The sequence below is a fragment of the Paenibacillus sp. P4_E11 genome (assembly GCF_056401635.1).
The window spans coordinates 1-56,915 of record NZ_JBFUIX010000020.1 but is presented as its reverse complement, the minus strand read 5'-3'; the positions used below and the strand labels follow the sequence as shown (position 1 = coordinate 56,915).

Genomic DNA, 56,915 nt, shown 5'->3' with positions numbered 1-56,915 from the left:
TACGAGATGGGTAATGCTCTCCCACCCGAAGAACGCCCAGAATATCAACACACAAGCGCGGCCGATCCCTCCTACACCGTGCGGCATGAAATCCTGGAATTGACTCGGCTCCACGTCCGGCAGAGACAATGCAATGGTCGCCAGTAGTAGCAGCAATACAGCCCCGCTCAAGCCAAGCGACAGCCTGGCACTCGCACGCATCCCCAGCAGATTAGCCGCTAAGGCGGCGGCTAGAAATCCGAACGCAGCTACGTAGGCCCAGCCTGCAGGAAGCCGGAACGCGGATACGATGTAAGCAGCTCCGGTAAGCCCTACTACCGCTTGTCCTGTCGAAACCCAGACGAAGAAAAACCACCCAACGATAGCCCCCCATGTCCCCCCGAACGCTTGCTCCACGATTTTGGCGATTCCCCCGAAATCCCGATACTTAAGCGCGAGTCTGGCGAACGTGTAGGCGATCGGAATGCTGATGAGCGACATCGCCAACCACGACACGATGGAGGCTGGCCCGGCAAGCTGTGCCGTATAGCCCGGCAGTATGAGAATGCCGGAACCTAGAACCGCTCCCATGTAGAGCGCGACGCCTTGCAAATATGTAATGGAGCGTTGATGTTCCATCTCCTGTTTCGTTCCCTTCGTCCTACTCCACCCGAATCCCCTTGGACTCGAACACAACACGTGCCAAGTGAATCGCATTCATCACTTTCGGAAATCCGATGTAAGGCACACAATGCAGCATAATCTCGACAATTTCCTTCGCGGTAAGGCCGACGTTCAACGCAGAGCCTACATGAACCTCCAGCTCCTTATCGCAGCCGCCCATGGTGATCAGCGTTGTCAGCGTAACGATCATACGTTGCTTCAGATCGAGCCCATCCCGTGAATAAATGTCGCCGTAAGCGAAAGAAATAATGAGTTCGCACAAATCCGGACTAAACTCCTGCAGCTTCTCAATCGTCTGCTCTCCCTTGCTGCCCGTTATTTGTTTCAATAACGTCCAGCCAAGCTCCCTGCGGGAGTCTGCTTCTGATACAACCGCCGCATCCGTATCCTGTCTTTCCGTCATGGCTCGCATCTCCCAACTACAGTCCCGACCCAGAACCTGCTATACTTCACGCACGAACGCTTTTACCAACGCGATAAACTTGGGCTTCGTGCGGTTGGCTACTTCCACTACTTGTTCATGGGTCAACGGCTCCAGTTCTTCCCCGATCGCCATATCCGTAATGCACGAAATACCCAGAACGTTGATTCCAGCATGCCGTGCGGCGATCACCTCGCCAACCGTCGACATTCCTACAGCGTCTCCGCCTATTACAACAAGCATTTTAAGCTCAGCCGGTGTCATATAAGCTGGACCGCTGATCCCGCAGTATACGCCTTCCTGAAGCTCCAATGCATCGCCGTCATCTCCACGAATTTGACTGGACAATCGATGAGCCAATGCGCGGTATTGGCGATTGTAAGCTTCCGACATGTCCGGGAACCTGACGCCGAGTTGCGGATCATTTCTGCCGATCAGAGGGTGATCCCCGGTCAAGTTAATATGGTCGCAGATCAGCATCAGATCACCAGGTCGGAACGCTCGGTTCATACCGCCCGCCGCATTCGTCATGACCAATGTTTGTACACCTAGACGTTTCATCACATAGATCGGGAATACGACCTTTTGCATCGCATAGCCTTCGTAATAATGGAAGCGGCCTTGCATGACGATAACAGACTTTCCTTCCAACGTCCCTACTACAAACTGGCCTGCGTGGCCTTCTACTGTCGATACCGGAAAGTGTGGAATATCAGAATAAGCGATCGCTACAGCATCTTCTACTTCGTGAGCCAGATCTCCGAGTCCTGACCCCAGCACCATGCCGATCACAGGTTTAAGATTGCCGATTCGATTAAGTATGTAAGCTACGGCCTCGTCAATTTGCTGCAGTTGCAACTGTTCCATCTATGTAAACCTCCTGTTATATAAGTTGTTAGTTACATCTTCCCAATGATCCGGCCAACCAAGCTCAGGAATGTACCCTTGACCCGTTCTGCCGTCTCCATCACTTCCTCATGTGACAAAGGTTGATCCAGTATGCCAGCGGCCATGTTCGTGATACAGGAAATGCCCAGCACTTCCAGTCCAGCATGACGGGCTGCGACGACTTCCGGCACGGTAGACATGCCGACTGCATCCGCTCCAAGCGTACGAAGCATGCGGATTTCCGCTGGTGTCTCGTAGCTAGGACCGAGCATGGAGGCATACACTCCCTCGCGCACGGAAACACCTTCCTCAGCTGCTGCTTCTCTAGCGATATTCAACAGCTTAGCACTGTAGGCCTGCGACATATCCGGGAAACGCACACCGAACGACGAGTCATTCGGCCCGATCAACGGGGTGCGATACATCAGATTGATATGGTCCCGAATCAGCATCAGATCCCCGGACGAATAAGTCGTATTCACCCCACCGGCAGCGTTCGTCACAAGCAGTGTCTTCACACCCATTGCCTTCATGACACGAATGGGAAAAGCGACCGTCTGGGCGTCGTACCCTTCATACAGGTGAAATCGGCCTTTCATCATAATAGCTTTGCGTCCTTGTATGGTACCGACCATCAATTCACCGGCATGTCCTTCTACTGTGACTTTCGGGAAGTGCGGAATTTCACTATAGTGGATGACGGTGACGTCTTCCATCGCATTGGCAAGCACGCCAAGACCAGACCCCAGTATGAGCCCGATCTCAGGCTGGTAAGGGATTTCTTCTTCGATAAATAGACGCGCTTGCTCGACTTGTTCCATAGCATTCATCTGCATCTCACTATCCTTTCTATTCAATCTGTGCCAAAAAACTCGTTCCGTATGAAGGTGCCGGCAATCCGAAGTTGTCGGCGATTGTTGCTCCCACATCGGCGAATGTAGCTCGGATGCCGAGCGAAGCAGGATGGTTCATCCCTGGACTCCAGACGAGCAGAGGAACATATTCGCGCGTATGATCGGTTCCAGCATGAATCGGATCATTGCCGTGGTCAGCAGTCAGCAGAAGTAAATCTTCCTTCCCGAAGCGTTCCATTAGCTCAGGCAGACGCCGGTCGAATGCTTCCAGTGCTCGTCCATAACCTTCGGGATCTCTACGGTGCCCATAGAGAGAGTCGAAGTCAACCAGGTTCGTGAACGACAAGCCTTGGAAGGACTCACCCAATACGCGAATCGTCTCCTCCATGCCGTGTTCGTTGCTATTCGTATGATAGGACGCGGTAACGCCCTCGCCAGTAAATATATCATTGATCTTGCCGATCGCGATGCAATCGAGTCCAGCGTCCTTCAGGCTATTCATAACCGTAGGTGCTGGTGGCGAGACGGCGTAGTCATGTCGATTCGGTGTTCGCTTGAATGCACCGGGTTGTCCTATATATGGCCGGGCGATAACGCGTCCCACCGCATACTCCCCAACCGTAAGCTCTCGCGCTATTCGGCATGCGGCGTACAGCTCCTCTAGCGGGATCACATCCTCATGGGCAGCAATCTGCATGACGCTATCCGCTGAAGTATAGACGATCCAGGCGCCTGTCTTCATCTGTTCTTCACCCAGCTCGTCCAGGATCTCGGTTCCAGACGCTGGCTTATTGCCGAGTATGGCACGTCCGGTTCTGCGGACGAACTCCTCGATCAGTTCAGGCGGGAACCCTTCCGGATAAGTCTGGAACGGGATCGTCACCTTCAGTCCCATCAACTCCCAGTGACCGGTCATCGTATCTTTACCTACCGACACTTCTACCATTTTCCCATAAGCCGCAATCGGTTGTTCAACAGGAGTTATTCCTTGCAACGGAGCAATGTTGCCAAGCCCAAGCTTCTGCATGTTCGGCAGCGCGAAGCCTGCCACCCTCTCGGCGATATGTCCTAACGTATGCGACCCCCGATCACCGAACTTGTCCGCATCCGGCAATTCACCAATCCCAACACTATCTAGGACGATCAGGCATATTCTTTTATAAGACATCAGGAGTATACCTCCCTACTTGTTTTTTCAATATTATCTCACGCCTCCCAGCCGTTTGCAAAATAATGCTCCACTGGATGATCTGGCCTTGTCCTCTGTCACCCTCGAATAAAAAAAGCTTCTATCGAAGCAACTCGGTGAAGCGGGTTCGTCTTTAGCGGTAACTTTTTATGCCGAATCAGGATGCAACCTCTCGAAGTTTATACTTTCTGATTCTGTAAAAAAAAGCCTGCGCATCCGCATGGCTCTTACGTTCCGTGCTTTCCCGCCCGGGGGTGGGCCGCTTCATAAATATCTTTCATCCGCAGCTTGCTAACCTGGGCATACAACAAGGTCGAGGAAATATCGGCATGACCGAGCATCTCCTGTACCGCTCTCAGATCGGCTCCATTCTCCAACAGGTGGGCGGCGAACGAATGGCGAAGTGTGTGCGGTGTTACTTCTTCCCGGATCCCAGCGTTGCGCGCGGCTTTCTTCAGTATTTTCCAGAAACCTTGGCGTGTTAATCGCGTTCCCATATGGTTCAAGAACAACGCATCCTCTGCATCAGCCCTCTTGAGCAAGTGTACGCGCATCGTGCCGATGTACATTTCCAACCACTGTATCGCGATCCGACCCAGAGGGATGATCCGCTCCTTTGCGCCTTTTCCTGGACAACGGACGAATCCCATATCCAAGTGAATATGACTAACATCAAGCTCGATCAGCTCTGACACACGAATGCCTGTCGCGTACAGCAGTTCCAACATCGCTTTATCACGGACACCGGATGGCACAGACGTATCCGGTATTTCCAACAGCCGCTCCACCTCTTCAACCGCCATGATCTGAGGCAGCTTTTTCTCAAGCTTAGGTGACTCCAACCCCATTGTCGGATCCGTGTTGACCAATCGCTCTTGAAGCAAATAATGGTACAGGGCACGCAAGGACACCATGCAGCGGGAAACGGATGCCGCCGCACGGCCCTGCTGACGAAGATGATGGATATATTGGTGAATGTGCATCGTATTTGAGCTCTCTATCGACTGAACGCCGGATTGCTGCAAATAATCTATAAATGCGGCCAAATCCCGCTCATAAGACTCCAACGTATTTCGGGCAAGTCGCTTCTCGACGTATATATACTGTATGAAGTTGTGCAGGTGCTGTTTCATCGAGGGATCATTCCTTCCTTGCAGCTATGGAATCGTTCTTTATTCCATTCCACAGTACTCATACGAAATCCTGCTTCGAACGGTCTACTCCCCGTACCAATAAAATAACATTAAACGGTCGGCGAACGAGGAGGACGGCTCCCCATATCCGGTATGCTGCTGAAACACCTTGACCGCCTTGCCAGTAGGCTCCTTGTAGCGCTGCGCAGGTTCAATCCAGCCCGATACCCATTGGAACAAATAATAGACCACCAAGGTCAAGACGAAGAACATCACCGTGAACTTCAATCGCGTCAGCCATCTTCGAACGGATACGATCATCTGAATGCCTCCTTGTCCCTATAACAGCAGTCTAGGGTAAGATTATGATTGTCCTCTGCCGAATATGACTGCCAGGATGCAACCGATTCAGCTTCACTACTCAGGTAGCGGTTGGAGTGGCAAGCCTACCGAATCCGCAACAGCCGGATGTGAGATGAATCCCCCGTACGTATTGACACCTAACCGTAAGGAGTTGTTCTCCTTGACAGCTCTGTCGAATCCTTTGTTAGCCAGCTCCAGTGCATAGCCGATTGTTACGTTCGTCAAGGCGAATGTGGATGTTCTCGGGACCGCTCCGGGCATATTGGCTACGGCATAATGAATGACCCCATGTTTCTCGTACGTAGGCTCACTGTGAGTCGTTACCCGATCGACCGTCTCAATCGTTCCGCCTTGGTCAACAGCTACGTCTACGATAACAGCGCCTTTCTTCATCTGACTGACCATCGCCTCGGTCACGAGCTTGGGCGCCCTGGCACCAGGGATGAGTACTGCCCCGATGAGCAGATCGGCTTTTTGCACGGCGTTAGCAATGTTCAGCGAGTTGGACATCAGCGTCTTGACCCGCCCACCGAATATATCGTCCAACGCTCGCATTCGGTCTGCGCTACGTTCCACGATCACGACATCGGCGCCAAGTCCTAGCGCCATCTTAGCTGCATTCGTTCCAACGATGCCACCTCCGAGGATGACGACAACACCCGGGGGTACACCTGGAACGCCACCTAACAAAATACCACGCCCACCGTTAGGCTTCTCCAGAAACTGCGCTCCTACTTGCACCGACATTCTGCCGGCCACTTCGCTCATCGGGGTGAGAAGAGGAAGGCTTCCGTTGGCAGCTTGTATCGTCTCATAGGCGATACCRGTAACCTTGCGCCGGACAAGCTCATGTGTCAATTCCAAGGCTGCTGCGAGGTGTAAGTACGTGAACAGCAGTTGCCCTTCGCGAAAATGCCCGAATTCCTCGGCAATCGGCTCTTTCACCTTCATGATCATATCTGCACGGGTCCATACATCGGCCGCTGTTTCCGAGATAACGGCTCCCGCCTGTGCGTATTCCTCATCCGTGAAGCCACTCCCTGCTCCAGCGAATCGTTCTACCACGATCTCGTGCCCGGCCAGCTTCAGCATGTGCACCCCGGCAGGTGTTAGAGCTACACGGTTCTCATTGTTCTTGATTTCTTTGGGCACCCCTATAACGTATCGGTTCGAATGGGTCGAATTAGTCAATTTTGCCCCCTCCTTTGCAATCGATGAAACAAGTTCCTAGTATCAAATGTATGCGGGGAGGCAATCAATGGCTCCACTTCCAATAGGTTCTCTTGCCTATGCTTTTTTTACTCAAACAAAAATAAAGCCCTGTCCGTGGACAAGGCCTTCGTTCTCAATCGTATTCGTGTGATATCAACAGATGTTGCTTACAGGTCACCCTGTGATTCAGCGGCTTCCTTGGCTGCCTTCTCGTTGCAGCGGTGGCAGATGCCCTGGAAATCAAGCCGGTGATCGTGCACCTTGAAGTTGTACTCGGCGGCCAGTCTCTCTTCGAGCGGCGTCAGCCAATCTTCCATAATCTCATCCACCGCTCCGCATTTGACACAAATCAAATGATGATGATGGTGATGAGAGTTATCATTGCGCAGGTCATAACGTGCTACCCCGTCGCCGAAATTCATCTTCTCCACTACGTGAAGCTCACTTAGTAATTCCAACGTCCGATATACCGTTGCGAGTCCGATTTCGGGAGCCTTGTCCTTTACGAGCATGAACACATCTTCCGCACTGAGGTGATCTTCCTCGTTCTCAAGCAAGACGCGAACGGTCGCTTCGCGCTGGGGTGTCAGCTTATAGCCCTGCGATTGCAGCTGCTGCTTGATCTTATCGATTCGTGCTTCCATACTCCTCCCCCTTAGAGCATTGTCGCCGGTTTCGCGCATGCTTACATTATAGGGGGATTTGATCTATTCCGCAAGAGCGCTCAGCATGGGCGTTACCCACTGCATCAACACGGGCGACAAATACGCCTCGAACAACGATACACCGAACAGCAGCGCGATCATACTCAGTGTGATGGAGGAGAAGCGAACGAATGGCGGATACAACGTTCCTTTTTTTTGCAGGAACCGGTTTTTGACCAAGTACATCGAGAACGAAATCGCCGACACGCTGCATATCATGAGCGCCGGGATAATGATCAAGTTCTGCGGAGCGACCGACACGAGTGCGAACAGCATCCCTTTCCAGGACATCTCGCCCACAAGGACGCCTACCGAGAAGCCCACCAGCACTCCTTTTAGAAAATCGAGCAGAAAAATAAAAGGCAATCCAACAATCGACAACCCCAGCATCCAGATAAGCAAAATCCATTTCAAATGCATAAAGAAAGCTTGCTTGAACGAAGCCTGCCCTCCCAGATCCGTACCTTGATCGATCATTTGCACGAAGCTGCTTAGATGACGGCCCAACTCCTGCTTCTGATCCGCTGACAAGGCGTTCACCATAAGCGCGCCGAACACGACGCCCATCACCAGCAAGACGGAGACGAATACGTACAGCGACAAATGTTCCTTCATATCCGAGCGCATCCGGTTGTTCCAGCTCATCCTTCAGTCCTCCAATCGGCACCCCAAATTTCACCCCAAATGTGAAGATAAGCTTCGAAAGTGTATTCCGATACCTTGTCCCACTCTTAGGATGTATATGAAACTAGCGGGGAACCTATGACTGGATATTTAGCTAGGATCGCTCTTGCCGGGAATTATTACTTTGCCGTATCGTCCTCCACCTCCTGCTTCCAAAGTAAGTTCACCAAGCCGCGCCTGCATAATAGTACGAGCAATATCAAAACCTACCGCTTCCACAAGTTCGTTCTCAGGTGCACGGTGCAATATATTCATCTCGGTCCCAAAGCGGAGCAGCATCGATTCCAGCTTCTTCGGACCTAAGCCTGGGATGAATTCAAGTGGGACTTGATAGTGATAGGGCGGACGGTGGGCGCTTACTAACGGCTGCCTCCTGTCCGCGATGTCCATAATCCGGTCCATAACCCCGCGTACGAATTTCCCGTGACCGCAATGAGGGCATCGTTCGCCTTGCGGATGATGCGCGTCCAGAACCGTCTCGCAAGAAGCGCAGTAAGTCCGGTGATACTTGCCCAGATGAGGGTTCAACCCATAGTTGGCGGCAATCCCCCGACCCTCTGCATTCGCAAGCGCCATCGTCAGTTCATGGAAAGTCGGTTGCTGCATATAAAGCCGATTGTATTCCCGACCGATCTTGCGCAAAGAGTGAGCGTCGGAATCCGTCACGAACGGCAGCGTATCCAGCTCGGTGATATGGCTGGCCATCTCCGTATCCGCACTTAGGCCCAACTCGACAGCGGAGAGCTGTTCGATGTCCAGCAGCTCAGCCATTCGGGTGGCGGCGCTGCCGTAGACGCTCTTGTAGGGGGTGAAGATGTGAGCCGGGATGAGGATGCCTCCCCTGGCTATTACTTCCGCTTGCAGCTCGCGAGCCGTGACGTAGATACGCTGTGAGCTTAATTCTACGTTCTTCATATAGCGGCTCATCCAGCCTGTAAACTGCTGCATGTCGCTTAATGTCGGCAAGTACGCGAGCAAATGCGCGGCACCACGGCCAGGGTCTCTCACCTCAATCTCACTGCCGAGCATGATAGTGGTTTTACGATAGCGAATGCCTCCACCTTCGAGCTCCTCCATCTCACCTTTATGGAGATAGTCCATAATCTCATCCTGAACAGCCGGCGAGTGGCAGTCAATGATGCCGACTACATCGATGCCCTTACGCTCCGATGCTTCCTGCGCGATGTTGAAGAACGTCAAGTCCTTGCTGCCGCTAATCTTGACCGGCTTGCCCTTCTCGGTGCGCCCGATGTGGATGTGCAGATCGACGAAATAACTGGATAATGATGGTGCCTTCTTAGGTGCAGACATGTCAGATCTGCCCGGTTAATTGATAGATCTGCCAGGCGTAGACGGCTGTGATCGTCTTGGCATCACGAATACGGCCATCCGCAATGAGCTGCTGCGCTTGTTCCAGTGTGATGAGTTCGATGTCGAGGAATTCGTCCTCGTCCAGATGAACCTCGCCTGGGACAAGATCCTCAGCCACGTATAAATGAATAATCTCATTGGCAAAGCCAGGCGACGTGTAGAAAGAACTGATGAGACGCAGCGATTCGCTGCAGAAGCCGGTCTCTTCTTCCAGCTCTCGCTTCGCTGCTTCAAGTGGCGTTTCGCCCGGATCCAGCTTCCCCGCCGGAATCTCGACTAAGCTGCGCTCAAGCGGCTTGCGGAATTGCTCCACCACAATCATCTTGCCTTCGTGAAGCGCCAGCACCGCTACGGCTCCTGGGTGTTTGACGATCTCGCGGGTCGCGATCTTCCCGTTCGGGAGGTTGACCGTATCTACTTGCAGGGAGATCACTCTTCCGTTGAATATGGATTCGGTTTGGATCGTAGTTTCTTCGTATTTGTTATTCAAATCTATCATCTCCATCGGTTTGATAATCGTTCCGCGCAGGTTCACTAGTCACGTCAGCATAACTTGTCCACCATGCGCATACCATGACATTATATCAAACTTTACAAGATGATGAGGGGGATACGAGGATGAAGTCCTACTTGGCTCAAGATCAGCTTCGGATCGTAGGTAAGGGTTGGGAAGTGCGGCAATATTTGCGCAAGCTCACGAAGGAAACGAATCGGGATAAGACACTGGCATCCCTGCTGTCCGGCCTAACCAGTCAAGCGGAGCGGGTCGGGTATGCGGGGCCTGTGGGGCGTAGTCGGGGCTGACTCTTTTACCGTATCGATAGAGAAAACCACCTGGAGATCAGGTGGTTTTCTCTTATATATTGTGTAGTTAGCTTATGATTTCAATAACACTACCATATCTACTTCGGTCGAGGAGCCCAATGGCAGTGTATGGATACCCAGAGCCGCACGTGCGTGCTTGCCTGCTTCCCCGAATACGTCGATCAGTACCTGGCTGCCTGCGTTCATAATCACTGGATGTTCGGTCACTTGCTCTGTGCAGCTTAAGTATCCTGTTACTTTCAGTATTTTCTCTACGCGTTCCAATCCTACTGCTTTATCCAGCGACTCCAGACAGTTGATGACCGACAATGCTGCAGATTGCTTACCCTCTTCGATCGATACATTATCGCCGATTCGTCCTTTGTACGTCAGTTCTCCCCCGGAGAATGGGACGTGACCGGACACATAAGCAACGTTGCCATCCAGTTGAACCGACAGTATCACGCCAGGTGCTTTCACAGCGAGATCCGGCTTCCACCCATACGCTTGTTTCACTTCTTCGTATTTGTTGCGATCCATTCGATTAACCTCCTCAGAATCTTTCATCCCAACAGTGACGTGGGGTTCGTCTTCTATTCTATTGGGTTGTTGTGTCTAGAGCAAGCTAATAGAGTGGACTGAGGATCGTTTTTCTATAATCAAGGTTGGATGATCATAGACGGTTACGTAGAGAACAAGGTCGAAGGTTACACAGATTAAGCTTGAACCGCTGCAGGTTCGGCTACCTCTTGGCGAGTGGTCAACACTTCTTTCCGCAGGAACCAGCAGATGACGAACGCCGCGATCGAGAAGAAAACGCCGATCAGGAACATGTGCTGGAACGCTTCAGAGAAGATGTTCTTGATCTGCAGCATCAGCTCCGAGGATAAGCCTTCCGGCATACCTCCATTGATAATGGTTTCGGATGTGCCTGCCGGGAATTGACCGGACAAGTCGGTGATGCCGGAATGAATGTTCCGGGAGAGCAAGCTGCCGAAGATGCTGAAGCCAAGTGTTGCGCCGAGCGATTGGAACAGCTGCACGGTCGCGATTCCGACACCGGCATGCTCCTTCGCTACCGATTCTTGCACGATCAGATTGTCACTGCCGAACAAGACGCCAATCCCAAGTCCCATGATGAAGAACGCTATGATGACATAGAGCACGGTAGTACTTACATCGATTCTGGACAATAAGTAGTAGGCCACGATCGGAAGTGCGAAAGAGATAATGAACAGAAGCTTGTAAGGCACTTTCGTGATCAAAAATCCACAAACAATACTTGCTGGAATTGCCCCTGCCATAAAACCAAGCGACAAGTAGCCCGAAGCCGTCGGCGACAAGCCCATCACATTCTGAGCGAAGAACGGGAACCCGGACATGCCTCCCATTACACCAAGCATCGTCACGAATACAATGAACGACAAGACGACAACCGAACGGTGTCTGAACAATTGCAGCGGTATGATCGGTTCCTCTGTTCGAAGTTCAATTCGAATGAATAGGGCAACCAGTACGGCAGATAAGACGAGCAGCCCGATTACGACAGGCGAAGACCATGTATAGTCGGCTACATCGATCAACACCGGTGCGAGTAACAATGAGAGGATCGCAAGGACAAGCGTCGAGGCGCCAGCCCAATCGATCGACTTCTTCTCCGTACTAACGGACTCCCGCAGCCCTTTGCCTACGATCAACGCAGCGATTATGCCTACAGGAAGATTGATCAGGAAGATCCAATGCCAGTTGACGTGGCTGACGAAGTAGCCGCCTACGGTAGGACCTAGCAACTGTGGCAGGATCAACATCGGACCGATCAAACTCTGCACCTTGGCCCTCTGCTCCAGCGGGAACGAATCCCCAATAATAATCATCGCTAGCGGCATAAGTCCACCTGCACCGATGCCTTGGATGCCTCGACCGACCAGTAGAACCGTCATCGAGTTAGCGAAGCCACATATAACGGAGCCTATCATGAATAGAGTGACACAGATCATGTAGATTCGTTTGCGGCCATACAGATCGGCCAATTTGCCGAAGATCGGCATGAAGACCGTAATCGCGAGCATGTAGATGCCGGCTACCCAGCCGAATAGCGACAAACCGTGCAGATCGCGAATAATTGTGGGTAGCGCCGTTGATACTACCGTTTGATCCAATTCCGAGAATACGAGACCGAGCAGCAGCCCGATCAGGATCAATGTCTTGTTATTTTCTGATTTCACCATTTACGTTACACCTGCTTTTACATATTAGTTGGATGAAGATTTAACAATCAAGCGCATGAAGAAATCTACGGTGGGCAACGTATACCCTTCTATTGGGCTCGCATCCGTATTCATAAGGCCTACGATCGTCGTGAGGTACCACATCGCTTGTTTCCTAGGGTCCTCTTCGATGAAGACTCCTTCCCGTTGACCAGCCAAGAGAATGTTCGCCAGTACATTAACCATTCTCATGGATTCATTGAAATCCAGCAGTTCCGCTACCTCTGTAGGCAGATCCGCCGCGCTCTGGACTTGTTGCATCAGCATGAAGTGATGGTTGTCCTCCGAGACGATCTCATGGGTTATCGTTCGAACCTTCTCCAGCGGCGTTCCAGGCATCGTCTCGATTAGAATAAAAGCTTGCCGGGCTCCCTCATTCGCATCGCGTACGAGCTCGGCTAGAATCTCGTCCTTGGACTTGAAATAGCGGTAGGACAGTCCATCGCTAATCTTGGCTTCTGCGGCAATCATACTCATCTTCGTGCCTTTCAATCCGTGTTGGGCGAACACCTTGAGCGCAGCTCGCTTGATCTGGTCCTTTCGACTATCTGGAGTTTGACTTCTCATATTGTTTACCATCTTGAATCCCTCATCTGATTTGATGTGATGTGAATAAATGAATGGTTCATTCATTATTGTCTACAAAAAATATCCTATCCTATTCCTCCCCATTTGTCAATTACTGGTACACCCAATTCGTATCCTTCAACATCACTTCCTCAGTATAGAATCAGACGCACGTCTCGTAATCAGGCGCAAGGTTCAATCGTTCTCGGTCTAGAGGAGGAGAATAGAGACTCTCCCCTCTATCCTCCTTCCAGCAGCCCGCGCGCATACTGCGCTGCCGCACAGACGCCCGCCCAGAAGGGCGGGTCATCCACGAACCGCCTCCCCATCGTCGTGATGGGGAGGGCATAAGCCGCCATCCGCTCAGCGATGGCGAAGGGGTCCATCCCCGTGACGACGGGGATGTAATGCAGGCTCGCCAAATCAGCCTCGGCGATTTGGCGCTCGATGCAAGCGCGCGCTTCCGGCGGCAACTCCGCCGGAAGCGGCATCGTAGCCGGCGCGAGGCACAGGTCGCCGAGCGCCGTCAGGGTGTGCGCGCTCAGCCCGCGATGCCGCTCGCGCGCGTCCGCGAAGCTGATGCGCGGCATGAGGATCGGCCGGCCGCCGAGCGCTAGGACGGCGTGCACTAGCTCGGCCGTCTCGGTCGCCGTATGGCCGAGACGCGTGCCTGTGCCGACGATGCCGGGGCCCATCGTCGCGATCGCGATGTCCGCCATGTGCACGTGGCGGGCGGCGAGCAGCGCCGTGAACTTGTTCACGGCTTCAAGGTTGCCGCCGTAGGCGTGGCCGTAAGTGACCGTGCCGGCGAGCCAGCCGCAGGCGGTCAGCTCGGCGGCATGCCGACTGTAGGCGAGCGGCAGCGCGCCGCCGTCGGTCATGACGTAAGCGAGCCGAAGGCCGCTGGAAGTCGACGGCGTGCCTACGTAGGCTGAGCCGCTCGGCGTTGACAGGGGTTCGACTCCCCTCGCCTCCACCATGGAAGACCCGACTGCTACGAGCGGCATGGAGACACCGCCGACTACGCCAGCGGAGCTCACCGCCTCATCCGACGGCGCGATCCGCCCTTCGGCACCTGTGGGCCCCGCGTGCCTTCCCGCCATCAGCCACGCCGCCGCAATCGGCAGCATGCTGTGCAGCTCGCCGATCAGCACCGGCATGCCGTCCAACTGCAGCCGGCTGCGAAACAGCTCATGGTGCGGGCTCGCCTCCTCCTCCACAGCCAGCACCGCTCGCTGCTGCGGCGTATAGCGTAGCTTCATAATATGACCTTGGGCAGCAGCTTCAACATCGCCAACCGCGGAATGGTCAGCATCAGCTTCTGCATCGGCGGCAGCTTCAGCATAGGCTTCAGTATCCGCACCACCAGCCATCTCTCCCGCACAACCTACAGACCGATCCAACACATGGTGGACAAAGTGCACCCCTCCGCTGTTCAGACCTAGCCGAACCGCGGTCACATTGAGGGCCACATGATCACCCACGGCAACCCGATGCAACGCGTCGGTATAATGGATCGCCCTCGCCAAGGAACCGTCCGCCATCTTCACTTTCAACTCTTGAACATTCCCATATTCGGTCTTGGCCTCAACGACTTTCCCTATCTCAATCATCAGGGTCATGCGCATCATCCCTCCCTCTCTCTATCATCTCTAACTAGCGTACAGCCGGATTCCAGCTTTATGCCAGCTGCGCTAATGTTTACGCAGGACCACACCAAAAAACGGCTTCCCGCCGATACCACTCGAATCGGAGAAAGCCGCCTTTTGCAAAGGAACGCTGGTAAGTTCTATGAGGTTGTCTCGGTCTCCGCCAGCACCGTCCTGTTCTTGCCGGCGCCCTTGGCCTTGTACAACGCCTGATCGGCCAGATAGAACATGGCCTCGGTCGTGCTGCATTGCGACGGGTAGTGGGCGATGCCCAGGGAGACGGTAACGGTCTTGCCGATCGGACTCTCGCTCGTCTCGAACGTTTGACGGATGCGCTCGGCGACAAGAAACGCAGCCTGGGCAGATATGTTCGCGAGCAGAACGACGAACTCTTCCCCGCCGTACCGACAGCAGACGTCGCCGGGCCTGACAGATTGTGAAACGATTCTCGCCAGATGCTTCAACACTTCGTCGCCCGCTTGATGACCGTATGTGTCATTAATAGACTTGAACCGGTCGATGTCCATGATGATCATGGAATATTCAAGTTGTTCCGCTGTCCATTGATTCATAATCGTTTCAAGCGTACGCCGATTGGCCAACCCTGTTAAGGGATCTACCGTAGCCGCTTGCGTTAATTGCTCAGTCCGCTTCTCAATGTCAGACAGGGCGATCAATATCGTCTTGGTCAATAAATCCGCTTCCCGGTTCCAATGGTTGTTCTTCAGAGGAAGCTGGGTCTTGTCGTGCCCGATCGTGCTGACCATCTTCGCAAGGGAGACGAATGGTTTCGCCAGCCGATGCGCCAACCAGACCGCGATAAGCAGCAACAAGAAGAAGGGTGGCAGCGTGTACAAGAGCATCGACCTGATATGGCGTTTCAGTTGTTCCTTGACGACCTCACTGGGCGTTACGACCGCAACTCCCCATCCGTTCGTCGGAACGCCGGTGTAACCTGCTAGCAGCTCCACGCCTCTGGAGTTCACCACCTGCCGCTTGCCGCCCATGCCAGTCATAAGCTCGTGCACGACGGGATTCCCGCTCACATCCTCGCCGATCCGTTCGACATCCGGATGGAAGAGGAGATGTCCGTCCGAACCGACCACGTAAAAATACGAGCCGCCCGCATCCCGGTCATTGCTTCCGAATATCATGGTCAAGATGTTATTCTCCTGCAAATACAACGTACCGCCTATATATCCGCGGTAACGGCCGCTCACGTCGAATATCGGTTCGCTCATGAAGACGATCAGGCGTTTTGTAGTGACCGTCATGTGGGGTTTGGACAAGTAAGACTTCTTTGCGGCCAGCGCTTCCTTGGCTTCTACCGCTGTAATGTACATGCCGGTCGTTCCGACAGACGCTGGCACTACGTTGTCTACAAGCCCTGTCTCATTCACGACGACTATGGAATTAAAATAATTGTTGCTCTGGTGGAGCAGCTCCAGATATTGATTCGACTCTCCCGCGTTCATCATCGGATTTTCCGAGAAATGCTTGGCGGCATAGCGAAGGCTACCCTGCATCGAAATAAACAAGGAGTCTATCGTTTTACTCATTTTGGCAGCAGTGGAATAATTCAAGGAAAGTGTGGTGTCGACTAGGGACTGTTTTTTGGATTGGTAGGACCCGACTAGTAGAATGGTTAACGTGATAAGAACAGATAGACAGACAAGTCCGGTTAGCAGCGTCGTCAGACTGACTTTATTTTTTTGACCGGCCTTGATCTCTTGAAGAATCGGCATGATGTATCACTGCCTTACTGTACAGAAATAATTGGGGATGTACATAGTATTTCGACAGACGATCTTGAATTCCTTTCATTCTCGAAAATAAAATAGTTCTAAATACCTATATATGGAATCTGATTCCTCGGAGGATTATCTGGTGTTCCGTCCGCATAAGAAAAACCGTCCGGAAGATCACTGGACGGACCTTGGTGGTTGAGTTCAGTTAGCGCGTGGGGAGGGCATGGGAGGAGATTCCGACCGTTGTTGAAATTTTGTTCCTATGATTATATGTTTAGCGGTGTGAACAAGATTTCAAAGACGGACGCTCCGCTTCTCCACCCCCTCCCATACCCTGATGAACAATCAGCGAAGTTAATCATTCTGAATCGTTAACAAAGAACCTGTTGGATGGAGTCATTGTCGAATAATGTCAGGAAATTGCAGCTCCGGCATCCACCGGTTCAAATGGCTTTGAATCTCTTTCCTATACGTGTCGGCCTGGGCAAGTTGGCTTTCAAGAGCCTCCTGCAAAGGGACGATGTGATAGCCGCGCCAGTTCGTCATTGTGATCCAGGTCGGAATAAAGGCGGGTTGCCGCACTTCAATACGCGCCTCTCTCCCTTTAACCGTCTTCACAACCTCCAATTGCAGGATTCCCCCGGTTCTCTCCCGATTCCCTTCCTGCGCCGCAATGAAATTGCCAAGCGAGTACACTGCGAACACCTTCCGACTTGAAGCCGTCTCGATCCATTCCATAGGCTGAAGAACGTGAGGATGATGCCCGATAATGATGTCTGCGCCAGCTTCAGCTGCGGCATGGGCCACTTGCTTCTGCTCCTCGTTCGGCAGCAGGACATATTCTTGCCCGAAGTGCAGATTGACGACGACCACATCAGCCTGTTTCCGAGCTTCCTCAATGTCCTGCTTGAGCTTGGGCAGCTCGATCAGATTGACGAGGTACTCCTTGCCCTTTGGCACCGGGATCCCGTTCGTTCCGTAGGTGTAAGCTAAGAAAGCAAATACAATGCCCTTCTTCTCGACTGTCCGGATTCGCACTTGATCGTCTACGGAGACATGGGCACCCGTATATACAATCCCGAGGCTGTTCATATGCTGAATGGCATTCGTAATGGCTTGCTCCCCGCGATCGAGTGTATGATTGTTAGCCAAATTGACGATATCGAATCCTGTATCCTTCAGCGCATCGGCGATCTCGTACGGGCTGTTGAATTGCGGGTAATCCGAAAGCCCAATCTCCTCTCCGCCCGGCATGCTCTCCTGGTTCGCCATCGCCAAATCGGCTGCTTCTATGTAACGTTTGATCGGTTCGAACATTGGCTTGAAATCATAACCGTCCTTCGTCTTGGCATCCTTATAAATGGAACTGTGGATCAGCACATCGCCCACCGCGGCCAGCTTCACGACCGATACCTGCTCCTTGTCCACAACTGGGCTGGGACTTGGGCTGCCTGGTCTTGCAGATGAACTTCCATTTGGAGATCCCCCCGGTTGGTTAGAACTCGGTGACGGCGATGGAGAGGGTGAAGTCCCGATTGCTTGCGGTAGCGGGTTCGTCTCACCTGGTGATTGACAACCGACGGTCACGAAGACCATAGAGAACAGAATAATAGCACACAGCATCACACTTGGTTTTATAAATGCGTTACTAGGCAACATGATCCCCTCCTCTCTCTATACGGGAATGCAATAACAGCCGACTTGGCTAAGTCGGCTGCTTCGATTCCTCATTCTGTTAGGCCCCTGCTGCCGTTTCCTTGACAATTGCCACTACGAGTTCAGCTGCTCCAGCCAGTTCCTTGATCGCGATCTGCTCCTTCGTCGTGTGGATGTACTCGTAGCCTACCGCGAGGTTCACGGTCGGGATGCCCATCCCGTTGAACATGTTGGCATCGCTGCCGCCACCCGTGTGGAATGTCGAGCCTTTGCGGCCGATATTCTCGATTGCCCGCAGCGCTAGTTGCACGACTGGAGCGGTCTCGTCGTATTTGTAGCCTGGGTAGATGATCTCCGACTTGAACTCGGAGCGCGCACCCATCTCTTCTGCTGCGGCCGCGCATGCTTGGCGCATCGCTTCCACTTGGCGTTCCAGCTTGTCAGGCACCAGACTCCGTGCTTCTGCATCGATGTTCACTTGCTCACATACGATGTTCGTCGCACCTCCGCCGGCGAAACGTCCGATGTTCGCTGTCGTCTCACTGTCGATACGGCCGAGTGACATCTTGGAGATCGCTTTGCTCGCCACTTGAATGGCGCTGATGCCATCTTCCGGATTCACACCGGCATGGGCTGCTTTGCCATAGAACGTAATATGAATCTTCGCCTGAGAAGGTGCTGCTACGGCAATTTCACCGATATATCCGCTGGAATCAATCGCATAGCCGAACTTCGCCTCCAGCTCCTTAGGCGGATTGGCCGCCATCGCTCGTGCGCCGAGCAGACCGGACTCTTCGCCCGCTGTAATGACGTATTGGATTTTGCCGTGGCGAATGTTCTGCTCCTTCAAGACCAGAATCGACTCCAGAATGGCCGCGATCCCCGCTTTATCGTCGCTGCCGAGGATCGTCGTGCCGTCGCTGCGAATATATCCATCTGAGGCAACCTGCGGCTTAATGCCGTTACCTGGTGTAACGGTGTCCATGTGGCATGTGAAAAAAATCGTCGGCACATTCTCCCCGCCAGCTGAAGCCGGAAGTGTTAGAATGAGGTTCCCCGACCCATGACCGGTGACCGCCGCCGTATCGTCCTCGAATACAGATAGTCCGAGTGAACTGAATTTATTTTTCAAGAAAGCGCTGATCTGTTGCTCATGCTTCGTCTCGCTGTCAATACGGACCAGTTCCAGAAATTGTTCGATCAAGCGATTTTGTTGGATCATGTACCTTTCCTCCTGCCCCTCTAATGGGTTACAATATATGTAGATGCTTGTTCTCTATAGTATGACCTGAATAAGGAGTTGAAAGCCGTGTTTCCCAAATGGTTAATTCGCACGATGGTCTATCTCATGCTGCTAGCTATGTTCTCTTCCGTCATTCTCTTCACCGTAGATATGTTTCTTCAATGAAGCAGGAAGGCTGCACCAGATTCATTCGATCGGTGCAGCCGGACAAGCTATGCTGGCATGCTCTGAAATTGCCATCAATACAGCTTCGTATCGAGTGTATATCCTTCCAAGTTCTCCTTCACCCGCTGCAAAAACCGCCCACAAATGACGCCATCCAATATGCGATGATCCAGTGACAAGCACATATTCGCCATGGAGCGCACCGCGATCATGTCCTGAATGACGACCGGCCGTTTCACGATTGTTTCGAAAGTCAGATTCGCCGCTTGCGGATAGTTGATGATTGGGTAAGATAGAATCGATCCGAACGAGCCCGTGTTATTCACCGTAATCGTCCCGCCTTGCACATCGTCCAGCATCAATTTACCCGTCCGCGCCTTGCGTGAGAGCTCATCGATTTCTTTGGCTAGACCAGCGATGTTTTTCTGGTCAGCTTTTTTGATGACCGGAGTGATGACCGAATCTTCCGTTCCGACAGCTAGCGCTATATTGATGTCGCGCTTGACGATAATTTTGTCAACCGCCCAGACTGAGTTCATGATCGGGTAATCCTTGATCGCACTGACGACCGCCTTCAGCACGAAAGCCAAGTAGGTTAGGTTGACCCCTTCCTGCTTCTTGAACTCGTCCTTCACTTTGTTGCGAAGCAGCACGAGATTAGTCATATCGACCTCGATCATCGTCCAGGCGTGCGGAATTTCCGCGACGCTCTGGCGCATCCGGGTGGCAATCGTATTGCGGATCGGGGTTACGTCGATAATGTACTCGTTGCTGCCACCCTTCCGCTGTCCTTCGATTTCGACATTCGGAATGGCTGGGCTTTCGCTTAGATGCAGGCCTGTCGTGCGGAGGGGCACCGGCGTTTTGCTCAGCTCGGCAGCTTGGGCTTGGGCCGAAGCTACGTTGCCGCTGTTGTCTGCGCGGGCCGCTGGCTGTGCTAACGGCGCGCTGTTGGCTGCGGCGGTTGCGCCGAAGCCATGCTCCGCTGCGTGCAGCACGTCCTTGCGCGTGATGCGACCGCCGAGCCCGCTGCCCGTGAGGCGCGCGAGCTCGATGCTGTGCTGCGCCGCAAGCAGCTGCACGGCAGGCGAGTAGCGGTGCCGCATCGGCGCATCGGCGTCGATAGCAGCGTTGGCTGCGGCGAAGCCGGCACCGGCTGACGGAGCGCTGCTCACGCCAGCCGAGCTAACGGCGTCAGCAGCACTGCTGCTTGCAGCCGCAGATGAGCCTGCCTCCGCTACGATGCAGACGACTGCGCCGACGGGCACCGTTTCGCCCTCCTGGGCGATTATTTCCACGAGCGTGCCTTCTACTGTACAAGGCAGCTCGGCGTTGACTTTATCCGTAATGAGCTCGCAGATCGGCTCATATTGTTCGATTGTATCGCCAGGCTTCTTCAGCCATTTGCCGATTGTAGCCGACACCAGGGACTCGGCCAGCTGCGGCAAGATGATTTCGGTCCCGGTTTCCGTAGACTTCCTCATAGTCATTCTCCCCGCTTCCTCCCCTAGAATAAGGCAAGCTTTTTCATAGCTTCCTTCACTTTATCCTTATTCAGCATGTAATGTTTCTCCAGCACTGGACTGATCGGCATGGCCGGAACGTCAGGGCTGCACAGACGCATAATCGGGGCATCCAGCTCGAACAGCAGTTCCTCGGCGATAATCGCCGATACTTCGGCGCCGACTCCGCCCGTTTTGTTGTCCTCGTGCAGGACGAGTACTTTGCCTGTTTGCGCTACGGCCCTCAGGATTGCGTCTTTGTCGAGAGGCTGCAGCGTGCGCAGATCAAGCACAAGCGCTTCGATGCCTTCTCGTTCCAGTTCGGCGGCCGCTTCCAATGCGAAATGCACCGTCAACCCGTACGTAATTACGGTTATATCCGAGCCGTCCCGCTTCACGTCCGCTTTGCCAATCGGTACAATGTAATCTTCGGAAGGCACTTCGCCTTCAACAGCCTGGTAACATTTCTTATGTTCAAAATACAGCACGGGGTCCGCATCGCGAATCGCCGCTTTCAATAACCCTTTTGCATCGTATGGCGTGGAGGGGGCTACGATCTTCAATCCCGGCGTTCCGAAAAAGATCGACTCCGGACATTGCGAATGATAGAGCCCACCGAAAACACCGCCGCCAAAAGGAGCCCGTACAACAAGCGGACAGGACCAATCATTATTGGAGCGGTAGCGAATCTTGGCCGCTTCGCTGATGATCTGATTCGTAGCCGGCAGCATGAAGTCCGAATACTGCATCTCGGCGATCGGACGCATGCCGTACATGGCCGCCCCGATGGCGACACCCGCTATCGCAGATTCCGCAAGTGGAGTATCCATGACCCGCTCCTCGCCAAAACGTTCCAGCATCCCCTTAGTCGTAGTGAATACGCCGCCTTTGTAACCGACGTCTTCGCCCAACACGAACACATTCTCGTCGCGTGCCATCTCTTCGCTCATTGCTTCACGGATGGCAGTTATATAATTGACGACCGGCATCGGCTATTCGCCCCCCTCTTCCGCATATACGTAACGATACAGATCGTTCGGGTCTTGGATAGGAGCTTTATCGGCGTATTCCGTCGCGGCCTTGATCTCTTGCTGAAGGGCAGCGATCATAGCCGCATCTTCATCCTCGCTCCAGATCCCGGCTTCGATCAGATACTGCTTGTAACGAGGCAATCCATCCTGCTGCCAGTGCAGATCTACCTCTTCCTTCGAGCGGTAAGCCAGATCGTTATCTGACGTGGAGTGTGGGGACAGCCGGTACATGACCGCTTCAATCAAGGTCGGGCCTTCCCCGCGTATGGCACGGCTTCGTGCTTCCTTCGTCACCTTATACACTTCCAACACGTCATTGCCATCCACCCGTACTCCCGGAAACCCATATCCAATTGCGCGATCAGCAATCGTCCCGCTTACTTGCTTGTGTAGCGGCACGGAGATCGCGTATTGATTGTTCTCACACATAAATATAACCGGCAGTTTATGTACCCCGGCGAAATTACAGCCTTCATGGAAATCGCCCTGATTGCTCGAGCCTTCTCCGAACGTTACGAAGCTGACGAAGTCTTGCTTCTTCATCTTCGCCGCTAGCGCGAAACCTACCGCATGCGGCACTTGGGTTGTAACCGGACTGGAGCCGGTAACGATATGATGCTTGCGATGTCCGAAGTGACCCGGCATTTGCCGGCCGCCGCTATTCGGATCTTCCGCCTTGGCGAATATAGAGAGCATCAAGTCCTGCACGGTCATCCCGACCGACAAGACGAATCCGTAATCCCGATAATAAGGCAGGAAGTAATCCTTCCCCCGCTCCAATGCAAAGGCGGCGCCCACTTGAGCGGCTTCCTGACCGATGCCGGATACGTGAAAATTAATTTTGCCGGAACGCTGCAACAGTAGTGCACGCTCATCGAATTTGCGAGCGAGCAGCATACTGCGGTACATCTCGATAGCTTGTTGATCGGATAATCCGAGCTGTCTATGTTTGGTTAATTGCCCAACGGACATGAGATCGGCCTCCTTCTTTTGGTACCTGGTCTTAAGAGTTGCCCCTATATGTGTATTATAAACCCTTTCGAGTATGAATACAATTTATCTCTGGCCTATTTATCCCTAATATTGACCGTCGGTCATTGCTATTTATCCGCTTAAGACCGTTGAGATGCCCAAGGACCGCTTTGGCTACATCCCCAAGGAGAGTCCATCCACGGCCAGCATCGCTTCGCCAATCGCCTCTGACAACGTCGGGTGGGCATGTATCGTCCGGCCGACCTCCCAGTGTGCTGCATCCAGCAATTGAGCGAGCGCGGCTTCTCCGATTGAATCAGTGGCATGCGGACCGATAATGTGCACACCGAGCAAATCGCTGGTAGTAGCATCTGCTACGACTTTGACAAATCCATCGGATTCACCTAGCACGATCGCTTTGCCCAGTGCCTTGAAGGAGAATTTGCCAACCTTCACTTCGAATCCCTGCTCCCGCGCTTGTTTCTCTGTCCAGCCGACAGAGGCGATCTCCGGGCGGCCGTAGATGCAGCGCGGCACCAGATGGCTGCTGTATACGTGGGCGGCACTCTTACCTGCTGTGCCGCTCAAGCCAGCAATATGCTCGACCGCAGTAACTCCCTCATGGGCGGCTACATGCGCCAGTTGCAAACCTCCGTTCACATCACCAATCGCGTATATATGTGATTCAGTCGTCTGCATATGTCCGTTTACTTTGATAAAACCATTTTCGAGGCGAATGTCAGTATTCTCAAGCCCCAAGTTACCGGAGCTCGCCTGACGGCCTATACTTACGAGCACCGCTTCCGCAGCAATTCGCTCCTCTTGCTCGCGAACATGCAGCACGATCGATACCCCTTCTTCCGAAACTTCCGTCCTCTCGGACTGCACCGCTCCATTCGTCATCACCTTAATACCGCGCTTCTTGAACAACCGCTCCAGTTCTCGCGAGATTTCCTCATCCTCACTTGGCACTAGCCGACTGTCTGCTTCTACAATTGTCACTTGAACGCCAAAATCATTCATCAGCGACGCCCATTCCACCCCAATAACGCCTCCGCCAATAATAATGATCGACTTGGGCAGCTCGTTCAGCTCTAGCGCCTCGTCGCTCGTCAAGATTCGTTTGCCATCTGGCTGGAGCCCAGGCAGGATGCGTGGACTGGAGCCTGTCGCGAGAATAAGGTTCGTCGACAACAACGTCTCCGTCTCCCCATCGGCCAATTCTACAGCCAACGCTCCACTACGCGGAGAGAATATGGACGGACCAATAACGCGACCATTGCCTGGGATAACATCGATTTTATTTTTTTTGATCAGAAATTGTAGCCCTTTGTACAACTGCTCCACCACAGCCTGCTTGCGCTCCTGCACCTTGCCAAAACGCAGGGTTACCGACTCGGCCGAAATGCCGAATTCCTCGCTCCGCTTCATGGTCGAATATACTTCTGCACTCCTCAGCAGCGCCTTACTAGGAATGCAGCCGCGATGCAGACATGTTCCGCCCAGCTTGTCCTTCTCGACAATAGCTACCGTCTTGCCCAACTGTGCGGCCCGGATAGCGGCGGAATACCCACCAATTCCTCCACCTAATATGACAATATCGTATGTACGGGTCATTTTACGTCCTCCTTAACCAATCCCGGTTGTGCTCTAAAATTCCGAACGAACCTTCTATCACCAGTATGGCATCTCAAATGATAGTTTCTATTTTAACTCTAATCGAAGGTCGAAATATAGTGCTTTTCCGCGATTAGACATAAAAATCGATTCAGGGTAAGATAGTAACGGGTTTGCATATAGAAAGAAGAACGCGAAATGAGGGAATGAGCTTGCAGGATAAAATCAAACGGTTTGTAGCCGTCCTCTTATTAATTGTACCTGGATTTATGGCGACTTATGGCTTCCTGGCGATGAAAGACGCCTTCTTCGCGCAATTCGGTTCCGATGAGCTGAATCCTCATTTTTTATGGGGTAAATTTGTGTTGGGCCTTATTTTGTTTGCACTTGGCATAGCCTTTATCGGAGGTTGGATTTTATTCCGGGATCGCAAGCGCAACTACGTCGCCCCCCGCTTCAAGCAAAAGCGCAAATAACAGGGCGAGCGCGCTTGGCCTGCACTAAGCCCGCCCCCACCGATCCAGCCAACTCATCCATCGATGTTCGTCAATCCAGGTGGAGATGGAATGTTTTTCTGCATACCAGTGTAGCGCGAACAGCAACACGACCATCACCGCCTGCACCCACTCGGGGGCAACCCCGATTAGCCCACACCCGGCTGAAAAGCCGAGTACATTCGCTCCGGCATCGCCCAGCATGTGGCGGGCTCGCAGATCCCCCGGCAGCAGTACGAACGCCCCCGCCACGGATGGCAGCAGGAGCAGTTCAACCGCTACGCTAGTCCCAGCCGCGAATATCGCAAGAATCGTACACACCACGATGAATGTCTTGATCGCGCGGCCCGGCCGCAAATCGAGCAGATTGAACGCATTCGTCATCAGCACTAGCAGCAAAACTTGCAGCACCGCGCCCCCCAACGAGAGCTTCCCAGCATCAGCCAACAGGTATACCGCCAGAAGTGCGGCACAGCCAGTCCCTCCCGCTTTCAGCAAGGCAGTCGTTACTACTTTGTCCACCCTCCACTTGCGCCAATGCCCTTTCCACCCCTTCACCGAGCGATCTCCTACTGTATCATCCAGCCAGCCAGCAAAGAAAACAACCGATACCGCAGCGAAATAAAGCTCGACCGTCGACTGAATCCCGCTGCTGTCTCCTAACACTGCGCCAAATCCAACTACCAGCAACAATTGCAATAGATGCAGCAGCCAGATCAGCAAACCAAGCCCAACCGGAATCGTGACCTGGTCGTAATTGACGGCGGTCAGTCGGTGATCTTGCATAAACCGCAGGATGAGCGGTAGGGCAGCGGCTCCTAGCCCCATAAGTATGACCAACATTCCGATATCGACAACCATTCCCACTGTATGCCCTCCTAGCTCAGTTGTACGCTGTAAGGCGGGTTTTCCGTCTTGCAGCTCCCTCGCCCGGCCTAACTTGTGCTGTAAGGCGGTTTTTCCGTCTTACAGCTCCTTCGGCCGGCCTAACTTTGTGCTGTAAGGCGGTTTTTCCGTCTTACAGCTCCTTCGGCTGGCCTAACTCGTGCTGTAGACGGTTTTTCCGTCTTACAGCTCCCTCGGCTGGCCCAACTCGTGCTGTAAGACGGTTTATCCGTCTTACAGCTCTGTTCGATGGCGGAACTCACTCTACTGCTTTTACCACTCATTCATCTTGTTACTCTCAGGTCTCTGAATACTCAAATCTTAATATGTTCTGCGAGTTGCCAACGTGTCACCTGTGATCTGTGATCTGTGATCTCCAGCCTATCGCGACTTCCTCGTGCGCCTTTGCAACCTGTGCCTGTAGCTGCCTCGCCCTATGTAGCTCGCCATTTGAGAGCAATTGTCCGCAAAACGGACAAAAACTGCCTGCCGCGATGAACGAATCCTCGCCAATCTCTTCCTGTCTCTCGATGCTTGAGCGGAAGCTCGACTTCCTGAACCTTAAAGCCTCGCCTGATCGCATCGATCGTCAAACCGACTTCGATGCCGAAGCCGGAAGTCAGTGGGCCAATTCGTTCCAATAGCTCTCGTCGTACCGCCCTCTGCCCGGATAGCGGAGCAGCCGCTTCATATCCACACAACCGGCGAATCCCGCTAGCCGCTAGCCGCTTAACCAGGCCGAAGCCCGCAGGACGATCCGCCCCCACTGGGAAGCGGGCGATCGTCATATCCGCCTGCCCCGCTACGATCGGCTCAAGCAGCCGAGCCAAATGCACGGCGGACTCGCCGAGATCGGCGTCCGCGAACAGCAGCACGTCGCCACGGGCGGCCTGCCAGCCCGTGCGTAGTGCTTCGCCCTTGCCGCGGCGGTGGTCGTGGCGAAGCACCACATCGGCCGCTTGCTGCGCAACGGCGAACGTGCCATCGCGGCTCCCGTCATCCACGACGATGAGCTCGATCCGCACCCACGTGCGCTCCGCGTCGACCTTCGCCTGACCCTCACTTCCTCCCAACGCCGCTTTCGCTCCCTCTGCTTCCTTTATCGCCAGACTGTCGACCTTCACCCGCCCTGCATCAATTCCCTCGGCCATCCTACGGATCGCCTGCAAAGTACATCCTAACCGCTCCTTTTCATTCCATGCCGGAATGACGATCGATACAATATGGTTATTCTTCATTTTATGACCTCTACACATATGCCTGATGCCCCAACTCTTCATTCGCTGCCATCCCGCACGGGAATAGCCGGCTAATCCCCTTGGCATCAACCAGCTTATCGCCGATCTTCATCCGTACGAGTAAAGTACTCGCCATCCCCGGTCGTCCTTTTTGCAGAAAGTCGGCAATATGACTGTGCGCACCGACCAACACTATAACTTCGGCTTGCTGCTCATAGGCGAGCAGCATTGCCATATCTTCACTTGTCCCCGGCGCGAACATCTGATGGGCATGCAGCCCAAGCTGACGTACTCGCTTCCAGCCCGGGGCGAAGCCGTTGGCATAAGCATGCACGATCAACTCGGCCCCACTGAGCAACCCTCTGTCGGAGATACTGTCCATATCCCCAACGATACAATGGGGTCGGTAGCCCGCCGCGAGCAGGGCGTCCGCCCCTCCATCCACACCAATTAACACCGGCTTGGTCCGTTCGATGTAGAACTGCAGGCTTCGAAGATCCTCAACAAATCCCGCTCCCCGCACCACAATGACGACCGGCCTGCCCGCTATCCGCGTCCTCAGCTTCGGCACGCTCAAAGACTGCATCACCAACTCTTTCTCCAGGTCAGCAGTAGCTAATGTATTGGCTATGAAGCGCGTGCAAGTATCCAACCAACGGCTGGATGAAGCTTCTACATGTTGAGAGAGCACACCTTCCGTAATCCGCTGGCAAACATACCGTACACCCGACACTGCAATCGCTTCTCCCTCCAATTGCACAGACATCCCATCCCGGAGCAGTCGAAATACCGACTCAGGAATGTCATAGACGGGAATGTTACGTTCCAACAAAGGCTTCACCCCATCGTGAGGGAAAGCACCAGACAACGTAGGCGCTCCATTCAACACCGCCTTCACCCGAGCATCCACCAGCCCTTGGGCAGCAAGCCTGTCCAAATCCTCATGATAAATCGCCGCGATGGAACCTTTTTGAATCGTTTTCAGCAGCTCCTTCGTCCTCGTGCCAACCCTTATCATTCCGGTCAGTGCTTCGTCGCTTTCCATTCGCATATGAATTGGTCCCCCGCCTCATTGTCGGTCAGCCTACTGCCCGCTGCACAGACGTCGCCTTGTTTGGTGTTAGTATGGGAAAACGGAAGGACAACCATTCCTGCAACGCAAAATCCCCGCCTTATTAAAAGGCAGGGACGATGGTTCGACCATCCAACTATGCTCAAGCCAGTTGGGTGACAGGCTAGACTCCGGCATAAAGGCGGCTGATAAAGCGCATTATTCGTGTACGGATAGAGGTACTATTGAGCGCCACCCAAGTCAGCCAATTGTAGTTATGAGGTCACAGGCGAGGATACGCACCCAGACCATGATAATAGTAAGGCGGTCTGCCAGGCGGACGGGTTGGATACGGGTAACGTTTCTTAGGAAATGCGCCGTTTCTTCTGCCTTCTCAAGTGATGCACCAAATACCGGTCTAACAGCTGACTAAGCTCCAATACGTGCTCATCCAGGAAGTTGCCCTTCTCAATAGCCAAACTTACAAGCTTATGACGTAGTTGCTCAATATATTCATTCTCTGACATGACTTGTTCATCTCTCCGTTCGTCATCCTACACACAAAAAGTATTATAAAACGAACGGAGTGTAATTGTATGTCATAATTTGTCTATAACTTGTATCTTTTTTGTGAACTTTTCCACAAATTTTTTTGTAACTTTTTGTATCATTCCCACGGCTATCGATTGAACTTGGACTTTCATGGCTCTACATGCGTTCAACTCCAACGATTGCGCTTCCCCTTGATTTTTTAAAATCCATATAAGCCCTCTTTTACCTTATAATAGAGTGTTTTCATCGTAATTGGATGGCTCGAGAAGCATCGTTCTTCCCTTCCCTCACCCACACTCCAAATATAACGGTTTATAAACACCATATTTCCAATAAATACCCTTGCATAACGAACGCACGTTCGTTATATAATATAAAATAAGAATATATGTTCGCATTTGGCGGTGGAATTATGAGCGCTAATCCAAGAATCGAGACGGAAGAGGATATTCAACTGATCAAGAAATACACTTTGCTGCCTATATTGCTGGATATGTTGGCAAGGGATAGGGATGAGTTAACCGTATATCGACATAAGGTCGTATACAATCATGTCATTTACTATCTTAAGGAATTGGAGGCTTCGATATTCCTTGAATTACGAGCAATTAAGAATCAACTGAAACAGAGAGATATTAAAATTTTAAATACGGATGCGAACGCCAAGGGGATTGATGTTGAATATAAAGTCCGCGGCTACATCCATAACTTCAGTATGTTGCGGAGTTTGGTAACAGCCGAGTTAATGACTCTGCTAATGACTTTACGGAGGAATTAAGATGAGGGGAACAAGCAACCGCATTGTGTTCTTAGCCGACTGCCAAAGTTTTTATGCCAGTGTAGAGAAGGCCGATCATCCGGGATGCAAGGATAAGCCTGTTGCCGTGGCTGGTGATCCCGCGCGCCGCTCGGGTATTATTCTAGCAGCTTGTCCGATCGCCAAGGGCTACGGAGTGAGTACAGCAGAGCGGCTAGGGGAGGCACTTGTAAAATGTCCAGAACTGATCGTCATGCGTCCTCGAATGCAACATTATATTGATGTTTCCCTCATGATCACAAAAATATATAAGGAGTATACAGACCTTGTAGAAATTTTTAGCATCGATGAGCAGTTTATGGATATCTCCTCCAGCACTTCCTTGTTCGGTGATCCTGTCGAAATTGCCAAGTCCATTCAGCAAAAAATATTGAATCAAACAGGAGTCTGGGTAAGAATCGGTATAAGTTCCAATAAGATACTTGCCAAGATCGCGACTGACATCTGGGCTAAGAAAAATGATAGTGGCATCTTTACGTTGCCTAAATCAGAAGTCGAAACGTTGCTGTGGCCGCAACCCATAAATAAAATGTTCGGTGTCGGCTCTCGCATGACTGCCCATTTTGCACGATTGGGATTGTTTACGATCGGGGATATTGCCACAACGTCCTTGCCACTGTTAAAGGAGAAATTCCGAGCTCGGTTCGGCAAACAAAGTGACATCCATGCTGAGGTCATGTGGAGAACAGCAAACGGCATGGACGACTCTCCCGTAACACCTGGTACGTTCAATACGCCACCCAAATCTGTTGGACATATGATGACTTTGCCCAGGGATTATAGTAAAAATACCGAGGTAGAAACCGTGCTCTTGGAACTTACAGAAGAAGTTTGCCGGGACTGCCGTCGGAGGGGGTATATGGGTTGGGTTGTTTCCGTCAGCTGCATGTGCAGCCCCTACGAAGCGCCTACGGGGTTCTCACGACAAATGAAGATGCCGGATCCAACCAATAACACTAACGCTGTGTTCAAAGCAGCCAAGGTACTTTTTTATCGTTACTGGGATAAAATGCCCGTGCGTCGTGTAGGTATTACGCTGACTAACCTTATAGATGATCAAGGGTACCAATTAACGCTCTTTGAAGATCAAGTGAAGTCAAGGGCTCTTGATAAAGCCACAGACCAAATAAAGGATCGTTACGGAAGCTCGGCTATTGTAAGGGCATCTTCACTAACAACGTCAGGGCAAGCATTAGAGCGATCACAAAAAATTGGAGGGCATTATAAATGACCAAAAAACTCGAAGGCAATGGCCTGTGGGAATCCAGTCGTATGATGCTCCCACAGCATAAAGATCAGTCGATGCAGCTCCAAAATGGAATACCTGCCGCTCCTTCAGAGCCTCCAACGAAGAAAGAAATCGAGGTGATGAGAGATTACGTCATCCTTCCTGTTGCACTCAAAATCATTGAGAAGAAGCGTATGGAAATTGAAGTTTCATCGGAGACGTTAAGAGGACTGTATACTGCAGCAGCTAATGTATTGGCCAAAAGTATACGAGAAGATATGTATCATTCTAAAAAGGTGCTCCTTGAAAGTGATATTCGCGTGTTTGAAGATTCTAAAGATGATAATGAACTTCACTACCGATATACCTGCCGCGGCCGTGTGGATCGGTTCGTTATGACTAAAGACTTTATGCGAGCTGAAGTCAGTACTCGGATCGGAAGGTACGTGCGAAGCCTTGTTATGACCCTTCAAGAGGTTGCGAAACAACAAAGCTTAGCTCCACCGAGAAATCAACTGTAACCAAACTCGACCCAGCAAACGGAGACCCGTCTGATATAATGAAATGGTAATTTCCATGACTACGGGTACGAGGAGAGAAGCCATGTCTCAGGACATCGAACACAAAATTCAACGCATTGCAACCCGATTACTTCCAGACACCCCCTATCATCAAGTGTACGGTACTCCCGCTGCGCTCCCAGACCGTATGAAGCACTATCATACCCCTGGCGTGTCAGTCGCTGTTATACACCAGTATGAGTTAGAATGGGCACGCGGATTCGGCATTCAGGAGGCTGGAGCCCCCGCTCCCATAACAGAACGTACACTGTTCCAGGCCGGATCGATTAGCAAGCCCGTGTTCGCCTTGGCCGTCATGCGCCTAGTCCGTGAAGGGAGGCTGGATCTGGATGAAGACGTAAATCGCTATCTCAAGTCCTGGCAAATACCAGCGAATGGAAGCTGGCAGCCCAGGGTTACGCTCCGGCAATTGCTGAGTCATTCCGCTGGTCTGACCGTCCATGGGTTTCCGGGCTACGCTCGAACAGCCGACATCCCTTCCAACGTCCAGATCCTGAATGGCGAGCCTCCTTCCAATACAGCAGCCGTACAAGTCAACCTGTTGCCCGGCCTTCAAGCCCGTTATTCCGGCGGAGGCACTACAGTAGGCCAACGACTTGTAATGGACGTGATGGGACAGCCTTTTCCGGAGATTATGCAAGATTGGGTACTCGGTCCCCTCGGCATGCAGGCCAGTACCTATGAGCAGCCGCTGCCCGAATCACTACATGAGTATGCCGCTACCGCACATCCTTGGATGAACACTCCCGTCACCGGAAAATGGCACGTGTACCCGGAGATGGCCGCTGCCGGACTGTGGAGCACCCCTTCCGATCTCGCTCGGCTGGGCATACAACTGCAGTTGGCCTTGAAGGGAGAATCGAGCCTCTTCACAGCAGATACGATACTTGACATGTTAACGCCACAGGTTGAGGAGCATGTCGGGATTGGGTTTTTCCTGGAGGGCAAGGGGGAGACTGCCCGCTTCGGGCATGGAGGATCGGATGAAGGCTTTGAATCGCGCCTCATCTTGTATAAACATCTCGGCATGGGTGCCGTCATTATGGTTAACTCTAACGAGGGTCGACCGCTTATAGCAGAAATCGAGAGAGCGATCGCTCAGGAATACGGCTGGCCGGACTATTTTCCCGCCCGGAAGATCGATTCCAGCATGGTTCCTGAGCGATTGGAAGCTTGCGCAGGGACATTCGCAACAAGCTCAGGCCATACAGTTCGAATCACGCCTCACACGGACGACAACCTGCTTCAACTGCAACTCAACGATCAGCCTCCGATAGAACTGTTCCCTGAGTCGGCTACCCAGTTTTTTGCCACCGCTGTCAACTTGGAGCTTACATTCGAAACGTCGGATGAAGGCGCGGTAACTGCACTAGTGCTCCAGCAAGGAGGCAAACGGTTCTCGGCGGCTAGAGTGTGAGATAAAGGGGCAGATTGCTGGATGATCACTCATTTACACGTGTAATTACACGTGTTATACTTTTTCAAATGGAGGTGACCACAAATTAAATGGCCGGCTCCAAAGATCTTATGAATATTATTCAAGCAGATGGATGGTTCTTGGTACATATATCAGGGAGCCATCATCAATTTAAGCATCCTACCAAAAGAGGCAAAGTTACAATTCCGCACCCTAATAAAGATCTGCCAGTCCGAACCATCCATAGTATATTGAAGCAAGCTGGACTAAGATAACCCTCTATTACATTGCTTACACAGGAGGACGAACGTAAAAATGAATAAGGACCGATATATTTTCCCAGCTGTCTTCGATTACGCAGACGATGGCATTAGTGTTGAATTCCCTGATCTCCCTGGCGCCTTGACCTGCGGTGATACCGAAGAGGAAGCACTTCAGATGGCGAAAGAATGTATGGCACTTCACCTCTACGGAATGGAGACAGATGGTGACCCTATTCCTGAATCAATCAGGGCTGATGGTATACGAGTCGAGGCTAATCAAGTCATAGTTCTAATAGAAGTATGGATGCCTCCCTTTCGGGACAAATTGGCTGAAAAAGCCGTTAAAAAGACACTTACCATTCCGAAATGGCTGGACGAAATTGCCACAGAACAGAACGTAAACTTCTCACATATTTTGCAGGACGCGTTAAAATCATATTTAGGCGTTACCGATCGTAAGAAAAGCCCCTCCGAGTGAATGACGGGCTTTTTTCTCATGACAACAAAAAAAGCCCCGCCGTAATCGGCGAGACATTTACTAGAATAGGCCCGGTGGGGGTCGAACCCACAACCTACCGGTTAAGAGCCGGTTGCTCTGCCATTGAGCTACGGACCTGCGACACAAAAAGTATTGTAGCATGTCCCTATCAACGAGTCAACCTATTCTCAGAGATTTTTTATGATAGCAAGCTTGAAGCAACTACAGCTCCCTCACTGCTCCTCGCTCACCACAACCGAATCTCGGATCTGCTCGAAGGTTAGAGGTGTATAGTCCCAGTGCTCCACGCACACATTGAAGTAGTTCTTTCCCTCGTACTTCTGCCCGTGGATGTGTCCATGCACGTTGACATATGGCATATGCTTGTTCATGTACATTGGTTCGTGCGACAGAAAGAAAAAGTCTTTGTATATAATCGGATGCTCGCTGACTTCATCGAATCCGACATCCATCCACCAGCTTCTCGCTCTCCCGCGGTCATGGTTGCCCAGGATTAGAACCTTGTAGCCGTGCAGTTGACTGACGATAACTGCTGTCTTCTCTTGATTCAAGAATGAAAAGTCACCCAAATGGAACACCTTGTCCTGTTTCCCTACAACGGAATTCCACTTTGCAACCATGACGGCCGTCATTTCATCCACATTGGCGAACGGCCTGGATTCAAAGTCAATTATGTTTTTGTGGCCAAAGTGATGGTCCGAGATGAAATAAACGTTCGGCATAGCGATCCTCCTCGCTTCTTCTCTATTGGTCTTATTGTATCACACTAAACACGCCACCCTTCTATTGGCTTTGAAAACCAATAAAAGAATGGCGTCCGTTGTTCTTAATAATTCCAACCTAGCTAACCTTATGCTCGATCCGAAGCTTATCCGCCACCATCGCGATGAACTCGCTATTCGTCGGCTTGGACTTGCTGATGTTAATCGTATAGCCGAACAGGTGACTGATGCTGTCGATATTGCCGCGCGTCCAAGCGACTTCAATCGCGTGACGGATGGCGCGTTCGACACGGCTAGGCGTCGTCTTGAACTTGTCGGCGATTGCCGGGTACAGCGTCTTCGTGATCGCGCCGAGAATCTCGATGTTGTTGTAGACCATCGTGATCGCCTCACGTAAGTATTGGTAGCCCTTGATGTGTGCAGGCACCCCAATCTCATGAATAATGGATGTGATGTTCGCATCCAGATTTTTACCTTTCGTAATCGGGACCACATTCATTCTCGACGATGAGCTGGAGGAAGTGACAGTTTGCGTATTGGACACCAATTGACGAATGCGATTAGTTAGTATATCCATATCAAACGGTTTCAAAATGTAATAGGAGGCTCCCAGCTGTACGGCCTTCTGCGTAATGTTCTCCTGCCCGAAAGCGGTCAGCATAATAATCTTCGGCTGCGGGTGCAAATTCATCTCACGCAGCTTCTCCAGCACGCCAAGGCCGTCCAGATGCGGCATGATGATATCAAGTATCAACACATCCGGCGCCTTCTTATGCTGTTCCATATAATTCAACACTTCATTTCCGTTGTAAGCTACGCCGGCAACCACCATATCGTCTTGCTCGGAAATAAATTCCGATAGTAAGTTGGTGAATTCGCGGTTATCGTCAGCTAGTAGTACTTCGATTTTCTGCAACTTCATGTCCTCCTTAATCAATTGGCAATATGGATTTCGTGTTCTTAGGTTAAGAAGTTCGACAAGCAGAGTTGTTTTCCTTCTGTCGAAAATTATTTTTGTTTATTTTTTATACAATTTATTTTATAATTGATATTTTATTTCACAATCCCTCACCATTCGACATGCATCCACAAATTTCACTCCGGTGGTACGAAAAAAATCTTAAGGCCGCTAACTCGCCTTAAGATTGGATGAAGCCGTCGGTTTCAACACGATACCTGCATCTTGGAGCATCCATTCGATGAAGCAGCCATAGCCTGAGCTCGGATCGTTCACGAATACGTGCGTCACAGCTCCAATTACTTTGCCATTTTGAATAATCGGACTGCCGCTCATCCCCTGCACGATACCGCCTGTTTTCTCAAGCAACCGAGGATCGGTAATCTTAATCACCATTCCTTTCGTTGCGGGAAAATCCTGCTTCGTCACGTGTACAACTTCAATATCGAATTTCTCCACTTTTTGTCCACTTACAACGGTGTAGATTTGAGCAGGCCCTTCTTTGACTTCTTCCGCAAAAGCTACGGGAATCGGCTCTTTATGCAGACTGTGATCGGGCGATCCGTACATTTTGCCGAAAATGCCAAATGGTGTGTTCTTCGTAATATTACCTAAAATCTTGCTCTCATTGGTGAAATTCGCTCTCTTCTCGCCTGGTTCCCCGTTCTGGCTCTTGGAGATGGACGTCACATTCGAGTTCACGATCTGCCCGTCTCCGATCGGAATCGGAGTCTGGGTATCCATATCGGTAATGACATGGCCAAGCGCACCGTACACCCCTTGATCCGGAGCATAAAAGGTAAGCGTCCCTACGCCCGCCGCAGAATCGCGAATGTATAAGCCGAGCCGATAAGATTTATCATAAATATCATAAGTAGGTTGGATCGTGATGTTCAACGACTGTCCGTTCCGCATAATCGTCAGGTGCAGCGGTTTGTTATGCTCTCCAGCCTTCTTCACAATATCGGCTACTTCGGTTACATCCTTGATCGGGTTATCATCGATCTTCACGATGAGATCACCGACCTGAACTTTGGCTTCCTCGCCGGGTGACGTTTTCTTGTCTTCCGCTGCGGCAACCAGATGGTGACCGACCACCATAATGCCGTCCGACTTAATCTTTACTCCGATCGTCTGCCCGCCTGGGATGACTTTCAAATCGGGTACAACACTTACTTTGACGGTTTTGAGCGGGATTTTGCCGAATAGCTTCAGCTTCATCTCCGTGGCGCCGCTCTGATCCGAATGCAGCGAGATCGGCTCATTCAGATCGACTTGGAACGAATGACGCTCATTTCCATTGACTTTGACAATATCCGGATTGACCGTTACTTGAGCGTGCACCGGCATGGACAGATGAAGCTCTTTGTCTTGACCGGAGAACAACCGAAGCTCATCGGGAAACGAAGCGAAATTCTGAAAAGGCGTGGAGATACAGCCTAAACAAACGATGAAGACAAGCATAAGGCCGATGTATCTTTTCGTTTTGCCGGAACCCAACTTCCATCACGCTCCCCTTTGCTGCCTGACTAAAGATGCTTTTGGCGTACTTATAAGGTAACCCCGGCTGAACGGATTTATAACTGAAAATGATCCCACTGTTCCTTGATTTAGCTTGGATTGGCGCTCATTTTCTTTTCATTTGCCAATTGAATCATTTCGCGGGCATGATTAAGTGTGGTCTCCGTCACTTCCACCCCACCAAGCATACGGGCGAGCTCCCGAATCCGTTCCGTAGGCTGTAGATCAGCCACCCGTGTAAATGTACGTTCGCCGTCAATTGTTTTCTGAATGGCGTAATGGGCGTCGGCCATACATGCGACTTGGGGTAGGTGAGTAATCGAGAATACTTGACAATGCCGTGACAAAATAGACATCTTCTCAGCGATCGCCTGTGCCGCCCTGCCGCTCACACCCGTATCCACCTCATCGAACACCAGCACAGGAATGCGGTCCAAGCGTGAGAATATCGTCTTCATCGCCAACATTATCCGTGACAACTCGCCGCCGGAAGCAATCTTGGCCAACGGTCGCAGCGGCTCCCCAGGATTCGCAGCAATCATGAATTCAATCTTATCTAGACCTTCGCGAGTCAGCTTGCCTGCATCCAATCGTTCCATTGATACATCAAAACGCGTTCTTTCCATATGTAGTCCCTTGAGCTCCTGCTCGATTTCACGGGCCAGTCGTTCGGCAGCCTGATGACGCGCATCGGACATTTTTTGCCCAAGCTGAAGCAGACGTTCCCGCTGTTTCTCGCTCGCTTCCCGCAGCGCTTCCCGTCTTTCTTCCTTATTGTCCAGCGCTTCCATCTCGGTCTGAATCGACTTTAAGTAAGTAAGAATATCTGCAACCGAATCCCCGTATTTTCGACGAAGAGAAGCCACCAGGTCGAGGCGTTGCTCGATTTCATTCAGGCGCGCCGGATTGAACTCGATCCCGTCCCGGTAATCGCGCAATTGGAATGCCACATCCTCGAGCTGGTAATACGCAGTCTGAATTTGCTCCAATAAGGGCTTTAGCACATTCGGATCGACGGAAGTAATGTCCTCGATGCGATGCATCGCTTTGCCAATGGACGATAAACTGCCTTTGTTGCCGCCGTATAAAGCGTCGTAAGCGTCCGCTACGCTCTGAAAACATTTCTCAGCATTAGATAGCTTGCGCTTTTCTTCCAATAACGATTCGTCTTCGCCGATTTTAAGCTGAGCCGCCGATATTTCCTCAATTTGAAATCGGTACAGGTCCGCCATTTGCAGCGCCTTCTTACCGGTATCCTCCAACTGGCTCCATTCTCTACGCAGCTCGGCATAACGATCGTGCGCTTCCTCATACTGCCGTTTGAGCGGTCCTATCCGATCCGTATCATACAAGTCCAGCCAATGTAAATGCTCTTCGGGCTTCATGAGGGATTGGTGCTCGTGCTGCCCGTGAATGTTCACCAGGCAGTCGCCGACTTCGCGAAGCATCGACAGATTGACAAGCTGTCCGTTCAGTCGACTCGTGCTTTTACCTTGAGCGGAAATTTCTCTTCGAATGACAATCGTCTCATCAGGCGAAGCCTCGATGCCTAGACGTTCAAAAACCGCCCATACCGGATGCGTCGGGGAGACATCGAACTGCGCCTCAATCTCCGCTTTATCGCAGCCGTAGCGAACCAAATCAGAAGCCCCCCGACCCCCGGCCACGAGACCCAGCGCATCAATAATAATCGACTTCCCTGCACCCGTTTCCCCCGTCAGAACGTGAAAGCCGCGGTGAAACGCAAGCGATACCGCCTCGATAACTGCCAAATTACGAATGGATAGTTCCGTAAGCATCGTGTCTGCTCCCCCTAATTAACTGCCCAGCATCGCTAGAAATTGTTCCACTACGGTACTGCTTTGGCTCTTGGTCCGGCAAATAATCAGAATCGTATCGTCGCCGCATATCGTTCCCATGATCTCTGGCCATTCCACGCTATCGATCAAAGCCCCAATCGTATTCGCTGTGCCAGGCAAACATTTCATCACGACCAGATTATCGGTGTAATCGATGTGTACGAAATGATCGGCCAGCGCGCGCTTCAGCTTCAAGACGGGGTTGAATCGTTGTTCCGCCGGCATCGAATATTTGTAGCGTCCATCATCGGTCGGGACCTTGATCAGATGTAGCTCCTTGATGTCGCGGGACACAGTTGCTTGTGTCACGTGGTAGCTGGCTTGACGCAGCTGGTCGACCAGTTCGTCCTGGGTTTCGATGATGTGATTGTTAATAATATCGCGAATTTTAAAATGTCGTTGGGCTTTCATGCCCTCATTCCCCCGTTCATAGTTCGATTTCGAATTGCACGACCCGTATGGATCGGTTCAGTACATCTACATACAACACACCTGCCGCCTCAGGATACAGCAAGCTGTAGACGAGCAGGTGCTCACGAAGACCGCTTCCGGTCATGTCGATAGGTTTCCTCTCTTTGGCGAATTTCACCACAAACCATTGTCGGTCTTTCTCAACGAAGCCGTCGGCGAACAAACGACTCTCAAGTGGAGTATCGTCGAGCGTGACCGTGATTGGAATTTTCACTTTACCGGCGATCCATTCGTAGCCGGCCTGCTGGATCAGCTCCAATGCCTCTTCGGAGCTGACGAGAATTTCTTCGTGCCGAGGTACCGAGCGGTACACGGACAAATCCCCTTGCTGACGCTTCAATCGGATGTACAGCCAGGCGGCTGCACCAATCAACAGCAATATGATGACCCCAGAATCTTTGGCCTCCACGCCAGATCACCTCGATTAGTACTTCGAGCCGAGCGCGTCAAAATCCTGTCTGCTGCGGAAAAAATCTCGTACGGGTGGCGGCTGTGGGCGAGAAGCGGGGCCCGGCGGGGGCGTGCGGCGATGGATGAGCCGCAGCGGGCCGGGCGAGCAGGTGCCGTGGGCGAACGGGCGCGCGGGCGATGGCCTGGGCTGGGCAGGTGTCATAGGCGAACGGGCGCAGTGGGCGAGCAAGCTCACCCAAGTTTGAAATAAAAGAACTGAGTTCCTCTATTCTCCTCGCAAGCACATTAATTCCGAAAATAAAGGAACTGAGTTCCTCTATTTCCTGTTTTTACACGCTCAAATCCACCTTTTAGTAAAATAAGCGAACTCAGTTCCTTTATTCCGCGTGATCCCCCAGCAATAACGCAAATAAGGGAACTCAGTTCCACTAAAATAATATGTGGTTGTTGAAACCTGAAGATGAGTTCAATTTGTAGCTGCGAATGCGAAGATTTCCCGAAGCTGGCAATAAAATACCACCCTCAACCAACTGCTGCAACAGTACATGAGCATACTTATTGCTGATACCGACAAGTTTACTAACTTCCCCAGGAGTAATCGGCTGATTGGAGCGTACGGCGAGACGGACAATCTCCCGTTGCTTGAGCGGCAGCGCTTCGAATGCAACATCTGCGCTCCCTCCGAACAGTTTACCCAACATCTGCTGTATGATTTGCTGGCATTGTCTTGGCTTGTCCTTCACATCTTCGAAGGAAAACCGAATAACCGTCCAGCCATCCAACACCAAATGATTTTGACGCTGCAAGTCATCCGAGAACTTACGCCTATCGTCGCGCGAATGAGCACCAAAACTATCGACCTCTATATTCACTTTGCGATACCCTCGCAGGTAGGCAAAGTCCAAATAACGAACACCATCACGGAAATCAAATACTTCATACTCGGGATGCAAATATTCAAAATGTCCCACCGCCGGCCACCAAATTTGCTCCAATAGCAGTTTCTCTGCGTACGCATGCCCCTCCATCAACCTTCTCCGTCTTTCACCTGATCTCGCCTTCATATGACTTTCCAACCAATTCTCATGCAATATCTTAAAACTCACGAGCCACCACTCTCCTCTAAAAGATATCCCGCCAAAAGAGATAAAGGAACAAAAAACGCTCTTTCCCTCACAACAAAGAGGAAAAGAGCGGTGTGCTTCACGCGCGATTATGCTCGTATTATACATCAGTGGCGAAATCTTGTCACCAAAGGAAGGAGTAGACTTATCGTGGATTGCACATTGCTCAATGCGGGCCGCACAGTGCTACGTCAGCGCAGGGCGATACAACGAAACGTTACTGCATGGCATCCGCTCTTCACGGCATCCAATGCTGCCCAACGCTACTGCATGGCAGTCCCACGCTACTGCATTGCATGGCAGTCCCACGCTCCCCGGGCGCCCCGCTCCTTGCTACCGCGACACCGCTGTGGTATCTGCGATACCGGCTCTCCCGACCGCTAGCGGAACGCCCCAGTGGCGGCGCCCACAACGTCATCGATCAGCGTACCGACTGCATCCGTGCTCAAGCAGCCCGGAGCATCCCCGCTGTTCACAAGATGCACAAGGAACTCGATATTCCCCTCACCGCCGGTAATCGGCGAGAAGGTCAACCCCTTCACCCCGAACCCGGTCTCGCGAGCCATGCCGAGCACGGTCTGCAGCACCTCACGGTGCGTCTCCGGCTCGCGCACGACGCCAGACTTGCCAACCTTCTCGCGGCCCGCTTCGAATTGAGGCTTGATCAAAGCCACCGTCTCCCCGTCCGCAGCCAGAATAGCATGCAGCGGCGGAAGGATGATCCGCAGCGAGATGAAGGACACGTCAATGCTCGCAAATGTAGGTGGAGGCCCTTGTAGATCTGCAGGCTGCACGAAGCGGAAGTTCGTCCGCTCCATGACCTGCACCCGCTCATCGTTGCGCAATTTCCAGTCCAACTGGTTGTATCCGACATCCAGAGCATACACATAGGTTGCTCCGTTCTGCAGCGCACAGTCGGTGAATCCCCCCGTGGATGCCCCAATATCGAGCATAACGGCTCCTTCTAGCGAGATGTCGAACGCCCTCAGCGCCTTCTCCAGCTTCAAGCCGCCCCGGCTCACATATGGATGAGGCGCTCCCTTGACCGTCAGCTTCGCGGTCCGATCGACCTTGGTCCCCGCCTTGTCGACCCGCTCCTCTTGAACAAAAACAAGGCCGGCCATGATGGCCGACTTCGCTTTTTCCCTGCTATCGTAATACCCTTGTTCCACCAAGAGTACATCCAATCGTTCCTTGCTGCCTGCTGCCATAGTCGGACTGATCTCCTGTCTCGTTTTGCCCGCTTAAGCGCGCTGTCTCTTGTTGCGCGTCATGAGCGCCTTCACTTCGGTAATCACACGTTCCACGGTCAACCCTGTCTCCTGGCGCTGTTCTTTGACACCGCCATGCTCGACGAAGTAATCAGGTACCCCGATCACCTTCACCTTCATTCCGTAAATGCTGCGCGCCGCATAAAACTCCAGCACCGCACTGCCGAAGCCGCCCATCTCCGCGCCTTCTTCTAGCGTCAAGACGCTGCAACCGTCTTTGTACAGCTTCAACAGCATATCCTCGTCCAGCGGCTTGATGAATCTTGCGTTAATGACCCGCATCTGAATGCCCTCACTCTTCAACTGCTCGGCTGCTTCCTCAGCCAGTTGCAGTAGCGGACCCATAGCGAGGACGGCGAAGCCTTCCCCTTCGCGCACCACTTCCCAGGAGCCGATCGGGAGCGGCTTCATAACCTTATCCATCTCTACGCCGACTCCATTGAGACGAGGATAACGTACTGCAATCGGTCCGTCGTTGTAGTCGACCGCAGTCTTCATCATATTCCGCAGCTCATTTTCGTCCTTAGGCATCATAATCACCATATTCGGAATGCTGCGAAGGAAAGCGATGTCGTAGACGCCGTGATGTGTTTCCCCATCAGCGCCGACAAAGCCAGCTCGGTCGATGGCGAAGATAACATTTGCGTTATGACGGCATATATCATGTACCACTTGGTCATACGCACGCTGCAGGAATGTGGAATACACCGCGAACACCGGCTTCATCCCCTCCATTGCCAACGATGCGCAGAGGGTGGCAGCATGCTGTTCGGCGATCCCCACATCAATCATACGATCCGGATAACGAGCCGCGAATTTCAACAATCCGGAACCTGCAGGCATCGCAGGCGTTACAGCTACTATCCGTTTGTCCTTCTCAGCGAGCTCCATCAGAGCTTGACTGAACACTTCTGTATACATCGGGTGACCTACTGCTTTGACAAACTGGCCGGATTCTATCTTATAAGGCCCGCCACCATGCCATGAAACCTTATCAGCTTCTGCCGGCGAATAGCCTTTTCCTTTCAAAGTCAGAACATGGACAAGAACAGGTCCGCTTACTTTGTCGGCCTGCTTGAACGTTTCAATTAATTTTGGAATATTATGTCCGTCAACAGGGCCCAAGTATGTGAAGCCCAACTCTTCGAACAGCACACCACGTACGACCAAATATTTCAGGCTGTCCTTCACGCGTTCCGCTGTCTTGGCAAGCGTGCCTCCGATGGCAGGAATCTTCTTCAACAGATGCTCGACTTCTTCCTTGACCTTCAAGTAAGTTCCGTCAGAGCGGATTTTGCTAAGATAATTGTGCATCGCGCCCACGTTCGGAGCAATCGACATTTCGTTGTCATTCAGAATAACCATCAAGTTCTTCTTCTCATGACCGATATGGTTCATCGCTTCAAGAGCCATGCCTCCAGTCAACGCACCGTCTCCGATGATGGCCACCACTTTGTTATGCTCTCTCTTAAAATCCCGAGCCATCGCCATTCCCATAGCCGCTGACAGCGACGTACTGCTGTGCCCGGCTTCCCATACGTCGTGCTCGCTCTCCGAGCGCTTCACGAAACCGCACATACCCTTGTACTGACGGAGCGTATCGAATTTATCTTTGCGCCCGGTCAGTAGTTTATGTACGTAAGCCTGATGCCCTACGTCGAATATGAATTTGTCCTTCGGACTATTGTACAAGTAATGCAGAGCCAATGTTAGCTCAACCACACCCAGGTTAGGAGCCAGATGACCGCCTGTAAGGGACAGCTTCTCGATCAGAAAATGTCGTATTTCTTCCGCCAAAGTTTCCAATTGAGCTTGTGTCAGCTTTTTGAGATCGTCTGGCGAGTTTATTTGATTTAGCAGCACGTTAGAGCCCCGCTTTCCGTTCGACTTGTTATTCATGAATGGCAGAAGATGGCCCTACTGCCTTGCCGCCTACTGTAATGTTAAATACGATGGCTTACTATACTAATAATGACCAGAATGAACCAGGTGCTCGCTTTTACGATTCATTATAGCACAAAAGAAAACGGATGCTCAATGGAACGAGCACCCTGATGAAAAGTATATAAGCCTGGGTTTTCCAGTCTTATCAAGTATGATCGATGTTCTAGTAGTCCCGACTCACAAGGAACTCAGCAAGTTGGAGCAGTCGTTCTGGATCAGGGATTCCGGCAGATTGAAGCGCGGCTTTACCTTGCTCCGTGAGCTCCTCCACCTTCTGTTTCGAAGCATCCAGCCCGATGAAGAACGGGTATGTCACTTTCTGCTGCTTCTCATCGCTCTTCACCGGCTTGCCCAGCTTCTGCTCATCCCCGATCAAATCCAAGATGTCATCCTGGATCTGAAAGGCAAGACCGATACACTGTCCGAATGTCTCCAGGGCGCGCAACTGATCGGCCGATGCCCCGCCGACAATCCCTCCTGCTCGGAGCGAAAAGATGATGAGGTCGCTAGTTTTGCGAAGATGAATATATTCCAGATCTTGCAGCTGCGTGATGCCCTGCTCGCCTTGCATATCTGCCACTTGCCCGCCTACCATGCCTCTCGCTCCTGCATAAATGGACAGTTCCTCGACAATAGTCAGCACCCGATCGGCTGGGATACCGTGCTTCCGGGTAGCCTGGACCACATTGTAGAACGCATGCGTCAGCAACCCATCGCCAGCAAGAATCGCTATCGCTTCACCGTATACTTTATGGTTCGTTAATCGACCGCGGCGGTAATCGTCATTATCCATTGCAGGAAGATCGTCGTGAATGAGTGAGTACGTATGGACCATCTCGATCGCGCAAGCAACAGGCAGTGCAGCATCAGTCACCCCAGTGCCTGCGAATGCTTCAGCCGCGGCCAGTAAGAATATCGGGCGCAGCCGCTTACCGCCAGCCATAAGCGAGTAGTCCATCGCTTCGCGCAGCGTGATGGGAAAGTTCCACTCCGAAGGAACCGTACGAAGCAACTCAGCTTCGACGCGGGAAGCCCGTTCTTTGATGTATGCTTGTATGTTGGTTAGGGCCTGCCGTTCGGTCATCCGTTAAGCTCTCCTTTATCTTCCTGTACCTGCTGGAACGGTTTCTTCACGAGCGAGCCGTTCTCTTCCATCAGCGTTTCGATCTTGCGTTCGACGACTTCGAGTTTCTGTCCGCATAGTTGCGACAGCTTCATCCCTTCCTGGAACAGCTCGATCGCCTGCTCCAACGGAACGTCGCCATTCTCCAAACGGGTCACGATCTGCTCCAGCTTTTCCATCGCCTGTTCGAAGCTGAGCTGTGTATCATCCTTCGCTTTCGACATCCGGATTCTCCTCCATCCCCCACACATGGCAGTCCAACTTGCCGTCTGTGAGCCTGATTTTCAGTATATCTCCCAGTTGTACTTGATCAATTGATTTCACAATTCGTATCTCTTTCTCATCATAGACGAGACTATAGCCGCGCTGCATCACCTTGAGTGGGCTTAACGCATCCAAATGGCGAATCTGTGAAGCCCACTGCTGCCGCTTGTCCTTAAAAGCACCTTGCATCGACTGCAGCAATTGGCGCTGCGAAGTCTGGAGCCGGCGCTTGGCGAAGATGACCTGCTCGGTCGGGTCGAAGGCGGACAGCGACTTGTCGAGCTTGAACCGCTTCTCCCGCACCCGGGCAAGCTGCCCGGCAATGCGATAGGCGAGCTGCTCGCGCAGCCGATCCAGTCGCTCCGCCGGCTGAAGCAGCTGCCGGCGCGGGTTCGTGAGCGCGGGCGACCTGCGGAGCCGCGCCAGCCGTTCACGCAGCGTCCGCAGCCGCGAGTGCTGGGCTTGCTGCAGCCGCTGCTGCAGATGGTGGAGGTGCTGCTTCAGCTCCTGCTGATGCGGCACCGCCAGCTCGGCGGCAGCGGTCGGGGTGGCGGCGCGCAAGTCCGCCGCGAAGTCCGCGATCGTGAAGTCGGTCTCGTGGCCGACGGCCGAGATGACCGGAATGCGAGAAGCGCGAATGGCGCGGGCGACGATCTCTTCGTTGAACGCCCACAGCTCTTCCAGTGATCCGCCGCCGCGGCCGACGATCAGTACATCAACCTCGCCCAGCCGGTTCATCGCTTCTATGCCCCGCACGACCGAAGGCGCCGCTTGATTGCCTTGCACGACGGCCGGATACAGCAGGATAGGAATCGACGGGTACCGCCGTTGAAGTGTGATGATGATATCGCGCACAGCCGCTCCAGTCGGCGAAGTAATAACGCCGACAGCCCGCGGGAACTTAGGCAGCTGCCGCTTGCGCTCCACGGCGAACAACCCTTCGTCACCAAGCTTCTTCTTCAATTGTTCGAAGGCCAGATAAAGGTTTCCCACGCCATCGGGCTGCATCTGCATCACATAGAACTGATATTGCCCGTCCCGTTCATAAATGGAAATATTCCCGCGGGCGATGACACGCGTCCCTTCCCGGGGAATAAAGCCCAGCTTCTGATTCTGCGAGGCGAACATGATGCTCTTGATGCGGCTGTCCGGATCCTTGAGCGTGAAATACATGTGTCCGCTGGAGTGATGCGTGAAGTTGGAAATCTCTCCACGCACCCACACATCCTGCAACACTTGATCGCCTTCGAGCTTCATCTTGATGTATCGGTTCAAATCTTTAATCGATAATATAGATTGGGCCAAGTAGGTCTCCCCTCCTAACGGGTTGTTCCAAGGCCTTACTTGCGGCCAGCCGCTTGCTTGGCGGCTTCAACCGTGTTCTTCAGCAGCATGGTAATGGTCATCGGTCCTACGACACCCGGTACCGGCGTTAGATGTCCAGCAATGTCCACAACGTCATCGAAATCAACGTCGCCGGCCAGCTTGCCGTCTTCCAGACGGTTGATCCCCACATCAATGACGACGGCTCCTGGCTTGACAAAGCTGCGGTTCACGAACTTCGGCTTGCCAATCGCGACGACAAGAATGTCCGCTTCGCGGGCTAATGCAGCCATATCGGCAGTACGCGAGTGGCACACCGTCACCGTAGCATGTTCACGCAGAAGCAATAGCGACATCGGTTTACCGACGATATTGCTACGCCCGATCACGACAGCACGCTTGCCTGCCATATCGACGCCCGTGCGACGAATAATCTCGATTACCCCTGCAGGCGTACACGGCAGGAAGCTCGGCTTCCCGATCACAAGGTTACCCACACTGATCGGATGAAATCCATCCACATCCTTCTCGATCGAGATTGCGTCGATCACCGCATCTTCGTTAATGTGCTTCGGCAGCGGCAGTTGTACCAGGATTCCATTGATATTCGCATCCTTGTTCAGCTTGTCGATGAGTGCGAGCAGCTCTTGCTCTGACGTCTCGACTGGCAGCTTGTACACCTCGGAATGAATGCCAACCTGCTCACAAGCTTTGGCTTTGCTGCGCACGTAGACGGCCGATGCCGGGTCCTCGCCCACGAGTACGACAGCTAACCCCGGATGGATGCCTTGACTTGCCAGCCCTTCGATTTCCTGCTTCAATCCTTCTCGGATTTCGGCTACGATCTGTTTCCCATTTATGATTTGTGCGGACACAAACGTTCCTCCTCGGCACTCTCGCTCAGTAAGTTTGGTGTTGGTTGTCAGCTATTCTACCGCCCTTGCAGCTGCGGAAGCTCCTTGATCATCTTGCCCAGCACGCCGTTGACGAACTTGCCCGACTCTTCTGTCCCATAGTGCTTGGATAGCTCGATCGCTTCGTTGATTACGACCTTCGGCGGCACTTCCTTGCTGTGCAGCATCTCGTACGAAGCGAGTCGCAGAATTTGCCGATCCACTCTCGACAGCCTGTCCATCTTCCAACCTTTCAAGTAGACGGTCAGAATCTGATCAATCTCCTTGATATGTGAAGCGGTTCCCTCCACAAGCTCAACGATATATTCGGTCGAGATCGACTCCCCTTCTGTTAGCGACAAGTCCGTCTCATTCTCTTGCCCTGCTTCTTCCACGATCGTCTCGATCGCTTCCTGCGCTGACACTTCATTCATTTCCATCTGAAACAAGCTCTGTACTGCTATTTCCCTGGCCAATCTGCGCTTCATCCTGATCCTCCAACACACGAATTCATTCTAATATTCCTTAGTATACCAAAAAAAACATTCCCCACAAATAAAGATGACAAGAAAAAAACCCGACGGAAAGCTTAAACGCCATCCAAGGGGTTTCAACTTTTGCTTAACGGAACCGTCTCCACTGGTCGCCCAGCTTCTTAAGCCAATCGTCCACGTCAGGTAATGACTCCTGATCATCGATAATTTTACCCAAGTATAAACATACAGTAATAATGAAGGCGACAACCAACATATCCCAGAAGCCGAAGAACAAATAGATGATCGCAAGAAACAGACCGGCCCCTGCTCCGACAATCTTACCCTTGTGCCGTACCCACCATTCATTTTGCACGGAGAAGATCACCTCTATTCGACACGGCTTTTAAATGTCGTGGTCTGGGTTACGTTAGCGACAAATACAGATACATGTGCTACGGGAATACCCGTCACGTCTTCCAAGTGCCCTTTCACGGAACGCTGCACTTCCTCCGACAAATCCGGAATGGAGCTTTCTCCGTCTACTAACGCACGTATTACGATTTCTAGGCCGGCATCGGTTACCGATACTCTCGCCTTCAAGTCCTTCACTCCCCGGACACGCCCAGCCGCCTTCAAGGACAAGTTCTCCACGGTCTCTAGCGAAATCCGGATGTCGCCAAAATCGGTCCTTTGATCAATGGATGGAACTTGCGACCGACCTCTGCGAACCGCAACGTAGAAAAACCGACAGGACACGAGCAACGTGAACAAGGTGAGTGCAATGATCGGGTAAGCGGTCGAGCCTTCGTAATATAAATTGTATACAAAATCGCCCGTTTTTTCGAATGGAACGAAGCCGAGTGCTGCGACCAATACAAAGATGAGAGCGACTCCTACGAGTACCGTGTACACGAACAGGAGTAGCCGATCCAAAATTTTTACCACGATGCTTGTCCCCTTCCGGCATGAAGTAAACCCCCTGACTTTCGTTAGGGGGTTGATTGACACGAGCTCGGGTAGCGAGCGGCGTGCATCCACAGCCCGCTTCGAGCCTTAGCAATTACTTGACCCGCTGCATAGCAGTCTCATCGTCTTCCGTCTTGACCGTCGTCTTGAAGTGCACATCATGGATGTGTACGTTCACTTCGACCACGTTAAGACCGGTCATCGATTCGATCGCATGCTTCACATTGCGTTGAATCTCGCTAGCTACTTCGGGAATGCGATTGCCAAATTCTATAATAATGTTCACGTCTACAGCTGCTTCACGCTGACCGACTTCTACCTTGACGCCTTTGGACAAATTTTTACGGCCTAGAAGCTCGGCGATCCCGCCAGCGAATCCACCGCTCATGCCCGCCACTCCTGATACTTCGACCGTGGCTAACCCGGCAATCACTTCAATGACTTCGGGAGCAATCTGAATCGTGCCGATGTCCGTTTTTTCGAAATCCGCAGCTAACGTAGTCATGGCTTACACCTCCTAAATAGATCCCCACAAAGTGAGGTAGTGCCTCCGAAGCGAATTCCTAGTACTTTGCGGGGGCCCCGAACCTTATCCCCACAAAGTGAGGTTGTGCCTCTGAGAATTCATTTCTACGGAATAAGCATTGCCTGTCTTAATTCATTACTATACCATTTCACGAATTTTATGACAAATCGTTCGGCAACGCTTCGTATCTTCGGACAACCATTCAAGAATTCGGATCGTTCACATCGTGCTCTTCCAAAAACTTAATATCAAACGTTCCAGCATGGAACATGTTGTGATCAAGCAACTTGAGGTGGAACGGGATTGTCGTATGAATGCCTTCAATCGCAAACTCGGCAAGTGCTCTACGCATCCGGTCAATCGCTTCCTCGCGCGTATGTCCCCATACAATCAGCTTGGCGATCATCGAATCGTAGTGCGGAGAAATCGTGTAACCCGGATAGGCCGCACTGTCCACCCTTACACCAAGGCCGCCCGGAGGTAAATAAAATCCGATTCGTCCGGCCGAAGGCATGAAATTGCGCTCCGGGTCCTCAGCGTTAATGCGGCACTCGATCGACCAACCGTTTATTTGAATATCCTCTTGCGCGAAAGAAAGCGGTTCTCCCTCGGCGACCTGGATCATTTCCTTAATAATGTCAACACCGGTAATCATCTCGGTTACCGGATGCTCTACTTGAATCCGTGTGTTCATCTCCATAAAGTAGAAGTTGCCGTCCGGTCCGAGTAGAAATTCGAGCGTTCCTGCTCCTGAGTAATTCACAGCTTGAGCGGCGCGAACAGCGGCCTGGCCCATCGCTTGACGGGTCTCTGGCGTCAGTACAGGACAAGGGGCTTCCTCAAGAAGCTTCTGCCTGCGCCGCTGAATGGAACAATCCCGCTCGCCTAGATGAACGACGTTGCCGTGTTTATCAGCAATAATCTGAATTTCCACATGCTTCATGCCAGTCAAATATTTCTCCAGATAGACGCCGGCGTTGCCGAACGCTTTCTCCGCTTCTTGCTGCGCCTGCGAGATCTGCTGAACGAGTGACTCCTCGTCTTCGGCTATCCGAATTCCTTTACCGCCGCCACCAGCGGTTGCCTTGATAATGATCGGGTAACCGATCTCCCGTCCAAGACGAATCGCTTCCTGTATATCCTCGACAAGTCCGTCCGAACCTGGAATAATCGGAACGCCCGCTTCCTTCATCGTCTGCTTGGCTACGGATTTGTCGCCCATCCGGTTGATCGCATCCGGAGACGGGCCGACGAACGTTATGTTGCACGATTCGCAAATTTCCGCGAAGTCGGCGTTCTCGGCCAGAAAGCCGTAACCCGGATGAATCGCATCGGATTCCGTCAGAGTAGCTACGCTCATAATATTCGTGAAATTCAAGTAGCTATCCTTGGAAAGCGTAGGTCCGATGCAGTACGCTTCGTCCGCCAAACGAACATGAAGCGCTTCACGATCTGCCTCAGAGAATACCGCAACGGTGTAAATGCCCATTTCACGACAAGCGCGAATGATCCGGACAGCAATTTCTCCTCGGTTCGCAATCAATATTTTCTGAAACTTCATCTTTTCTCGTTCCTCCAGTTATTCCGGCTTCACCAAGAACAAGGCTTGATTGTATTCAACCAATTGACCGTCCTCCACCAAGATGTCGACGATCTCGCCTCTAATCTCAGCATCGATCGGATTCATCAGCTTCATGGCCTCAACAATGCACACAACGGTCTTCTCGCTGACCTTGTCCCCGATCGATACATATGGTGCGGCGCCAGGAGCCGACGCTTGGTAGAACGTGCCGACCATAGGCGATTTGATCGTATGTAAGCCTGCTGTCGGATTCGATGGTTGCGCATCATTAGGTGCGGATTGACCGGTTCCAGCGGCCATAGGAGCGTCAATTGGTTGCGCAAACGCAACAGGTGCAGTTCCTGCATATACAGGCTGTACCGCTGGAGCGTGCGTCACAACGACCGACTCCGTCTTCCCCGGCTTGCGGATGAAAAGGCGAGTTCCTTCATTCTCAATTTCTAGCTCCGAAACGGAGGTTTGATCGATTAGTTTGACCAATTCTTTAATTTCGCTAAGTTTAAACATCCAAAGGTTCACTCCTTCAAGAATTGGGAAACATGTCCCCGGTGTCGAGCAACGTATGTATTATATCACAATGAAGAATAACACATAAAGATGATTATACCTCACGCAAGCCGCCGTGGGAAACTATTGTTTCAACGATTCTCTACTGCATTTCTACATCGGCGCTGTCGAATCCTTTGATGAATCATGAGAACTTTTGCCGAAACAGCCGGAATTCCTTGAAGAAATGCAATAAGGATAAACGCCTAACGGCGTCCTCTGACGCCGTGCGTTTGCCGAAACGATGAACAATCAGCGAAGTTAATCATTCTGAATCGGTAAAAAACAAAGAGGCTCCGGCATAGTGGCTTGCCGCAACCCCTCCGCTTTTCAGAAACGGTAACCACCTTACTTGATGTACTGGATCGACACTTTGTCTGCGCCTACATTCAATTCCTTCATTACCATATCCACGATGGTAACCCCTTGGCTCTTCTCCAGCTTGGCGGCTTGAACGACAACCTTCCATTTGTTGCCGTCTTGCAGCACGAGCGCATTGCTGAAGTCTTTACCAAGAAGATCTTCGAGGCTTGACACGCGGGCTTCCTGATCCTGAATTTTCTCAAGCTCATTGAGTGCCTTCGATACGTCCTCTGTCGATTTTTTGGAATCGAGGCTAACTGTCATCCATTTCTCAGTCAGCATACTCAATTCTTCGTCACGTTGGATTTGAGCTGTTTTGAAAAAGTCCGAGCCCGATTTGGCTGTTGATGTAGCCGCAAGTTGCTTCAGCACTTCCGCATCGGATTTGCCTGTTGTAGTTGTGCCTGTCTTAGAATCGGTTACCTTAGCAGTAGTAGGCTCCGACTTGCTATCTGTCTTTGCTGCGTCGGTTGTCTTCTTGTCGCCAGTAGCTGTCGATGTTGAAGTCGTTTTTGAAGTTGAAGTTGCGGTTGTGTCGACCTTGATCTCATTGCCTTGCAACTGCTGACTGGCTACATCGACTTCCTTCACATCTTCGGTGAACAAGTAGTAAGCAGACAATACCACCATCAAGCTAAGCATCGATACCAGCCATACTGTTTGACGTTTCGCGTTCATCGTTACATTCCTCCTAATATTGGGTTTGAATTTATGAATATGCCTCCACCTCTATAGGCGGGTTTGATTCAGAGGAAACTGAGAGACTCCATCTGATACCCCGAGGCTTTAGCTTGCTTAACCGAATTTACTGTTTTCTAGGCTGGACAGATATGCGATGGGGCGGCACATCCAGCCCACGGCTGACGGCTTCTATAATCATCTGCTTGACGGTTACGTTCTCTGCGCCTTTCGCGACCACAAGGACCCCTCTAATCTTAGGCTTGATGCGTTTCAGTACGATTGGGGTTTGATTGCCGGATAGCTCGTAGAGAACAACTTCCCCGCTTCTTGTAACTTCTGTTATGTTGCGATGCGAGCCGTTCGTATCTTTCTCGGTCGTGATTTGCTGCGATTCCTTGGTATTGGATTGAACGATCGTTTCCTCGGTAGATTCAATCGTGACCAGCACTTGAGAATCTCCTACTCCGACAATCGTTTGGAGAATATCGCGAATGGCCGTCTCGTAGGAATGCTCATAATCGCTGAAGCCGATCGCTTCCTTATTCTCCTTGCTGCCGAACGTTTGCTTCGCATCGCCTGTGGGGGAAGCTCTACCCTCGGGCAAAGGATCGACTTGTTTAATGGTCAAAAAAGAATTCATCAGCATCAATGCAACGCCGAGCAATCCAATCAGCATCAGCCAGCGGAAGGCGGTAACGCGCTTGCCGCCTCCCGGACCGCCGCCAACCCACTTCTCCACAACTTGCAACCATTTCCCCAAGAGCTCACCTCACTTTCGCTGCTCCGATTCGTAGTACAACTGAACTTGGTCTCGTTTCAACTGCCACTGCTGCGTCAAGAGCTCATAGATTTGCGTCTTTGCTTGCTGTTCGGCCTCTCTCAGTTGTGTTGCGTCTTGCGTAGTGCGCTCTCCTGCCTTCGTTTCACCTACACGCACTTGAATCTGCACCGGCTTCACCGGGGTTACTGGCTCGATCGTACGTCCTCGTCCATCACTGCGTGTTGCTTCATCGTTACCTGCACCTGCTGCCCCATCTATGTTATAAAGGATCGCCTGCATCTTCTCGATGCGCGGCTTTCCGTTGTTGTCTGACTGAATCGTTACACTGACATTCTTGACTTTCACTTGCGAGATAGTTTCCAGGCTGATCTTCAATTCTGATGCTAATCTCGTTTCCAACAATTGAATCGTTTGCTGCTCATTCACGGTCTTCAGCTTGTTCGCCTCCTGCAACACCGTGTCAAGCGGCTTCATGACGGTTGTGTTGGCTGACCCGGATACTGTCGAGCCCCTCACCAGCGCGGGCAGCTCCTCCACCGAAGCCATCAGCTTGCGGGGGTCCAGGCTTTTCTGAAACAAGTTGAAGATCGGCGATAGCAGCGTAAGTAAGATGAACAGGCCCAGGACAGTCCGCACGTAACGCTGCAGCCCGTTGTTCGGCATTAGCAGGTCAACGAATGCGGCTAGTAGAATGACGAGAATAATTTGCTTCAGCCACTCGCTCAGCCATGCGATCATCTGCAGGTCCTCCTCCGGGTATACGGCTTCGCAGTCTAGAGACGGACAACGTTATCGGGGAATCGATCTTTCCGTCTAGCGCATCATGACCGTCATATTGGCTGCCGTAATAATGATCGTGATGGCCAGGAAGAACATGAGCCCTACGGCGGCCAATGCCGCAAACACATATATCAAGCTCTTCCCAATCGTCTGCAAGCAGGTGACGATCGGATTCGAGCCAAGCGGCTGCATCACTGCTCCAGCTACGTTGTAGATTAGCGCCAGCGTAAGAATCTTGATCGCTGGGAAGGCGCAGAGGAATACGATGATGACGACTCCGGCGATACCTACCGCATTTTTGACCAATAACGAAGCCCCTATAACCGTGTCCGATGCGTCCGAGAACATTCGGCCTACAACCGGTACGAAGTTGCCGGTGATGAATTTGGCGGTTCGTAGCGTTACCCCATCGGTTACAGCACTTGTCCCACCTTGCACGGAGATGACACCAAGAAATACCGTTACAACGACACCCAGTAAGCCTACACTTACATTGCGTAATAATTTCGCCAGGTTCGTTACCTTGTACTTGTCGTTGATCGAGCTAACGATGTACAGCAAGGTAGAGAAGAATAGCAACGGGAAGATGACCGCATAGATCAACGTTCCAATCGTGTGGATCATGAAGATGATCAGTGGGTGCATCACCGTAACGGTCACGACATTCCCCATAGAAGCAAGCAGCATCAGCAGGAGCGGAATGACGGCGATCATGAAGTGAATCATACTTTCAATCGCACCCTTGGCATACCCGATCGCTACGTTGAAGCTGTTGACTGCTAGCAGCAACAGCACCATGTAGGAAATCGCATAGGCGATCTTGCTGACTGTGTTGCGCTCGAACGCGGTTTGCAGCGTCTCCAGAATCATGCTGAATACGGTCAGAATAACGATTGAGGCGAGCAGCCTGCCGTTGTAGAGCACTTCATGGAAGAAGTAGTTCACGAATGCCGACATGATGGATTTGAAGCTGAGTCCTTTGTTGCCTGGAACGAGCAAGTCCATAAATTTGGGTGTCTGGCTATCCGGGAAATACCCGCCATATTCCTTCATCAGCTTGTTCCAGTAGTTCTCCACTTGATCGGTTTGCAGATGTTCGGCTTGCTTCTCGATCAAGGCGTCTGTCGGAGAAGTTGTACTCATCGTGCCTGTAGCTGCAGTCATAGTTGAGGCTTCAGCAGCGGTGACGGACGCGGCAGTGGCTGTCCCTGCACCTGCCAGGAAGATCATCAGGATAAGCAGCAGACAAGCCGCGATGGAGCGTGTTCGGATTATGAAAGGCATTCTTAAGACTTGTATCACAGGAGAGGCAGTTGCTTCGATTGGCAAGTTCAACGATTGGTGCGACTGGTTCCGTTTCATAGCCTCTACACAATCCCTCCTTAAGCTGGCAGCAGCTTCACGACCGTCTCCACGATGACAGTTATGATCGGAATCGCCATGACCATAATGATCACCTTTCCTGCCAGTTCAATCTTCGAGGCGATGGATTCTTGCCCCGCATCCCTTACGATTTGCGCTCCGAATTCGGCGATATAGGCGATGCCGATAATTTTCAGAATCGTTTTCAGGAATACCAGATTGATGTTCGATTGTGCAGCCAATTGTTCGAGCACTTGAATGACCGCTGATATTTTGCCGATGAGAAACAAGAAGATGAAGATGCCCGTGACGGTCGATAGAAGGAAAGCGAACAATGGCTTCTGTTCCTTCAGGATGAGTGACAGAATTGTTACGATAAAACCGAGACCTACGACTTGGATGATTTCCACTACGGCTCACCTACTGGAACAGGAATATCGTTTTGATTTCCTTGAATAGGTCGTCCAGCAAACTGACGACCATGAACAGGACGACGACGAAGCCGATGACGGTAACCCAATGCGCCATATCTTCCTTGCCCATTTGCTTGAGCACCGTGTGAATCATCGCGATTATGATTCCGATGCCGGCGATCTGAAAAATCGCATTTACGTCCACGTTCATGTCTGGCACCTCTCCTAGTACATCAAAATTACGATGAAAGCTCCTGCCAGCACACCGAGGCTTCTCCACATCTTTTCGTAGCGCCTCTGTTCCTCCCAGGCCACCTGCTCTTCGGCTTGCAGCAAGCTGGCCGCCAGCCTTAGATGCTTCACTTGATCCTCCCGATCGGAAGTTCCCAGCGTGTAACCTAGCTGGTTCCATGCCTCGCGTTCGTTAGCCTTCAGCGAAGTATGCTTCCAGTGCAGTTGGACCGCTTGATGCCAGCTGTCCTTGGCCGTGGCGCCATCGATCTCCATTCGGTCCGCGGCCGTGACGAGCATGTCCCCGAGCGGTGCGCCGAGCTGCGGAGCAATTCGGCGCAGCGCGTCGGCTAACGGCGTGAAGCCGTACACCATCTCCGTCTCGAGCCGCTGCAGTACTTGCGTGAGCTGGCGGAGTTGACGGGGACGGCGGGCGAACTGCGCTGCCTGTGCGAGTCCGAATAGCGTGCACGCCAGCAGCACGAGCACCGCGCCGATCAGCTTCAGCATGGTGGCGGCTCCTTGGCCGCGCCGACGGGCGGCACGGCCGCTGGCGGCGCGGGGCTCGCGGCTGGCCGCGGTGCCGCGGCTAGCGC

At 52.1% G+C, this 56,915-nt stretch carries 61 protein-coding genes, 2 tRNA genes and 1 pseudogene (1 of these 64 running past the window's edge); 9 read left to right on the top strand and 55 right to left on the bottom strand.

Going from position 1 to position 56,915, the window contains the following annotated elements; genetic code table 11:
• The 12 genes from AC1DWB_RS10610 to AC1DWB_RS10555 form a co-directional block, all read right to left on the bottom strand.
• A protein-coding gene (locus tag AC1DWB_RS10610) for an APC family permease (protein WP_477541019.1) crosses the window boundary here: on the bottom strand, nt 1-618 show its 5' end (the start). Its footprint begins 645 nt before the window's first position; only the first 618 of its 1,263 coding nucleotides appear in the window; the start codon lies at nt 616-618; the stop codon falls past the left edge of the window.
• Between the two features lie 22 nt (nt 619-640).
• Nucleotides 641-1,066, bottom strand: coding sequence for a carboxymuconolactone decarboxylase family protein (locus AC1DWB_RS10605; RefSeq protein ID WP_477541018.1), 426 nt, complete (start codon nt 1,064-1,066; stop codon nt 641-643).
• 39 nt (nt 1,067-1,105) lie between these two features.
• Nucleotides 1,106-1,951, bottom strand: coding sequence for a purine-nucleoside phosphorylase (locus AC1DWB_RS10600; RefSeq protein WP_477541017.1), 846 nt, complete (start codon nt 1,949-1,951; stop codon nt 1,106-1,108).
• Nucleotides 1,952-1,983: 32 nt separating this feature from the next.
• Nucleotides 1,984-2,793: a purine-nucleoside phosphorylase gene (locus AC1DWB_RS10595; RefSeq protein WP_477541047.1), complete on the bottom strand. Its 810-nt coding sequence runs from the start codon at nt 2,791-2,793 to the stop codon at nt 1,984-1,986.
• A 28-nt stretch (nt 2,794-2,821) separates the two neighbouring features.
• Nucleotides 2,822-3,994 (bottom strand): phosphopentomutase, encoded by a 1,173-nt coding sequence (gene deoB, locus AC1DWB_RS10590; protein ID WP_477541016.1) that lies wholly within the window; start codon nt 3,992-3,994, stop codon nt 2,822-2,824.
• 248 nt (nt 3,995-4,242) lie between these two features.
• Nucleotides 4,243-5,148, bottom strand: a complete 906-nt coding sequence (gene xerD / locus AC1DWB_RS10585; protein WP_477541015.1) for a site-specific tyrosine recombinase XerD — start codon at nt 5,146-5,148, stop codon at nt 4,243-4,245.
• Between the two features lie 84 nt (nt 5,149-5,232).
• Nucleotides 5,233-5,469, bottom strand: coding sequence for a YqzK family protein (locus AC1DWB_RS10580; RefSeq protein ID WP_477541014.1), 237 nt, complete (start codon nt 5,467-5,469; stop codon nt 5,233-5,235).
• 96 nt (nt 5,470-5,565) lie between these two features.
• Nucleotides 5,566-6,702, bottom strand: a complete 1,137-nt coding sequence (gene ald, locus AC1DWB_RS10575) for an alanine dehydrogenase (protein WP_477541013.1) — start codon at nt 6,700-6,702, stop codon at nt 5,566-5,568.
• Between the two features lie 188 nt (nt 6,703-6,890).
• Nucleotides 6,891-7,367 (bottom strand): ferric iron uptake transcriptional regulator, encoded by a 477-nt coding sequence (gene fur / locus AC1DWB_RS10570; protein WP_477541012.1) that lies wholly within the window; start codon nt 7,365-7,367, stop codon nt 6,891-6,893.
• Between the two features lie 63 nt (nt 7,368-7,430).
• Nucleotides 7,431-8,072 carry a stage II sporulation protein M gene (spoIIM, locus tag AC1DWB_RS10565; protein WP_477541011.1) on the bottom strand — a complete coding sequence of 214 codons (642 nt, stop codon included), beginning with the start codon at nt 8,070-8,072 and terminating at the stop codon, nt 7,431-7,433.
• Nucleotides 8,073-8,201: 129 nt separating this feature from the next.
• Nucleotides 8,202-9,422 carry an endonuclease Q family protein gene (locus tag AC1DWB_RS10560; RefSeq protein ID WP_477541010.1) on the bottom strand — a complete coding sequence of 407 codons (1,221 nt, stop codon included), beginning with the start codon at nt 9,420-9,422 and terminating at the stop codon, nt 8,202-8,204.
• A gap of 1 nt (nt 9,423) precedes the next feature.
• On the bottom strand, nt 9,424-9,981 hold the full coding sequence (locus AC1DWB_RS10555; RefSeq protein ID WP_477541046.1) for an NUDIX hydrolase: 558 nt from the start codon (nt 9,979-9,981) through the stop codon (nt 9,424-9,426).
• A gap of 119 nt (nt 9,982-10,100) precedes the next feature.
• On the opposite strand from AC1DWB_RS10555, the gene mciZ reads away from it, so the two are divergent.
• Entirely contained in the window at nt 10,101-10,286 is a 186-nt protein-coding gene (gene mciZ / locus AC1DWB_RS10550; RefSeq protein WP_477541009.1) for a Z-ring formation inhibitor MciZ, read from the top strand.
• A 72-nt stretch (nt 10,287-10,358) separates the two neighbouring features.
• Here mciZ and AC1DWB_RS10545 read toward each other — a convergent pair whose 3' ends face one another.
• The 4 genes from AC1DWB_RS10545 to AC1DWB_RS10530 all read right to left on the bottom strand — a co-directional run bounded on the left by AC1DWB_RS10545 (nt 10,359) and on the right by AC1DWB_RS10530 (nt 14,001).
• Entirely contained in the window at nt 10,359-10,826 is a 468-nt protein-coding gene (locus tag AC1DWB_RS10545) for a RidA family protein (RefSeq protein WP_477541008.1), read from the bottom strand.
• A gap of 176 nt (nt 10,827-11,002) precedes the next feature.
• Nucleotides 11,003-12,514 (bottom strand): MDR family MFS transporter, encoded by a 1,512-nt coding sequence (locus tag AC1DWB_RS10540; protein WP_477541007.1) that lies wholly within the window; start codon nt 12,512-12,514, stop codon nt 11,003-11,005.
• A 24-nt stretch (nt 12,515-12,538) separates the two neighbouring features.
• Entirely contained in the window at nt 12,539-13,132 is a 594-nt protein-coding gene (locus tag AC1DWB_RS10535; RefSeq protein WP_477541006.1) for a TetR/AcrR family transcriptional regulator, read from the bottom strand.
• A gap of 227 nt (nt 13,133-13,359) precedes the next feature.
• A complete protein-coding gene (locus AC1DWB_RS10530) occupies nt 13,360-14,001 on the bottom strand; it encodes a DUF3866 family protein (RefSeq protein ID WP_477541045.1) in 642 nt (213 codons plus the stop codon).
• Here AC1DWB_RS10530 and AC1DWB_RS10525 point away from each other — a divergent pair.
• A tRNA-OTHER gene (locus AC1DWB_RS10525) sits at nt 13,969-14,099 on the top strand. The genes AC1DWB_RS10530 and AC1DWB_RS10525 overlap by 33 nt on opposite strands.
• 187 nt (nt 14,100-14,286) lie before the next feature.
• On the opposite strand, the pseudogene AC1DWB_RS10520 reads toward AC1DWB_RS10525, so the two are convergent.
• The 8 genes and pseudogenes from AC1DWB_RS10520 to lpdA all read right to left on the bottom strand — a co-directional run.
• Nucleotides 14,287-14,664 (bottom strand): annotated as a pseudogene (locus AC1DWB_RS10520) (DUF3866 family protein); the annotation flags it as partial.
• Nucleotides 14,665-14,909: 245 nt separating this feature from the next.
• Nucleotides 14,910-16,514, bottom strand: a complete 1,605-nt coding sequence (locus AC1DWB_RS10515) for a sensor domain-containing diguanylate cyclase (protein WP_477541005.1) — start codon at nt 16,512-16,514, stop codon at nt 14,910-14,912.
• 399 nt (nt 16,515-16,913) lie between these two features.
• Nucleotides 16,914-18,176, bottom strand: coding sequence for a CapA family protein (locus AC1DWB_RS10510; RefSeq protein WP_477541004.1), 1,263 nt, complete (start codon nt 18,174-18,176; stop codon nt 16,914-16,916).
• A 76-nt stretch (nt 18,177-18,252) separates the two neighbouring features.
• Nucleotides 18,253-19,395: a M20/M25/M40 family metallo-hydrolase gene (locus AC1DWB_RS10505; protein ID WP_477541003.1), complete on the bottom strand. Its 1,143-nt coding sequence runs from the start codon at nt 19,393-19,395 to the stop codon at nt 18,253-18,255.
• 260 nt (nt 19,396-19,655) lie between these two features.
• A complete protein-coding gene (locus tag AC1DWB_RS10500; protein ID WP_477541002.1) occupies nt 19,656-21,071 on the bottom strand; it encodes a dihydrolipoamide acetyltransferase family protein in 1,416 nt (471 codons plus the stop codon).
• A 17-nt stretch (nt 21,072-21,088) separates the two neighbouring features.
• Complete coding sequence (locus AC1DWB_RS10495) at nt 21,089-22,072, bottom strand: alpha-ketoacid dehydrogenase subunit beta (protein ID WP_477541001.1); 984 nt, start codon at nt 22,070-22,072, stop codon at nt 21,089-21,091.
• Between the two features lie 3 nt (nt 22,073-22,075).
• Nucleotides 22,076-23,086 carry a thiamine pyrophosphate-dependent dehydrogenase E1 component subunit alpha gene (locus AC1DWB_RS10490; RefSeq protein WP_477541000.1) on the bottom strand — a complete coding sequence of 337 codons (1,011 nt, stop codon included), beginning with the start codon at nt 23,084-23,086 and terminating at the stop codon, nt 22,076-22,078.
• Between the two features lie 174 nt (nt 23,087-23,260).
• On the bottom strand, nt 23,261-24,703 hold the full coding sequence (gene lpdA, locus AC1DWB_RS10485) for a dihydrolipoyl dehydrogenase (protein ID WP_477540999.1): 1,443 nt from the start codon (nt 24,701-24,703) through the stop codon (nt 23,261-23,263).
• A 206-nt stretch (nt 24,704-24,909) separates the two neighbouring features.
• On the opposite strand from lpdA, the gene AC1DWB_RS10480 reads away from it, so the two are divergent.
• Entirely contained in the window at nt 24,910-25,179 is a 270-nt protein-coding gene (locus AC1DWB_RS10480; RefSeq protein WP_477540998.1) for a DUF2627 domain-containing protein, read from the top strand.
• Between the two features lie 24 nt (nt 25,180-25,203).
• Here the strand turns inward: AC1DWB_RS10480 and AC1DWB_RS10475 are convergent, their stop codons facing one another.
• From AC1DWB_RS10475 to AC1DWB_RS10460, 4 genes are all read right to left on the bottom strand, one after another.
• Nucleotides 25,204-26,058, bottom strand: coding sequence for an MraY family glycosyltransferase (locus AC1DWB_RS10475; RefSeq protein WP_477541044.1), 855 nt, complete (start codon nt 26,056-26,058; stop codon nt 25,204-25,206).
• A 458-nt stretch (nt 26,059-26,516) separates the two neighbouring features.
• Nucleotides 26,517-27,320: a glycosyltransferase family 2 protein gene (locus tag AC1DWB_RS10470; RefSeq protein WP_477540997.1), complete on the bottom strand. Its 804-nt coding sequence runs from the start codon at nt 27,318-27,320 to the stop codon at nt 26,517-26,519.
• Between the two features lie 10 nt (nt 27,321-27,330).
• Nucleotides 27,331-28,371 carry a putative cytokinetic ring protein SteA gene (steA, locus tag AC1DWB_RS10465; RefSeq protein WP_477540996.1) on the bottom strand — a complete coding sequence of 347 codons (1,041 nt, stop codon included), beginning with the start codon at nt 28,369-28,371 and terminating at the stop codon, nt 27,331-27,333.
• Nucleotides 28,372-28,736: 365 nt separating this feature from the next.
• Entirely contained in the window at nt 28,737-28,898 is a 162-nt protein-coding gene (locus AC1DWB_RS10460; RefSeq protein ID WP_477540995.1) for an aspartyl-phosphate phosphatase Spo0E family protein, read from the bottom strand.
• A gap of 437 nt (nt 28,899-29,335) precedes the next feature.
• Here AC1DWB_RS10460 and AC1DWB_RS10455 point away from each other — a divergent pair, with 437 nt between their 5' ends.
• The 6 genes from AC1DWB_RS10455 (at nt 29,336) to AC1DWB_RS10430 (ending at nt 33,707) form a co-directional block, all read left to right on the top strand.
• Entirely contained in the window at nt 29,336-29,701 is a 366-nt protein-coding gene (locus tag AC1DWB_RS10455) for a YhjD family protein (RefSeq protein WP_477540994.1), read from the top strand.
• A gap of 1 nt (nt 29,702) precedes the next feature.
• Complete coding sequence (locus AC1DWB_RS10450; protein ID WP_477540993.1) at nt 29,703-30,971, top strand: DNA polymerase IV; 1,269 nt, start codon at nt 29,703-29,705, stop codon at nt 30,969-30,971.
• Nucleotides 30,968-31,489 carry a YhjD family protein gene (locus AC1DWB_RS10445; protein WP_477540992.1) on the top strand — a complete coding sequence of 174 codons (522 nt, stop codon included), beginning with the start codon at nt 30,968-30,970 and terminating at the stop codon, nt 31,487-31,489. The genes AC1DWB_RS10450 and AC1DWB_RS10445 overlap by 4 nt, the downstream gene beginning before the upstream one ends.
• An 82-nt stretch (nt 31,490-31,571) precedes the next feature.
• The gene (locus tag AC1DWB_RS10440; protein WP_477540991.1) at nt 31,572-32,966 is read left to right on the top strand and encodes a serine hydrolase; all 1,395 of its coding nucleotides are present in this window, start codon (nt 31,572-31,574) and stop codon (nt 32,964-32,966) included.
• Nucleotides 32,967-33,055: 89 nt separating this feature from the next.
• A complete protein-coding gene (locus AC1DWB_RS10435) occupies nt 33,056-33,241 on the top strand; it encodes a type II toxin-antitoxin system HicA family toxin (protein WP_477540990.1) in 186 nt (61 codons plus the stop codon).
• 40 nt (nt 33,242-33,281) lie between these two features.
• Nucleotides 33,282-33,707: a type II toxin-antitoxin system HicB family antitoxin gene (locus AC1DWB_RS10430; protein WP_477540989.1), complete on the top strand. Its 426-nt coding sequence runs from the start codon at nt 33,282-33,284 to the stop codon at nt 33,705-33,707.
• A gap of 66 nt (nt 33,708-33,773) precedes the next feature.
• Here AC1DWB_RS10430 and AC1DWB_RS10425 read toward each other — a convergent pair.
• The 27 genes from AC1DWB_RS10425 to spoIIIAB form a co-directional block, all read right to left on the bottom strand.
• A tRNA-Lys gene (locus tag AC1DWB_RS10425) sits at nt 33,774-33,845 on the bottom strand.
• A gap of 95 nt (nt 33,846-33,940) precedes the next feature.
• On the bottom strand, nt 33,941-34,450 hold the full coding sequence (locus AC1DWB_RS10420) for a phosphoesterase (RefSeq protein WP_477540988.1): 510 nt from the start codon (nt 34,448-34,450) through the stop codon (nt 33,941-33,943).
• Nucleotides 34,451-34,568: 118 nt separating this feature from the next.
• A complete protein-coding gene (spo0A, locus tag AC1DWB_RS10415) occupies nt 34,569-35,366 on the bottom strand; it encodes a sporulation transcription factor Spo0A (protein ID WP_477540987.1) in 798 nt (265 codons plus the stop codon).
• Between the two features lie 213 nt (nt 35,367-35,579).
• On the bottom strand, nt 35,580-36,908 hold the full coding sequence (gene spoIVB / locus AC1DWB_RS10410) for a SpoIVB peptidase (RefSeq protein WP_477540986.1): 1,329 nt from the start codon (nt 36,906-36,908) through the stop codon (nt 35,580-35,582).
• A 110-nt stretch (nt 36,909-37,018) separates the two neighbouring features.
• Nucleotides 37,019-38,728, bottom strand: coding sequence for a DNA repair protein RecN (gene recN, locus AC1DWB_RS10405; RefSeq protein WP_477540985.1), 1,710 nt, complete (start codon nt 38,726-38,728; stop codon nt 37,019-37,021).
• An 18-nt stretch (nt 38,729-38,746) separates the two neighbouring features.
• Complete coding sequence (gene ahrC / locus AC1DWB_RS10400; protein WP_477540984.1) at nt 38,747-39,199, bottom strand: transcriptional regulator AhrC/ArgR; 453 nt, start codon at nt 39,197-39,199, stop codon at nt 38,747-38,749.
• A 16-nt stretch (nt 39,200-39,215) separates the two neighbouring features.
• The gene (locus AC1DWB_RS10395; protein ID WP_477540983.1) at nt 39,216-39,668 is read right to left on the bottom strand and encodes a hypothetical protein; all 453 of its coding nucleotides are present in this window, start codon (nt 39,666-39,668) and stop codon (nt 39,216-39,218) included.
• Nucleotides 39,669-40,098: 430 nt separating this feature from the next.
• The gene (locus AC1DWB_RS10390; protein WP_477540982.1) at nt 40,099-40,776 is read right to left on the bottom strand and encodes a DNA-binding response regulator; all 678 of its coding nucleotides are present in this window, start codon (nt 40,774-40,776) and stop codon (nt 40,099-40,101) included.
• Between the two features lie 398 nt (nt 40,777-41,174).
• On the bottom strand, nt 41,175-42,005 hold the full coding sequence (locus AC1DWB_RS10385; protein ID WP_477540981.1) for a TlyA family RNA methyltransferase: 831 nt from the start codon (nt 42,003-42,005) through the stop codon (nt 41,175-41,177).
• A gap of 33 nt (nt 42,006-42,038) precedes the next feature.
• On the bottom strand, nt 42,039-43,928 hold the full coding sequence (dxs, locus tag AC1DWB_RS10380) for a 1-deoxy-D-xylulose-5-phosphate synthase (protein ID WP_477540980.1): 1,890 nt from the start codon (nt 43,926-43,928) through the stop codon (nt 42,039-42,041).
• Nucleotides 43,929-44,172: 244 nt separating this feature from the next.
• The gene (locus tag AC1DWB_RS10375; protein ID WP_477540979.1) at nt 44,173-45,093 is read right to left on the bottom strand and encodes a polyprenyl synthetase family protein; all 921 of its coding nucleotides are present in this window, start codon (nt 45,091-45,093) and stop codon (nt 44,173-44,175) included.
• On the bottom strand, nt 45,090-45,356 hold the full coding sequence (xseB, locus tag AC1DWB_RS10370; RefSeq protein ID WP_477540978.1) for an exodeoxyribonuclease VII small subunit: 267 nt from the start codon (nt 45,354-45,356) through the stop codon (nt 45,090-45,092). Before xseB ends, AC1DWB_RS10375 begins: the two co-directional genes overlap by 4 nt.
• Entirely contained in the window at nt 45,337-46,701 is a 1,365-nt protein-coding gene (gene xseA, locus AC1DWB_RS10365; protein WP_477540977.1) for an exodeoxyribonuclease VII large subunit, read from the bottom strand. Before xseA ends, xseB begins: the two co-directional genes overlap by 20 nt.
• A 35-nt stretch (nt 46,702-46,736) precedes the next feature.
• Nucleotides 46,737-47,594, bottom strand: a complete 858-nt coding sequence (gene folD / locus AC1DWB_RS10360; RefSeq protein ID WP_477540976.1) for a bifunctional methylenetetrahydrofolate dehydrogenase/methenyltetrahydrofolate cyclohydrolase FolD — start codon at nt 47,592-47,594, stop codon at nt 46,737-46,739.
• Between the two features lie 56 nt (nt 47,595-47,650).
• Nucleotides 47,651-48,100: a transcription antitermination factor NusB gene (nusB, locus tag AC1DWB_RS10355; RefSeq protein WP_477540975.1), complete on the bottom strand. Its 450-nt coding sequence runs from the start codon at nt 48,098-48,100 to the stop codon at nt 47,651-47,653.
• A 133-nt stretch (nt 48,101-48,233) separates the two neighbouring features.
• Entirely contained in the window at nt 48,234-48,461 is a 228-nt protein-coding gene (locus AC1DWB_RS10350) for a DUF2273 domain-containing protein (RefSeq protein WP_477540974.1), read from the bottom strand.
• 14 nt (nt 48,462-48,475) lie between these two features.
• Entirely contained in the window at nt 48,476-49,033 is a 558-nt protein-coding gene (amaP, locus tag AC1DWB_RS10345; protein ID WP_477540973.1) for an alkaline shock response membrane anchor protein AmaP, read from the bottom strand.
• Nucleotides 49,034-49,148: 115 nt separating this feature from the next.
• A complete protein-coding gene (locus tag AC1DWB_RS10340; protein ID WP_477540972.1) occupies nt 49,149-49,559 on the bottom strand; it encodes an Asp23/Gls24 family envelope stress response protein in 411 nt (136 codons plus the stop codon).
• Nucleotides 49,560-49,782: 223 nt separating this feature from the next.
• Nucleotides 49,783-51,141 carry an acetyl-CoA carboxylase biotin carboxylase subunit gene (gene accC / locus AC1DWB_RS10335; RefSeq protein ID WP_477540971.1) on the bottom strand — a complete coding sequence of 453 codons (1,359 nt, stop codon included), beginning with the start codon at nt 51,139-51,141 and terminating at the stop codon, nt 49,783-49,785.
• Nucleotides 51,142-51,159: 18 nt separating this feature from the next.
• The gene (gene accB / locus AC1DWB_RS10330) at nt 51,160-51,669 is read right to left on the bottom strand and encodes an acetyl-CoA carboxylase biotin carboxyl carrier protein (RefSeq protein ID WP_477540970.1); all 510 of its coding nucleotides are present in this window, start codon (nt 51,667-51,669) and stop codon (nt 51,160-51,162) included.
• Nucleotides 51,670-52,056: 387 nt separating this feature from the next.
• A complete protein-coding gene (locus AC1DWB_RS10325) occupies nt 52,057-52,749 on the bottom strand; it encodes a SpoIIIAH-like family protein (RefSeq protein WP_477540969.1) in 693 nt (230 codons plus the stop codon).
• Between the two features lie 127 nt (nt 52,750-52,876).
• Nucleotides 52,877-53,512 (bottom strand): stage III sporulation protein AG, encoded by a 636-nt coding sequence (gene spoIIIAG, locus AC1DWB_RS10320; protein ID WP_477540968.1) that lies wholly within the window; start codon nt 53,510-53,512, stop codon nt 52,877-52,879.
• Nucleotides 53,513-53,521: 9 nt separating this feature from the next.
• The gene (gene spoIIIAF / locus AC1DWB_RS10315; protein ID WP_477540967.1) at nt 53,522-54,271 is read right to left on the bottom strand and encodes a stage III sporulation protein AF; all 750 of its coding nucleotides are present in this window, start codon (nt 54,269-54,271) and stop codon (nt 53,522-53,524) included.
• A 75-nt stretch (nt 54,272-54,346) separates the two neighbouring features.
• Nucleotides 54,347-55,597: a stage III sporulation protein AE gene (spoIIIAE, locus tag AC1DWB_RS10310; RefSeq protein WP_477541043.1), complete on the bottom strand. Its 1,251-nt coding sequence runs from the start codon at nt 55,595-55,597 to the stop codon at nt 54,347-54,349.
• Nucleotides 55,598-55,695: 98 nt separating this feature from the next.
• Entirely contained in the window at nt 55,696-56,085 is a 390-nt protein-coding gene (spoIIIAD, locus tag AC1DWB_RS10305; RefSeq protein ID WP_477540966.1) for a stage III sporulation protein AD, read from the bottom strand.
• Nucleotides 56,086-56,095: 10 nt separating this feature from the next.
• Nucleotides 56,096-56,299: a stage III sporulation protein AC gene (gene spoIIIAC / locus AC1DWB_RS10300; RefSeq protein WP_110840056.1), complete on the bottom strand. Its 204-nt coding sequence runs from the start codon at nt 56,297-56,299 to the stop codon at nt 56,096-56,098.
• 14 nt (nt 56,300-56,313) lie between these two features.
• Complete coding sequence (spoIIIAB, locus tag AC1DWB_RS10295) at nt 56,314-56,829, bottom strand: stage III sporulation protein SpoIIIAB (protein WP_477541042.1); 516 nt, start codon at nt 56,827-56,829, stop codon at nt 56,314-56,316.
• Nucleotides 56,830-56,915: the final 86 nt, after the last annotated feature.

What these genes read in the sequence shown, in the direction of transcription:
- AC1DWB_RS10605 (WP_477541018.1), bottom strand. Translation starts at nt 1,066, where the DNA reads ATGACGGAAAGACAGGATACGGATGCGGCGGTTGTATCAGAAGCAGAC.
- AC1DWB_RS10600 (WP_477541017.1), bottom strand. Translation starts at nt 1,951, where the DNA reads ATGGAACAGTTGCAACTGCAGCAAATTGACGAGGCCGTAGCTTACATA.
- AC1DWB_RS10595 (WP_477541047.1), bottom strand. Translation starts at nt 2,793, where the DNA reads ATGGAACAAGTCGAGCAAGCGCGTCTATTTATCGAAGAAGAAATCCCT.
- deoB (WP_477541016.1), bottom strand. Translation starts at nt 3,994, where the DNA reads ATGTCTTATAAAAGAATATGCCTGATCGTCCTAGATAGTGTTGGGATT.
- xerD (WP_477541015.1), bottom strand. Translation starts at nt 5,148, where the DNA reads ATGAAACAGCACCTGCACAACTTCATACAGTATATATACGTCGAGAAG.
- AC1DWB_RS10580 (WP_477541014.1), bottom strand. Translation starts at nt 5,469, where the DNA reads ATGATCGTATCCGTTCGAAGATGGCTGACGCGATTGAAGTTCACGGTG.
- fur (WP_477541012.1), bottom strand. Translation starts at nt 7,367, where the DNA reads ATGGAAGCACGAATCGATAAGATCAAGCAGCAGCTGCAATCGCAGGGC.
- spoIIM (WP_477541011.1), bottom strand. Translation starts at nt 8,072, where the DNA reads ATGAGCTGGAACAACCGGATGCGCTCGGATATGAAGGAACATTTGTCG.
- AC1DWB_RS10560 (WP_477541010.1), bottom strand. Translation starts at nt 9,422, where the DNA reads ATGTCTGCACCTAAGAAGGCACCATCATTATCCAGTTATTTCGTCGAT.
- AC1DWB_RS10555 (WP_477541046.1), bottom strand. Translation starts at nt 9,981, where the DNA reads ATGATAGATTTGAATAACAAATACGAAGAAACTACGATCCAAACCGAA.
- mciZ (WP_477541009.1), top strand. Translation starts at nt 10,101, where the DNA reads ATGAAGTCCTACTTGGCTCAAGATCAGCTTCGGATCGTAGGTAAGGGT.
- AC1DWB_RS10545 (WP_477541008.1), bottom strand. Translation starts at nt 10,826, where the DNA reads ATGGATCGCAACAAATACGAAGAAGTGAAACAAGCGTATGGGTGGAAG.
- AC1DWB_RS10540 (WP_477541007.1), bottom strand. Translation starts at nt 12,514, where the DNA reads ATGGTGAAATCAGAAAATAACAAGACATTGATCCTGATCGGGCTGCTG.
- AC1DWB_RS10535 (WP_477541006.1), bottom strand. Translation starts at nt 13,132, where the DNA reads ATGGTAAACAATATGAGAAGTCAAACTCCAGATAGTCGAAAGGACCAG.
- AC1DWB_RS10530 (WP_477541045.1), bottom strand. Translation starts at nt 14,001, where the DNA reads ATGACCGACGGCGGCGCGCTGCCGCTCGCCTACAGTCGGCATGCCGCC.
- AC1DWB_RS10515 (WP_477541005.1), bottom strand. Translation starts at nt 16,514, where the DNA reads ATGCCGATTCTTCAAGAGATCAAGGCCGGTCAAAAAAATAAAGTCAGT.
- AC1DWB_RS10510 (WP_477541004.1), bottom strand. Translation starts at nt 18,176, where the DNA reads ATGTTGCCTAGTAACGCATTTATAAAACCAAGTGTGATGCTGTGTGCT.
- AC1DWB_RS10505 (WP_477541003.1), bottom strand. Translation starts at nt 19,395, where the DNA reads ATGATCCAACAAAATCGCTTGATCGAACAATTTCTGGAACTGGTCCGT.
- AC1DWB_RS10500 (WP_477541002.1), bottom strand. Translation starts at nt 21,071, where the DNA reads ATGACTATGAGGAAGTCTACGGAAACCGGGACCGAAATCATCTTGCCG.
- AC1DWB_RS10495 (WP_477541001.1), bottom strand. Translation starts at nt 22,072, where the DNA reads ATGCCGGTCGTCAATTATATAACTGCCATCCGTGAAGCAATGAGCGAA.
- AC1DWB_RS10490 (WP_477541000.1), bottom strand. Translation starts at nt 23,086, where the DNA reads ATGTCCGTTGGGCAATTAACCAAACATAGACAGCTCGGATTATCCGAT.
- lpdA (WP_477540999.1), bottom strand. Translation starts at nt 24,703, where the DNA reads ATGACCCGTACATACGATATTGTCATATTAGGTGGAGGAATTGGTGGG.
- AC1DWB_RS10480 (WP_477540998.1), top strand. Translation starts at nt 24,910, where the DNA reads ATGAGCTTGCAGGATAAAATCAAACGGTTTGTAGCCGTCCTCTTATTA.
- AC1DWB_RS10475 (WP_477541044.1), bottom strand. Translation starts at nt 26,058, where the DNA reads ATGGTTGTCGATATCGGAATGTTGGTCATACTTATGGGGCTAGGAGCC.
- AC1DWB_RS10470 (WP_477540997.1), bottom strand. Translation starts at nt 27,320, where the DNA reads ATGAAGAATAACCATATTGTATCGATCGTCATTCCGGCATGGAATGAA.
- steA (WP_477540996.1), bottom strand. Translation starts at nt 28,371, where the DNA reads ATGCGAATGGAAAGCGACGAAGCACTGACCGGAATGATAAGGGTTGGC.
- AC1DWB_RS10460 (WP_477540995.1), bottom strand. Translation starts at nt 28,898, where the DNA reads ATGTCAGAGAATGAATATATTGAGCAACTACGTCATAAGCTTGTAAGT.
- AC1DWB_RS10455 (WP_477540994.1), top strand. Translation starts at nt 29,336, where the DNA reads ATGAGCGCTAATCCAAGAATCGAGACGGAAGAGGATATTCAACTGATC.
- AC1DWB_RS10450 (WP_477540993.1), top strand. Translation starts at nt 29,703, where the DNA reads ATGAGGGGAACAAGCAACCGCATTGTGTTCTTAGCCGACTGCCAAAGT.
- AC1DWB_RS10445 (WP_477540992.1), top strand. Translation starts at nt 30,968, where the DNA reads ATGACCAAAAAACTCGAAGGCAATGGCCTGTGGGAATCCAGTCGTATG.
- AC1DWB_RS10440 (WP_477540991.1), top strand. Translation starts at nt 31,572, where the DNA reads ATGTCTCAGGACATCGAACACAAAATTCAACGCATTGCAACCCGATTA.
- AC1DWB_RS10435 (WP_477540990.1), top strand. Translation starts at nt 33,056, where the DNA reads ATGGCCGGCTCCAAAGATCTTATGAATATTATTCAAGCAGATGGATGG.
- AC1DWB_RS10430 (WP_477540989.1), top strand. Translation starts at nt 33,282, where the DNA reads ATGAATAAGGACCGATATATTTTCCCAGCTGTCTTCGATTACGCAGAC.
- AC1DWB_RS10420 (WP_477540988.1), bottom strand. Translation starts at nt 34,450, where the DNA reads ATGCCGAACGTTTATTTCATCTCGGACCATCACTTTGGCCACAAAAAC.
- recN (WP_477540985.1), bottom strand. Translation starts at nt 38,728, where the DNA reads ATGCTTACGGAACTATCCATTCGTAATTTGGCAGTTATCGAGGCGGTA.
- ahrC (WP_477540984.1), bottom strand. Translation starts at nt 39,199, where the DNA reads ATGAAAGCCCAACGACATTTTAAAATTCGCGATATTATTAACAATCAC.
- AC1DWB_RS10385 (WP_477540981.1), bottom strand. Translation starts at nt 42,005, where the DNA reads ATGGCAGCAGGCAGCAAGGAACGATTGGATGTACTCTTGGTGGAACAA.
- AC1DWB_RS10375 (WP_477540979.1), bottom strand. Translation starts at nt 45,093, where the DNA reads ATGACCGAACGGCAGGCCCTAACCAACATACAAGCATACATCAAAGAA.
- xseB (WP_477540978.1), bottom strand. Translation starts at nt 45,356, where the DNA reads ATGTCGAAAGCGAAGGATGATACACAGCTCAGCTTCGAACAGGCGATG.
- nusB (WP_477540975.1), bottom strand. Translation starts at nt 48,100, where the DNA reads ATGAAGCGCAGATTGGCCAGGGAAATAGCAGTACAGAGCTTGTTTCAG.
- AC1DWB_RS10340 (WP_477540972.1), bottom strand. Translation starts at nt 49,559, where the DNA reads ATGACTACGTTAGCTGCGGATTTCGAAAAAACGGACATCGGCACGATT.
- accC (WP_477540971.1), bottom strand. Translation starts at nt 51,141, where the DNA reads ATGAAGTTTCAGAAAATATTGATTGCGAACCGAGGAGAAATTGCTGTC.
- accB (WP_477540970.1), bottom strand. Translation starts at nt 51,669, where the DNA reads ATGTTTAAACTTAGCGAAATTAAAGAATTGGTCAAACTAATCGATCAA.
- AC1DWB_RS10325 (WP_477540969.1), bottom strand. Translation starts at nt 52,749, where the DNA reads ATGAACGCGAAACGTCAAACAGTATGGCTGGTATCGATGCTTAGCTTG.
- spoIIIAF (WP_477540967.1), bottom strand. Translation starts at nt 54,271, where the DNA reads ATGATCGCATGGCTGAGCGAGTGGCTGAAGCAAATTATTCTCGTCATT.
- spoIIIAE (WP_477541043.1), bottom strand. Translation starts at nt 55,597, where the DNA reads ATGCCTTTCATAATCCGAACACGCTCCATCGCGGCTTGTCTGCTGCTT.
- spoIIIAC (WP_110840056.1), bottom strand. Translation starts at nt 56,299, where the DNA reads ATGAACGTGGACGTAAATGCGATTTTTCAGATCGCCGGCATCGGAATC.
- spoIIIAB (WP_477541042.1), bottom strand. Translation starts at nt 56,829, where the DNA reads ATGCTGAAGCTGATCGGCGCGGTGCTCGTGCTGCTGGCGTGCACGCTA.